The organism is Streptomyces griseiscabiei (assembly GCF_020010925.1).
In the GTDB taxonomy this organism is placed as follows: Bacteria; Actinomycetota; Actinomycetes; order Streptomycetales; family Streptomycetaceae; genus Streptomyces; species Streptomyces griseiscabiei.
Window position 1 is genome coordinate 1263284 of sequence record NZ_JAGJBZ010000001.1, and the last position, 57671, is coordinate 1320954.

37 protein-coding genes and 2 pseudogenes (2 of these 39 running past the window's edge) are annotated in these 57671 nt (G+C 71.8%); 7 read left to right on the forward strand and 32 right to left on the reverse strand.

All coding sequences use genetic code 11. The features are described 5' to 3' along the window. From J8M51_RS05505 to J8M51_RS05525, 5 genes are all read right to left on the reverse strand, one after another. Window positions 1-234, reverse strand: the 5' end (the start) of a protein-coding gene (locus tag J8M51_RS05505) for a carbohydrate ABC transporter permease (RefSeq protein WP_086759680.1). The gene continues 609 nt to the left of window position 1, outside the view; only the first 234 of its 843 coding nucleotides appear in the window; the start codon lies at window positions 232-234; the stop codon falls past the left edge of the window. Then, window positions 231-1211, reverse strand: a complete 981-nt coding sequence (locus J8M51_RS05510) for a carbohydrate ABC transporter permease (RefSeq protein ID WP_267299004.1) — start codon at window positions 1209-1211, stop codon at window positions 231-233. Before J8M51_RS05510 ends, J8M51_RS05505 begins: the two co-directional genes overlap by 4 nt. Further along, window positions 1189-2490 (reverse strand): extracellular solute-binding protein, encoded by a 1302-nt coding sequence (locus J8M51_RS05515; protein ID WP_267299005.1) that lies wholly within the window; start codon window positions 2488-2490, stop codon window positions 1189-1191. The genes J8M51_RS05510 and J8M51_RS05515 overlap by 23 nt, the downstream gene beginning before the upstream one ends. 233 nt (window positions 2491-2723) lie before the next feature. Beyond that, window positions 2724-3005 (reverse strand): DUF3039 domain-containing protein, encoded by a 282-nt coding sequence (locus tag J8M51_RS05520; RefSeq protein WP_086751254.1) that lies wholly within the window; start codon window positions 3003-3005, stop codon window positions 2724-2726. Window positions 3006-3034: 29 nt separating this feature from the next. Continuing rightward, window positions 3035-3607: a YqgE/AlgH family protein gene (locus tag J8M51_RS05525; protein WP_086751241.1), complete on the reverse strand. Its 573-nt coding sequence runs from the start codon at window positions 3605-3607 to the stop codon at window positions 3035-3037. Between the two features lie 311 nt (window positions 3608-3918). Here J8M51_RS05525 and murA point away from each other — a divergent pair, with 311 nt between their 5' ends. Then, window positions 3919-5265, forward strand: a complete 1347-nt coding sequence (gene murA / locus J8M51_RS05530) for a UDP-N-acetylglucosamine 1-carboxyvinyltransferase (RefSeq protein WP_086751244.1) — start codon at window positions 3919-3921, stop codon at window positions 5263-5265. A 112-nt stretch (window positions 5266-5377) separates the two neighbouring features. Here the strand turns inward: murA and J8M51_RS05535 are convergent, their stop codons facing one another. From J8M51_RS05535 to J8M51_RS05565, 7 genes are all read right to left on the reverse strand, one after another. Continuing rightward, entirely contained in the window at window positions 5378-5659 is a 282-nt protein-coding gene (locus J8M51_RS05535; RefSeq protein WP_005486790.1) for an HU family DNA-binding protein, read from the reverse strand. A gap of 269 nt (window positions 5660-5928) precedes the next feature. Next, complete coding sequence (locus J8M51_RS05540) at window positions 5929-7341, reverse strand: NAD-dependent malic enzyme (RefSeq protein WP_086751246.1); 1413 nt, start codon at window positions 7339-7341, stop codon at window positions 5929-5931. A gap of 345 nt (window positions 7342-7686) precedes the next feature. Further along, window positions 7687-9993: a HelD family protein gene (locus J8M51_RS05545; RefSeq protein ID WP_086751249.1), complete on the reverse strand. Its 2307-nt coding sequence runs from the start codon at window positions 9991-9993 to the stop codon at window positions 7687-7689. A 125-nt stretch (window positions 9994-10118) separates the two neighbouring features. Further along, complete coding sequence (locus J8M51_RS05550; protein WP_179202832.1) at window positions 10119-10910, reverse strand: anti-sigma factor family protein; 792 nt, start codon at window positions 10908-10910, stop codon at window positions 10119-10121. Window positions 10911-10939: 29 nt separating this feature from the next. After that, window positions 10940-11515 carry a sigma-70 family RNA polymerase sigma factor gene (locus J8M51_RS05555; protein WP_013003188.1) on the reverse strand — a complete coding sequence of 192 codons (576 nt, stop codon included), beginning with the start codon at window positions 11513-11515 and terminating at the stop codon, window positions 10940-10942. Between the two features lie 322 nt (window positions 11516-11837). Continuing rightward, window positions 11838-12416: a CGNR zinc finger domain-containing protein gene (locus J8M51_RS05560; protein WP_267299006.1), complete on the reverse strand. Its 579-nt coding sequence runs from the start codon at window positions 12414-12416 to the stop codon at window positions 11838-11840. Between the two features lie 156 nt (window positions 12417-12572). Further along, on the reverse strand, window positions 12573-13220 hold the full coding sequence (locus tag J8M51_RS05565; protein WP_086759068.1) for a hypothetical protein: 648 nt from the start codon (window positions 13218-13220) through the stop codon (window positions 12573-12575). A gap of 51 nt (window positions 13221-13271) precedes the next feature. Here J8M51_RS05565 and J8M51_RS05570 point away from each other — a divergent pair, with 51 nt between their 5' ends. Together J8M51_RS05570 and J8M51_RS05575 are read left to right on the forward strand one after the other, a co-directional pair. Beyond that, entirely contained in the window at window positions 13272-13697 is a 426-nt protein-coding gene (locus J8M51_RS05570; RefSeq protein ID WP_086759069.1) for a TIGR03668 family PPOX class F420-dependent oxidoreductase, read from the forward strand. Window positions 13698-13743: 46 nt separating this feature from the next. Further along, window positions 13744-14502 (forward strand): GntR family transcriptional regulator, encoded by a 759-nt coding sequence (locus J8M51_RS05575; RefSeq protein WP_086759071.1) that lies wholly within the window; start codon window positions 13744-13746, stop codon window positions 14500-14502. A 140-nt stretch (window positions 14503-14642) separates the two neighbouring features. On the opposite strand, the gene J8M51_RS05580 is transcribed toward J8M51_RS05575, so the two are convergent. Further along, window positions 14643-15065 carry a hypothetical protein gene (locus J8M51_RS05580; protein WP_256965553.1) on the reverse strand — a complete coding sequence of 141 codons (423 nt, stop codon included), beginning with the start codon at window positions 15063-15065 and terminating at the stop codon, window positions 14643-14645. A gap of 1586 nt (window positions 15066-16651) precedes the next feature. Here J8M51_RS05580 and J8M51_RS05585 point away from each other — a divergent pair. Then, window positions 16652-16897 (forward strand): hypothetical protein, encoded by a 246-nt coding sequence (locus J8M51_RS05585; RefSeq protein ID WP_256965554.1) that lies wholly within the window; start codon window positions 16652-16654, stop codon window positions 16895-16897. Between the two features lie 525 nt (window positions 16898-17422). On the opposite strand, the gene J8M51_RS05590 is transcribed toward J8M51_RS05585, so the two are convergent. The 5 genes from J8M51_RS05590 to J8M51_RS05610 form a co-directional block, all read right to left on the reverse strand. Then, window positions 17423-17902 carry an NUDIX hydrolase gene (locus tag J8M51_RS05590; RefSeq protein ID WP_086759081.1) on the reverse strand — a complete coding sequence of 160 codons (480 nt, stop codon included), beginning with the start codon at window positions 17900-17902 and terminating at the stop codon, window positions 17423-17425. An 87-nt stretch (window positions 17903-17989) separates the two neighbouring features. Then, a complete protein-coding gene (locus J8M51_RS05595; RefSeq protein ID WP_107473780.1) occupies window positions 17990-19144 on the reverse strand; it encodes a uroporphyrinogen-III synthase in 1155 nt (384 codons plus the stop codon). Between the two features lie 233 nt (window positions 19145-19377). After that, window positions 19378-20760: a nitrate/nitrite transporter gene (locus J8M51_RS05600; RefSeq protein WP_086759074.1), complete on the reverse strand. Its 1383-nt coding sequence runs from the start codon at window positions 20758-20760 to the stop codon at window positions 19378-19380. A 213-nt stretch (window positions 20761-20973) separates the two neighbouring features. Further along, on the reverse strand, window positions 20974-22722 hold the full coding sequence (locus J8M51_RS05605; protein ID WP_267299007.1) for a fatty acyl-AMP ligase: 1749 nt from the start codon (window positions 22720-22722) through the stop codon (window positions 20974-20976). 431 nt (window positions 22723-23153) lie between these two features. Further along, window positions 23154-25391 carry an MMPL family transporter gene (locus tag J8M51_RS05610; protein ID WP_267299008.1) on the reverse strand — a complete coding sequence of 746 codons (2238 nt, stop codon included), beginning with the start codon at window positions 25389-25391 and terminating at the stop codon, window positions 23154-23156. 282 nt (window positions 25392-25673) lie between these two features. Here J8M51_RS05610 and J8M51_RS05615 point away from each other — a divergent pair, with 282 nt between their 5' ends. Then, window positions 25674-26942: an acyltransferase family protein gene (locus J8M51_RS05615; protein WP_107473706.1), complete on the forward strand. Its 1269-nt coding sequence runs from the start codon at window positions 25674-25676 to the stop codon at window positions 26940-26942. Between the two features lie 214 nt (window positions 26943-27156). Here J8M51_RS05615 and J8M51_RS05620 read toward each other — a convergent pair whose 3' ends face one another. Together J8M51_RS05620 and J8M51_RS05625 are read right to left on the reverse strand one after the other, a co-directional pair. Then, window positions 27157-28815: a serine hydrolase domain-containing protein gene (locus J8M51_RS05620; RefSeq protein WP_267299009.1), complete on the reverse strand. Its 1659-nt coding sequence runs from the start codon at window positions 28813-28815 to the stop codon at window positions 27157-27159. Window positions 28816-28980: 165 nt separating this feature from the next. Continuing rightward, window positions 28981-29748: a TetR/AcrR family transcriptional regulator gene (locus J8M51_RS05625; RefSeq protein ID WP_086764983.1), complete on the reverse strand. Its 768-nt coding sequence runs from the start codon at window positions 29746-29748 to the stop codon at window positions 28981-28983. Between the two features lie 218 nt (window positions 29749-29966). On the opposite strand from J8M51_RS05625, the gene J8M51_RS05630 reads away from it, so the two are divergent. Continuing rightward, complete coding sequence (locus tag J8M51_RS05630) at window positions 29967-31499, forward strand: MFS transporter (protein ID WP_216589490.1); 1533 nt, start codon at window positions 29967-29969, stop codon at window positions 31497-31499. 173 nt (window positions 31500-31672) lie between these two features. On the opposite strand, the gene J8M51_RS05635 is transcribed toward J8M51_RS05630, so the two are convergent. The 9 genes and pseudogenes from J8M51_RS05635 to J8M51_RS46230 form a co-directional block, all read right to left on the reverse strand. Further along, window positions 31673-32872, reverse strand: a complete 1200-nt coding sequence (locus J8M51_RS05635) for an acetylornithine transaminase (RefSeq protein WP_086753930.1) — start codon at window positions 32870-32872, stop codon at window positions 31673-31675. Further along, a complete protein-coding gene (argB, locus tag J8M51_RS05640) occupies window positions 32869-33870 on the reverse strand; it encodes an acetylglutamate kinase (protein WP_398855597.1) in 1002 nt (333 codons plus the stop codon). Before argB ends, J8M51_RS05635 begins: the two co-directional genes overlap by 4 nt. After that, complete coding sequence (argJ, locus tag J8M51_RS05645; RefSeq protein WP_086753928.1) at window positions 33867-35018, reverse strand: bifunctional glutamate N-acetyltransferase/amino-acid acetyltransferase ArgJ; 1152 nt, start codon at window positions 35016-35018, stop codon at window positions 33867-33869. The genes argB and argJ overlap by 4 nt, the downstream gene beginning before the upstream one ends. Beyond that, complete coding sequence (argC, locus tag J8M51_RS05650) at window positions 35015-36043, reverse strand: N-acetyl-gamma-glutamyl-phosphate reductase (protein WP_086753925.1); 1029 nt, start codon at window positions 36041-36043, stop codon at window positions 35015-35017. The genes argJ and argC overlap by 4 nt, the downstream gene beginning before the upstream one ends. A gap of 224 nt (window positions 36044-36267) precedes the next feature. Beyond that, window positions 36268-37536 (reverse strand): diaminobutyrate--2-oxoglutarate transaminase, encoded by a 1269-nt coding sequence (locus tag J8M51_RS05655; protein ID WP_086760073.1) that lies wholly within the window; start codon window positions 37534-37536, stop codon window positions 36268-36270. Between the two features lie 62 nt (window positions 37537-37598). Next, window positions 37599-38618: a TauD/TfdA family dioxygenase gene (locus J8M51_RS05660; protein WP_398855600.1), complete on the reverse strand. Its 1020-nt coding sequence runs from the start codon at window positions 38616-38618 to the stop codon at window positions 37599-37601. 67 nt (window positions 38619-38685) lie between these two features. After that, window positions 38686-38895, reverse strand: a complete 210-nt coding sequence (locus J8M51_RS05665) for an MbtH family protein (protein ID WP_086760071.1) — start codon at window positions 38893-38895, stop codon at window positions 38686-38688. Window positions 38896-39040: 145 nt separating this feature from the next. Then, window positions 39041-51262 (reverse strand): non-ribosomal peptide synthetase, encoded by a 12222-nt coding sequence (locus J8M51_RS05670; protein ID WP_267299010.1) that lies wholly within the window; start codon window positions 51260-51262, stop codon window positions 39041-39043. A 169-nt stretch (window positions 51263-51431) separates the two neighbouring features. Beyond that, a pseudogene (locus tag J8M51_RS46230) lies at window positions 51432-52433 on the reverse strand (condensation domain-containing protein); the annotation flags it as partial. Here J8M51_RS46230 and J8M51_RS05680 point away from each other — a divergent pair. Then, complete coding sequence (locus tag J8M51_RS05680; RefSeq protein WP_267299012.1) at window positions 52326-52604, forward strand: hypothetical protein; 279 nt, start codon at window positions 52326-52328, stop codon at window positions 52602-52604. The pseudogene J8M51_RS46230 and the gene J8M51_RS05680 overlap by 108 nt on opposite strands. Before the next feature lie 51 nt (window positions 52605-52655). Here the strand turns inward: J8M51_RS05680 and J8M51_RS46235 are convergent. The 3 genes and pseudogenes from J8M51_RS46235 to J8M51_RS05705 all read right to left on the reverse strand — a co-directional run. Beyond that, a pseudogene (locus J8M51_RS46235) lies at window positions 52656-55667 on the reverse strand (amino acid adenylation domain-containing protein); the annotation flags it as partial. Window positions 55668-55669: 2 nt separating this feature from the next. Continuing rightward, window positions 55670-55954: an acyl carrier protein gene (locus tag J8M51_RS05700; protein WP_086754775.1), complete on the reverse strand. Its 285-nt coding sequence runs from the start codon at window positions 55952-55954 to the stop codon at window positions 55670-55672. A gap of 127 nt (window positions 55955-56081) precedes the next feature. After that, window positions 56082-57671, reverse strand: the 3' portion of a protein-coding gene (locus J8M51_RS05705) for an acyl-CoA dehydrogenase (protein ID WP_086754774.1). The gene runs 123 nt beyond the window's last position; the window shows 1590 of its 1713 coding nt (coding positions 124-1713); its start codon lies off the right edge, out of view; its stop codon occupies window positions 56082-56084.

The following is a 57671-nucleotide window of genomic DNA, read 5'->3' on the forward strand; positions in this document are numbered from 1 at the left end:
AAGGCTGTTGAGGAAGTAGCGGCCGAATTCCTGCTGCCCGAAGACCCGGCGGAAGGAATCCAGGGTCGGCGCGAGCGTCCAGGGCCGGGGCTCGGTCGACTCGATCTCACCCGTCGGTTTGAAGGCGCTGAGCGCCATCCAGTAAAGCGGGAACGCCACCACGACCGCGATGACCAGGGCCGATGCCTCCGCCGCGAACCGCCAGGGCCGCCGTACGAAACCCGTCGAATTCACAGCTCCTCCCCCTGTCTGCGCAGCAGTCGCAAATACACCAGGGTGACCGCCAGCAGAATCACCAGCATCACCACGCCGATCGCGGAACCGAGGCTGTACTGGGAGGACGCGAAGGCCTTCTGGTAGGCGTACACGTTCAGGACGAGGTTCTGGCCCGCGATACCGCCGCCGCTCGTCATCACATAGATCTGGGTGAAGACCTTGAAGTCCCAGATGATCGACTGAATGGTGACGACGACGAGGATCGGGCGGAGCATCGGCGCGAGGACCGACCGCCAGATCCGCCACTGCGAGGCGCCGTCCAGCGCCGCGGCCTCCAGGACCTCGGCGGGCACGGAGCGGATACCGGCGTAGACGGTCACCATCACGAACGGGAAGGAGCACCAGACCACTTCGAGCAGGACGAGGAAGAAGGCGCTGTACCCGCCGTACGTCCAGGAGTGGTCGCCCAGCCCCAGGATGCGGTTGACCGGGCCGAAGTCCGGGTCGAACAGCAGCAGCCACACCGTGGACCCGGTGATCGCCGGTGTCGCCCACGCCCCGAGCGCGGCCAGCATCAGCGCGAGGCGCGGCAGGGCCCGTATCCGGGTCAGCAGCACGGCGAGCGCGCACCCCACGGCGAGTGTGGACACCACACAGCCCGCCGCGAAGACGACCGTGGCGAGCAGCACCCGCCAGAACTGCCCGTCCCCGAACAGCTCGGCGTAGTTCCCGAACCCCTGGAAGGTGGCCGGTTCGCCACCGCTGACCTGGGCCTGCGTGTACTCGAAGAACGAGATCAGCCCGAGCTGATAGATCGGATAGACGAGCAGCCCACCGAGGACGACAAGGGCGGGGGCGAGATAGAGCCAGGGGGTGGCGCCCCCGTAGGGGCGCGAGGAACTGCGCGAGAAACCACGACGGACCCGAGGCCGCCGACGCTCAGTACCCCCCACCCCCTTGGGCACCCCCCGCTCAACCAGCGGAGCCGAACGCATCGTTCATCTGCTTCGCCGCGTCCTTCGACGCCCCGGCCACGTCCTTCTTGCCGCTGACGACCTCCTGGAACATCGTCGGCAGCACCAGCGAGGCGTCGATCTGCGCCCAGGCCGGCGACACGGGCACGAACTTGGTGCCGGAGGACAGCGTCTTCACGAACGGCTCGATGAACGGCTCCTCCTTGGCCGCCTCGGCGCGTACGTCGGTGTACGTCGGCAGGAAGCCCATCGCGTCGAAGAGTTCGCCCTGGGTCTCCTTGGAGGCAAGCCGCTTCATCAGGTCGACGGCGAGGGTGCGGTGCGTGGTGCTCTTCAGGACGCCGAGGTTGTTGCCGCCCGCGAACGCCGGGGCGACCGAGCCGGACTTCACGCCCGGCAGGGGTACGACCGCGTACTTGCCCTTGACCTTGCCGGCCTCCACGGCCGCGTGGCTGAAGTCGCCGCCGATCGCCATGCCCGCCTTGCCGGCCGCGAACGCGGTGACCGTGTCGTTGCCGCCCATGCTCGCGCACTTGGCGGCGGGGCAGTTGTCGTCGCCGAAGAGCGCGGTGTAGGCCTTGATGCCCTTCTGCGCGGCGGCGCCGTCGATCGTGGAGGCGTACGAGCCGCCCTTGCCCTCGGCTATCTCGCCGCCGTTGGCCCAGACGAACGGCATGGCGCCGTAGGTGTAGGCGCCGCCGACGGCGAGGCCGTACAGGTCGGGCTTGGCGGCCCGGATCTGCTTGGCGGTGGCGGTCAACTCGTCCAGGGTCTTCGGGACTTCGAGGCCGAGCTCCTCGAAGACGTCGGTGCGGTAGTACAGCGCGCGCACGCCGACGAAGAAGGGCGCCCCGTAGATCTTGCCGTCGACCGTCACGGAGGTCTTGGCGGTGGGGTCGGAGTCCTTCGACTCGGACCAGGCGTTGAAGTCGGCGGTGACGTCGGCGAGTCCGCCGTCCTTGACGTAGCCGGCCGTGTCGGTGTTGCCGTACTCGATGAGGTCGGGGGCGCTCTTCGGGTCGTTGAAGGCGGCCTTGATGCGCTGGGCGCGGGTCTCGACGGGGATGTACTCGATCTTGACCTTCGCGCCGTCGTGGGCCTTCTCGAAGGCGGAGACGACCGTGTCGACGACCTTCTGCTTCGGCTCGTTGCTCACTTCCTGGAAGAGCCAGACCCGGAGGGTGCCGGTCTTCTCGTCCTCCCCGGAGGCGGAGTTGTCCGAGGTCTGCGGGGCGCAGGCGGTCAGTCCCGCGAGGGTGAGGGCCGCTACGGGCGCGAGCAGTCTGGCGGCGAGCTTCATGAAGTTGTTCCTCCGGAGGGGGGAGCGGAGTGTTGCATTCTCTGCAACGGGCGTTCTGCTCTGTACAACACACCGGAGGCTAGGGAGTACATGGACATGACCACAAGAGGTCTCAACCACCTTGTGATCCGGGGAAGCGCCCTGTGCAACGGAGGTCAGGGCAAAGGCCGCGACAAAGCCCGGGAACACCGGTCACCGGCCCTCCCGAGCTGATCGCTTCGTATTGCTTCTTGCTACTTCTTGCCGTCGCCCTTGTCGTCGCCGCCCGCGCCGAGGGACTCGAAGATCTCCTTGCACATGGGGCACACGGGGTACTTCTTCGGGTCACGGCCCGGGACCCACACCTTGCCGCACAACGCCACGACGGGCGTGCCGTCGAGGGCGCTCGCCATGATCTTGTCCTTCTGGACGTAGTGGGCGAAGCGCTCGTGGTCGCCATCGCCGTGCGACGTCTGGGGCGTCGGCTCGACGAGGGTCCCCGTACCAGTACCGCGCTCGGGCTCAAGAGTGCTCATGACGCCAAGGGTACTGAAGCTCACAGGCATCAGTTGAGCGAAGGGTCGTCCGGGTACGTGGCCACCATCGCCAGTTCGCTGCGCTGGCGTCGCAGGACCTCGCGCCAGAGTCTCTCGGGGCAGGGGGAGGAGACGTCGCCGGGCTCGGACTCGACGACGTACCAGGCGCCCTCCGACAGTTCGTCCTCCAGCTGGCCGGGGCCCCAGCCCGCGTACCCGGCGAAGATCCGCAGGGAGCCCAGCGCGGAGGCCAGCAGTTCCGGTGGGGCCTCCAGGTCGACGAGGCCGATCGCGCCGTGCACGCGCCGCCAGCCGAGTGGTGCCCGGTCCGCGGAGCCTTGGCCGGGGATCACCGCGACCCCCAGCGCCGAGTCCAGCTGCACCGGTCCGCCCTGGAAGACCACCCCTGGTTCGCCGGCGAGCTCCGCCCAGCCCTCCAGGATGTCGCCGACACCCACCGGGGTGGGCCGGTTGAGGACCACGCCGAGCGAGCCCTTCTCGTCGTGGTCGAGGAGCAGCACGACAGCGCGGTCGAAGTTCGGGTCCGCCAGGGCGGGCGTGGCCACGAGCAGCCGCCCTGTGAGCGAGGACACCTCGGTCATGCCAGACATGATCCCGCATCCCGCCCCCGCGCGGGGAGCCAATCCCCCGAGCGGTGTGCGCGCAGCTCACGGCGCAGGGGAGCCACGGGGGCGCACGGCGGTGACGGTGACCCCGTGTGGCCGGTGGTGAACGGTTCGTGTTGTGGCAAACCCATGACGTGGCTGAGAAGCCCTTGGGCTTACGGAAGGGGGGTGGGCGGCGATTACGCTAGCTCTCCGGCTCGCGCCGCGCCGACCCCCGTACAACGGGTCCGTCGGCCGTCCGCCCACGCCGTACACGCCTCTGCCCAACTCCACGGAACGCGAGATCCATGACCGTCAACGGCTCTGACGACGTACTGCTTGTACACGGCGGCACCCCGCTCAGTGGCGAGATCCGTGTCCGCGGTGCGAAGAACCTCGTACCCAAGGCCATGGTCGCCGCGCTGCTCGGCAGCGGTCCGAGCCGGCTGCGCAATGTGCCGGACATCCGCGATGTGCGGGTGGTGCGCGGGCTGCTCCAGCTGCATGGCGTAACGGTCCGCCCGGGTGACGAGCCGGGCGAGCTGGTGATGGACCCGACGAACGTGGAGAGCGCGAACGTCGCCGACATCGACGCCCACGCGGGCTCGTCGCGCATCCCGATCCTGTTCTGCGGCCCGCTCCTGCACCGCCTCGGCCACGCCTTCATCCCCGGTCTCGGCGGCTGCGACATCGGCGGCCGGCCCATCGACTTCCACTTCGAGGTGCTGCGGCAGTTCGGCGCGAAGATCGAGAAGCGGGACGACGGCCAGTACCTGGAGGCGCCGCGGCGGCTGCGGGGCACGAAGATCCAGCTGCCGTACCCGTCGGTGGGCGCCACCGAGCAGGTGCTGCTCACGGCCGTCCTCGCGGAGGGCGTGACGGAACTCGCGAACGCGGCCATCGAGCCCGAGATCGAGGACCTGATCTGCGTCCTGCAGAAGATGGGCGCCATCATCGCGATGGACACCGACCGGACGATCCGCATCACCGGTGTGGACTCGCTCGGCGGCTACAACCACAAGGCGCTCCCGGACCGCCTGGAGGCCGCCTCCTGGGCGTCCGCCGCGCTGGCGACCGAGGGCGACATCTACATCCGGGGCGCCCAGCAGCGCTCGATGATGACGTTCCTGAACACCTACCGGAAGGTGGGCGGTGCCTTCGAGATCGACGACGAGGGCATCCGCTTCTGGCACCCGGGCGGCCAGCTGAAGTCGATCGCGCTGGAGACGGACGTCCACCCCGGTTTCCAGACCGACTGGCAGCAGCCCCTGGTCGTGGCCCTGACGCAGGCCACCGGCCTGTCGATCGTGCACGAGACGGTCTACGAGTCCCGCCTCGGCTTCACCTCCGCGCTGAACCAGATGGGCGCGCACATCCAGCTCTACCGCGAGTGCCTCGGCGGCTCGGACTGCCGCTTCGGCCAGCGCAACTTCCTGCACTCGGCGGTCGTCTCCGGCCCCACCCGGCTGCAGGGCGCCGACCTGGTCATCCCCGACCTCCGCGGCGGCTTCTCGTATCTGATCGCCGCTCTCGCCGCCCAGGGCACCTCCCGGGTCCACGGCATCGAGCTGATCAACCGCGGCTACGAGAACTTCATGGAGAAGCTCATGGAGTTGGGCGCGAAGGTCGAGCTGCCGGGCAAGGCACTCGGCTAGCGGTACGGCCCACCCCGGCACGACGATGGGGGCGGCACCTGGAAGACCAGGTGCCGCCCCCATCAGGCGTTCTGCACGCGCCACACCATCCCCGGAAGGACGGACGGCAAGGCTACTTGCCCTTGGCCGCTTCCTTGAGCTTGCTGCCCGCGGAGACCTTCACGCTGTAGCCGGCGGGGATCTGGATCGGGTCGCCGGTCTGCGGGTTGCGAGCGGTGCGAGCGGCACGGTGGGTGCGCTCGAAGGTCAGGAAGCCGGGGATGGTGACCTTCTCGTCGCCCTTGGCGACGATGTCGCCGACGACCTCGGCGAACGCGGCCAGCACGGCGTCGGCGTCCTTGCGGGTCACCTCGGCGCGGTCGGCCAGCGCGGCCACCAGCTCACTGCGGTTCATGTTGTTACTCCCGTGTTCTTCTTGCCGTTGAGGCGGACCCGGGTCCGTCGTCAGACCCTCGCGCCCAGAAACGCATCCTGCACTCACCTGCGGCGGGAAAGCCAATCCAGCACCCCTGGGAGTCACACGAACACCCTTGGGAGTCACACGAACGCCCGTGGGGAGTCGTGGCAGGCCTGAGCTTGGCCGCCACACTAAAGGGCCGCACAAGCCCTCCGGCCCCGCGACGCGCCGACGGCGCGGGGCCGTGGCCACCGTCACAGCGGGGCTCAGGCCGAGGACGCCGCCTTCGCGGCCTCGCGCACCGCCCCGGCGACCGCGCCCGCGACCTTGTCGTTGAAGACGCTCGGGATGATGTAGTTCGGGTTCAGCTCGTCCTCGGAGACGACGTTCGCGAGCGCGGTCGCGGCGGCGAGCATCATCTCCGTGTTGACGGTCCGGGACTGGGCGTCGAGGAGTCCGCGGAAGACACCCGGGAAGACCAGCACGTTGTTGATCTGGTTCGGGAAGTCGGAGCGGCCGGTGGCCACGACGGCGGCCGTCTGGCGGGCCACGGCGGGGTCGACCTCGGGGTCGGGGTTCGCGAGCGCGAACACAATCGCGTTGTCCGCCATGGCGGCCACGTCGTCGCCGTCGAGGACGTTCGGGGCGGAGACGCCGATGAAGACGTCGGCGCCGCGCACGGCCTCCTTGAGGGTGCCGGTGAGGCCCTCGGGGTTGGTGTTGTCGGCGATCCAGCGCAGCGGCGAGTCGGCGGCGGCGTCGACCAGGTCGGCGCGGTCGCAGTGCACGACACCGTGGATGTCGGCGACGACGGCGTTCTTCACCCCGGCGGCGATCAGCAGCTTGAGGATGGCCGTACCGGCGGCGCCGGCGCCCGACATGACCACGCGGATGTCCCCGATCGCCTTGCCCGCCACGCGCAGCGCGTTCGTGAGGGCGGCGAGGACGACGATCGCGGTGCCGTGCTGGTCGTCGTGGAAGACGGGGATGTCGAGGGCCTCGCGCAGCCGGGCCTCGATCTCGAAGCAGCGGGGCGCGGAGATGTCCTCCAGGTTGATGCCCGCGAAGCCGGGGGCGATGGCCTTGACGATCTCGACGATCGCGTCGGTGTCCTGGGTGTCCAGGCAGAGCGGCCAGGCGTCGATGTCGGCGAAGCGTTTGAAGAGGGCCGCCTTGCCCTCCATGACCGGCATGGCGGCCATCGGGCCGATGTTGCCGAGACCGAGGACGGCGGAGCCGTCCGTCACGACCGCAACGGTGTTGCGCTTGATGGTGAGGCGGCGGGCGTCCTCGGGGTTCTCGGCGATCGCCATGCAGACACGGGCCACACCCGGCGTGTAGACCATGGAGAGGTCGTCACGGTTGCGGATGGGGTGCTTCGACGCCATCTCGATCTTGCCGCCGAGGTGCATCAGGAACGTACGGTCGGAGACCTTGCCGAGCGTCACGCCCTCGATGAGACGCAGCTGCTCGACGATCTCGTCGGCGTGCGCCGTGGAGGTCGCGGCGATGGTGACGTCGATACGGAGCTTCTCGTGGCCGGATGCGGTCACGTCGAGGCCGGTCACCGAGCCTCCGTGGGACTCGACGGCTCCGGTGAGCTGGGAGACCGCGGTTCCGCTCGCGGGCACCTCCAGCCGGACCGTCATCGAGTAGGAGACGCTGGGCGCCGTTGCCATGGCCGACTTCCTCTGCTTTCGCGTACTTCTGCTACTGCGTTTGCTGCGTTTTGCCGTCCGATCGTCGCACCTACCGCCGGGTAGGCGTTAGCCGCCGTGGGTTATGAACGTTTTGTTCTCAACGACAAGAGGTCCACGTCACAGGTGACGTGGACCTCTTTCGTCCTTCTCGTTCAGTGGCACCGACCCGCCATGCTCGCCTCGCGGCAAGTGGTCGCTCGTAGCGACGAAGGTTGGGCCCGGGGGCTTGGATCGAGCCGGTGCCACCCACAAGGCTAACAGGCGCTGTGGAGTTCGGGGAGTTGATGGTGCGTCGGCGGGTGCGCGTGGTGTGTGATTGCCCGCTCAGTCGCGCAACAGGTCGGGTACTCCGTTCGCGTCCGGGTCGTCCCGGTCCGCCGAGACCACCGTCAGCTGCTGCGTCGCCCGGGTCAGGGCCACGTAGAGGACCCGCAGCCCCGCCGGGGACTCGTCCGCGATCTCCGCCGGGGAGACGACCACCGTGGCGTCGTACTCCAGGCCCTTCGCCTCCAGGCTGCCGAGGGCGACCACCCGGTCGCCGAGGCCGGCCAGCCAGCGGCGGGCCTCCTCACGGCGGTTCATGGCGACGACGACGCCGACCGTGCCGTCGACGAGGTCCAGGAGGCGGGCGGCCTCCGCGCGGGCCGTGCGGGCGAGGGTGTCGCGGGCGGCCGTGACGAAGCGCGGCTCGACACCGGTGGAGCGGACCGCCGAGGGCGACTCGGAGCCGGGCATGGCCAGCGCCAGCACCTTCGCCGCCAGTTCGGCGATCTCCGCGGGGTTGCGGTAGTTGACGGTGAGGGTGAAGCGGCGGCGCGGACGGCTGCCCAGAGCCTCGTCACGGGCCTCGGCGGCCTCGTCCGGGTCGGACCAGGAGGACTGCGCGGGGTCGCCGACGACCGTCCAGGTGGCGTGCCGGCCGCGCCGGCCCACCATCCGCCACTGCATCGGCGTCAGGTCCTGTGCCTCGTCGACGATGACGTGCGCGTACTCGGTGCGCTCCTGCGCCAACCGCTCGGCCCGCTCCCGCTGGGTCTCCTCGCGTACGGGCATCAGTTCCTCCAGGCCCGTGAGCTGGTCCAGGGGGTCGTACTCGCGTTTCTTCCGGGGGCGCGACGGGGAGCCGAGGATCGCCTGGAGTTCGTCCAGCATGGCGACGTCGTGGACCGAGAGGCCGTCCCGTTTCAGGGAGCGGGCGACCCGGCGGACCTCGCCCGGGTTGAGGATGCGCCGGGCCCAGCGGCCGAGGCGGCGTTCGTCGGCCATGGCCGCCAGGACCCCGCGCGGGGTCAGTTCGGGCCACCAGGCGTCCAGGAAGGCGATGAACTCGTCCTCGGTGGTGATGTCCTCGTCGAAGGAGGACCGCAGCTCGGCGGCCAGCTCGGGGTCGGTGTGGCGGCCGGCCGCGCCGGACCGGGACCACAGGGCGTCCAAGAGTAGCTTGCGGGCGCGGGGGCGCAGGAGGTTGACGGGGGCCGTGCCGCCGAGCGCGTTGTGACGGACGCGGTCCAGGTCGGCGGCCTCCAGTTCGACGCGGCGGCCGAAGGCGACGACGCGGAGGCGGGTGGGTGCCTCGCTCGACTCCAGGGCGCCCCGGGCGGCCTTCCGCAGCACCTTGAGCATGCGGTACGAGCCCTTGGCGCGGGCCACGGCCGGGGAGTCGTACAGCGTGGCCTCGGCGCCGCCGGTGTCCTCGGCGAGCGAGCCGATTGCGCGGATGGCGACCTGGCCCTCCTCGCCGAGGGAGGGCAGGACGCCCTCGGTGTAGGCGACGAGCAGCGGGGTGGGCGAGACGATCAGGATGCCGCCCGCGTACCGGCGGCGGTCCTGGTAGAGGAGGTACGCGGCCCGGTGCAGGGCGACGGCGGTCTTGCCGGTGCCGGGGCCGCCCTCGACGTACGTCACGGAGGCGGCGGGGGCGCGGATCACCAGGTCCTGCTCGGCCTGGATGGAGGCGACGATGTCGCGCATGGTGTGGCTGCGGGCCTGGCCGAGGGCGGCCATCAGGGCGCCGTCGCCGATGACGGCGAGTTCACCGCCGTCCAGGGAGGCCGTCAGCTCGGGGCGCATCAGGTCGTCCTCGACACCGAGCACCTTGCGGCCCTTGGAGCGGATGACTCTGCGGCGGACGACCCGGCCGGGCTCGACCGGGGTGGAGCGGTAGAAGGGGGCGGCGGCCGGGGCCCGCCAGTCGATGACCAGCGGGGCGTACTCCGAGTCCAGCACGCCGATCCGGCCGATGTGCAGGGTCTCGGCGATGTCGGCGGTGTTGTCGGGGCGCACCGCGCCCTCGGCGGGCTCGACGGCGGTGTACGCGCCGTCCGGGCCCTTCTTGCCGTCCTTGCCGAGCAGCAGGTCGATCCGGCCGAAGAGGAAGTCCTCGAACTCGTTGTTCAGCCGGTTGAGATGGATGCCCGCCCGGAAGACCTGGGCGTCCCGCTCGGCGAGCGCGCCGGGGGTGCCGACCTGCCCGCGCTTGGCCGCGTCGTTCATCAGGAACTCGGCCTCGTGGATCTTCTCCTCGAGGCGCCGGTACACCCGGTCCAGATGTTCCTGTTCGACGCCGATCTCCTTCTCACGTACCGAGTCGTGAGCGGAGTCGAGCGTTTCCTGCTGAACCTGAGCGGCCACCCGGGCCCCCTTCTGACGTGCTGGGCAGCCGTCCACCGTACGCGAAAAGGACCCCGTCAGGCTATGTGCCCGACCGGGGTCCGTCCGCTGCGTGCCGCGAGGAGTGTGTGTTTCGCCTCGACGGGCTACGCCTTGACCGAGACGAGCTTCTTCCCGCTGAAGGTCAGGACCTCGAAGTGGTCGATCTCGTCGGGGGTGAAGGCCGCGCCGCCGTGGACATAGAGCGGGTTCCTGGCCTGCTCGGTCTTGGCGTTCTTGATGCCGTAGCCCCACTCCGGGACGGACCAGGAGGTGACCGTCTCCCGCTCGCCGTTCTTGCCGACGGCGATCAGGGAGCACTTCTCCGGGCCCTTGACGTTCTTCAGCTCCAGGACCGCGTGCGTGCCCCAGGCCTTGGACTCCATGCCGACCGTGGCGGTGACCGCGGTGGAGGCGTCGGTGCCCGAGACCTTGTCCTTGGCGGGCATGTTCTCGAAGGCGTCCTTGGCGGGGCTGGCGATGACCGTGTTGGCCGTCTTGCCCTCGTCCCCGCCGCCCGTCGTCGCGAACACGGCCGTCGGGCCGCCCACGATCAGGGCGGCGCTGGCCGCCAGCATGAAGAAGTTGCGTCGGGTCTTCTTCGCGCGGTGCTGGACGACCTCGCCGACCAGGCGGTCCGCGAGCCCGGTGGTGGGTTTCGCGGACAGGGACTCACCGATGGCCGGTGTGCCCTGGGCCGCGGGCAGGTCCGCGAGCGCGGCCAGCATCGGCTCCATACCGGCCAGCTCGTCCAGCTGCTGGCCGCACCACTCGCACGTGGCGAGATGCATCTCGAACTGAGTGGCCTCGGTGTCGTCCAGTATTCCGAGGGCGTACGCGCCGACGGTTTCATGGATGTTGTCACCGGAACCTTGGGCTCCTTGCACAGACCCGGGCATTCCCGGTCCATACCCCCCGTAGATGTTGCTCATGCCGTCACCCCGCGCTCCTCTAGAGCCAGCTTCATCGACCGCAGGGCGTAGAACACCCGGGAGCGGACGGTGCCACTGGGGATGCCAAGCGTCTCGGCCGCCTCATTGACCGTACGCCCTTTGAAATAGGTCTCGACCAGGACCTCCCTGTGGGCAGGGGTCAGGTCGTCCAGCGCGTCCGACAGTGTCATCAGCCACAACGCCTTGTCGATCTCGTCCTCCGCGGGGATGACCTCCAGCGGCGACGGGTCGACCTCCTGCGGCCGGGCCTGCCGGCTGCGGTGGCCGTCGATGACGATGCGGCGTGCGACCGTCACCAGCCAGGGGCGTACCGATCCGGTCGCTCGATTGAGCTGACCGGCGTTCTTCCAGGCCCTGATGAGAGTTTCCTGCACAACGTCCTCGGCACGCTGGCGGTCGCCCGCGACCAGACGCAGCACGTACGCGAGCAAGGGTCCAGCGTGCTCGCGGTACAGCGCGCGCATCAGCTCCTCATCAGGCTCTGAGGGCTGTGATGCGCGATGTCGTGCCCTGTGCGGGCGTTCATCGGCCACAGCGGAATCCTTGCGCACGGCTACCTCCGGTGTCCGGGGGTTCCCCCAGTCGGTCGCTCACATCGGGATACGTAGGTAATCAGTTGTGTGTTCAGAGTTGAGCCACAACTTTCTCGATTCAACGTGGGTAAGTTGGGGCACGTGGGGGACAAGTGCGGCCATATCCGCGCTTAAACCGGCACGCATGGACGGGAATTGTGAAGACCCCCGCATCGTGATGTGAAAAACAGCACTGCTGCTTCTTTACGGCCAGCCGGGGTTTGCCCAACTTCCGGACTGGGTAAGGCGGGTGGGCAATTCGGTCCAACTGCGCGGATCGCGCGCGGGACCATGCTCGGGACTACGCGCGGGCGCGGGCCAGACCGGCTCGGCGGCGGTGGCGGGCCACGCGTTCGCGGTTGCCGCAGACCTCGCTGGAGCACCAGCGGCGGCGCCGGCCGCGGGAGGTGTCGACGTACACGACGGGGCAGTTGTCACCGGCGCATCGGCGCAGGCCGGCGCAGGCGACCGGGTCGGTGAGCAACTCGACGGTGTCGCGGGCGAGCAGGGCGAGCAGGGCCGCGCGGTCGGGGGTGCGGTCCAGGGCGCGGGTGAGCGTGCCGTCGTCCGCCCGGACGGCCCGGACGGCCGGGGTGGCGGCACGGGCCAGCTCGTTGACCCTCGCCAGGGAGACGTCGAAGGGGTGCGGGCGCAGTTCGGGGCCGACGCGGACCAACTGGGCGATATGACCGCGGAGTTCCCTGAAGCCGGTCAGCCAGTCGGCGGTGATGTGGTCGAGGGGGGTGGCCCCGGGGACCAGGGCGGCGGCGGTGATCCAGGCGCGCAGGTCGTCCGGGGTGTCGAGGTGCTCGTGGGGGTGGTCGGTGGTGAGGAAGTCCAGGCAGAGGTGGCCGCAGTCGAAGCGGGGCGGGTGTGCCATGCGCCTGTCACCGCCTTGGGGGGGGGACGACCGGGCGGGGGTGTGCCTCAGGGGTACGTACCCCTTGGAGGGCCCGGCCGCACCCGGGGGTGGAACTCGGTGGGGTCCGGCCGGAATTGTTCGCCCCCCCGCCGTGATGCCCACCCAGCCGAAAGATCAGCCCGGACACCTGCGAGGGGATTCGTTGCGCAGCCTCCAGATCTCCTTCCATCGCCGGGCGTGGTCGGCCGCCGACAGTGGGTCGGGCTCGTCGGCCCGCCGCACCGCGAGGCTGACTCCGCATCCCCCGCAGAGCTGATGGATCTGATGAGCGCCGTCGTGCCAGACGATGGTGTTGCCCCGGTTTCCGCATGCGCGGCACGTCGGCGCAGGAGACTGGTCCGGCGGTACTGACGAACGGAGCACGTGCTCGACCACCGTGGACAGCAGCTCGTCGGGGTGCATCGTCGGCTCGGGACAGTAGGCGATGTTCCCCCACCCACGCTGCCAGCCTCGCCAGGAGTGGTCTCGCCTCACCTGCCGAAAGCCACGCGCCTTCTCCGCTCGGCGACTGTCGGCGTAGGCACGCTCGTCGGCGAGCCAGAGCTGCCGGGCCTGGTGCAACTCCTCGACGGCACGTACGACCGAGTTCGGATCCTTCTCCAGATCCCTGGGTATCCCCGCACTGAGGCAGAGATGGTGGTACGTGGCCCGGAAGCCGTAGGGAGCGAAGTGGACGAGGCACGACCGCAGATTCGTGTGCCGGACGCGCGGCGGCAGCCCCTCGTCGTGGACGCGTCTGCGGTGCGTGTGGAAGCTGCTCATTCCAGGACGCTACGCCCTACGGCGCCATGCGCGGATCGCTACCGTAGGCGCATGAAACTCTCGCCGTTCGTCGCCCGGGAACGCTTCGCCGCGTCTCCCGTCGCCCGGCTGGCGACCGCCGACACCGACGGGGTACCGCACGCGGTGCCGGTGACCTTCGCCGTCCGGGACGACGTCCTGTATTTCGCGGTGGATCACAAGCCCAAGAGCACATGGCAGTTGCGGCGGCTGCGCAACATCCGGGCGAATCCCTCGGTGACGGTCCTGGTCGACCACTATGCCGAGGACTGGTCGGCACTGTGGTGGGCTCGCGCCGACGGTCGCGCGGAAGTGCTGGAGGACGGGACGGAGCGCGGTTTGGCGTTGGAGTTGCTCTGCGCCAAATACGACCGGCCCGATCAGTACGGTGACTCGCCCCCGCAGGGCCCTGTGGTCGTCGTTCGAGTCGAGCGTTGGACGGGTTGGGCCTTCACATAGCCTTGCCGGGACAGCCGACCCGAGGTGACGCGCATGCCGGACCAAGTTGTTCCCCCCGTACCGTCGGATCGCCGATGATCTGCGCGCGGCGATCGCGAAGGGAAAGCTGACTCCTGGCGAGAAGCTGAAGTCGGAGAACGAACTCAAGGACCAGTACGGCACCACCAGGGTCACCGTGCGCAAGGCGCTGGCCCTGCTTAAGGCGGACGGGCTGCTCGTCAGCGAACAGGGCAGGGGCGTCTTCGTACGTCGGCGGCCCAGCGTGAGTATGCGGACGACCGGCGCCAACTTCCGTGAACGGCGGGCCACCGGCGTCAGTAACTTCACCGCCGAGGCCGCGGCACAAGGGCTGCGGGCACAGCAGCGGATTCTCGCGGTGGAAAGGGTCCCCGCCCCCGCCGAGATCGCGGAGCGACTCGGGGTCTCCCCCGGCGCCTCGGTGATCGTCCGGCGACGCGCCTTCTTCGTCGACGAGGAGCCGATGCAGTTGGCCGACGGGTACTACCCGGACGAGTTGTTCCGTGGGAGCCCGGTGGAAGGGGCTGCTCGCATCCCTGGCGGCGTCAGCTCCCTGATCGAGGACCCCGCCGGACCCGTGGGCCAACGCATCGTGCGTTTCGTCGAAGACCTGGAGATCCGCATGCCGACGCCTGCCGAAGTCGCCGCGCTGCACATCCCGCCCGGCGTTCCGCTGGCGCGTGTCCTGCGGAGCGCGCGTGTGGCGGACGGGCAGGTGGTCGAGGTCCTGGACTCCCGCATCCCGTGCGACCGGCATCTGTTCCAGTACGTCATCGACGTGCCCTGAGGAGACATCTGTGTGATCTGACCCCACGTTTGCGTTGAGCGGTGTGCATCATGAAGCCTGCGGGTTGAGTGGGCTGGTGTGGGTGGCCTTCGGGCGGCTCCGGCCGGCCACGAGCGCATGACTCTTGTGAAGATCGTCGGTCAGCGGGCGACTTCTCGGTTCGTCAGGACCAGCAGGGCCCGCATCAGCGCGGTTGCCCAATTCGGGTCGGCGCGTACCTTACCGAGCACGCGCCAGTACTTCAGGTGCACGAAACCGTGCTCGACCGGTGTCCGACCGGCAGCCAGCGCCTTGTTGGAGAGTTTCTGGCTTCGGATCAGAGGTCGGTTGCGGGCGGTCTTGTAGCCGATGATCACTGCCGGGTCGGCGTCCGGGTCGCTGCCGTCGAGGTCGGCGATGGCTCCGAGGCCAGCCGCGCGGGTGGGCAGTGAGCTTGTCGTGCCGACAGGCTGTGCTCTCCGAGGTGCGCCGGGCCGGACATCTGAGACCCAGAGCAGCCGGCCGTTGTCGTTGGTGAGTGCGATCCCAACCTGGCCCGGCCCTGTTCGGCCGGACGGCGGCAATCACCAACTCCTCGCTCCGCTTGAACCTCCCCAAGCCACCTGCCCACTTCGCTCCGCCGAGTCGTCATCAGCTCCAGCTCGGTATCCCTGCTCCCTTCCTACGATCCGGCGGTGCAACCGTACGGCGACAGGCACGGCAAGACGCCCCTATACCGACCCCGTAGCCTGCAATTTCACGATGCGCGCAACGCAACAGGCGGCGTAGTCGGTCATGCAGGATGGGGCTGTCCACCAGCTGGTGGACAGCCCCATCCTGCACTTCTTCTAGCCCTGTGTCGGTGTTGCTGGGGTCGGCGTTTGTGGCGCAGGTGCTTGCGGCAACGTGGTTGTGTTCCTGTCGCTGCGGTGTCCGATCCAGATGAAGGCCATGAGGCCTGTGATGAGCGTGAGCGTGGCGGCGCCCGCCGCGCATCCCGCTACTACGGCATCGGCCGCTCGCTTGTGTGCGACAGCCATCTCGAAGAAAGCCGCCAACTGCCCGACGTTGGCCGATGCCGAGAGAGCTCCGCCAACGGCAACGATCCGGTTGCGAGTCCCACGGGGGATCGTCTGATCTTCGCTTCCTTGGGAAGCTTGCATCTGAGCTCCAGTTCTCTTCAGGTTCCGGGGTTCATGGGCCCCCAATGGCGTTGCAGCGCCGGGGGCCCTTCGCTTTCGCTCCGCAATCATCCATGCACTCAAGGTCGCTTCAGGAGGGTCTGACCAAGGCTGTGACGGCCTTGTTATGACACGAAGTAATGCAGAGCAGCCCACTGCGGCTAGATCGACCGGAATCCACCCCATCTACCCCGTCCACATATTGAGAACTCGCACGTCGCCTGAGGGCCCTGGGGTCTGACAGAACGCATCTCTCGCCAACACCGACCGGGTCGCAAGATGGGCCGCTTGGGTCTGAATGCGGCCAGCCAGCACTGTGCGGAGATTACGGAGCGTTACATCGAGCAAATGTTGACGGTCAGTGGCCAGCGGCAGCTACAACTGGTTCCGCTCACGGCGCCCACCCCTGCTCCGACGGTGGTCGGGGCGGATCGCCGCGTACGGATCAGCCTTGGATTTCAACAGGCCCCCACGGGGACAGCGCAACCATCGCCCCACCGCAAGACCCCAACTGCCGCAGGACCCACGGACAGAGCCAGATGATCTCGCAGGCGGACTGCCGCTCCGAATCCGCTCGGACCACCCGCGTCACTTGCATATCCAAGTCGCCATCACTACAGTCGACCATTACTTGGATATGCAAGTGACGGCTTTCAGTGATGCAGCAGCGCCCGCGAAGGAGTCGATATGCACCGCTTATCGCAGATCCTCGAACGTGTGAGAACACTCCTCTTCGGGCAGCCCGAAGGGCGTGACCCCATCTCAGGCAGCACTACGGAGCAGAACCGGGCGCTACCACTGCGACACCCCTCACTGGAGCATCGGGCCGAACTGCTCGCCCTGACACGCCGCCGACCGAGCCCGAACCGATGGCCGGCCGACGAACAGTCCTCCCTCGAGTACGACCCAAGCAGCGGTGGCCTGGTCCGCGCGTACGTCCCGTCTCTGGAGGAGTGCATGCGCGTGCCGTTCACGGCGAGGGAGGCCGGATGCCCGTGATGCCGCACGCGTCCGAGTCGTACCAGCCGCGCCTCGGGGACACCGTGGAGGACGTTCGCCGCGGAAAGGTCGGCAAGGTGATGGGGTTCGAGGGGCCGTACGTGCAACTACGTCCGATCGGCGGTGGAGTCGAGTGGGACGTTGCCCTGTCGGGTCTGCGGAAGCTCACGCTCATCGAGGCCCTGAGTGCCGGTGTGGCCGCCGCCAACGCGCGGTCGACGGGGGGACAGCCGTGAGTTCCGCAGAGAAGGCCGAAGCAGGCGTCGCCGGAGGCCGGGATTGGGACGGATTTCTGGCGCACACTCTTGAATGCAGTCAGTGCGCCACGATGCCTCTGGATCGCGGATGTCCGGAAGGGGCGAGGGTGCGTCGTCGTCTGCCGGGCGGCGCGGGGGTGCCCACGGGCGCCGAGCCTCACGAATCGTCGGCGCTCCGGTCCGAGGACGCCATGGGCACGACCATGCGCACGATGCCTCGTGTCTGCCGTCACTGCGACGAATCGATTCTCGATCCGGGCGACGCCGTGCAGGTCGCCTACGAGCACGTCAACTCCGGTCCAGGGCGCGTGGTGTGGGCGCACCGTGCGCATGCCCACCTCGTTCGGCCGGATCCTCGGCTTGCCGAACTGCTGGTACGTGTGCGACGGAGTGGGCCTGTGCGGCCGTGATCCGAGTGGGCTCGCCCATCCTGTCCGCAAGAGGCTGCACCCCTTGACCCCCTGGGTGCGTTGTCGGTGCGGCCGGGCGGATGTCATGGGCGTCTCAGTGCTGGACCAGGCCGCCGACCGGTACGGGAGGGACGTGGCCGGTTTCCGGGAGGGCCAGGGCCAGGGCGAGGCCGATGTCGACCAGTGATGAGCGGCGGAGCAGGGCGGCCTCGGGGATCGGGGTCCAGACCGACTCCAGGGTCTGGCCGTTCGGTTCGGGGCGGAGTCGGCCCCCGGTGATCCGGACCCGGTAGAAGATGCCGACGTTCTGGTGCTCGATGCCCGCACGTGCCACGGTCGCGGGGATCACCCGTGAGTCCACGCCCAACAGGCGCTCGACCACCGCGTCGCACCCAGTCTCCTCGGCCACCTCCCGGATCACCGCGTCGAACGGGTCCTCCGCGTGCTCGACCCTGCCGCCCGGAAGGGTCCAGTCGCCCGACGCGTGGTGGGCGAGCAGTACGCGGCCGTCCTCGACGCACACGGCGTACGCCGCCAGGCGGAAACTTCCCCGCTTCGGCTCGCCCGCGACCATCTCGCCCGCGTCACCGGTCTCTTGGCTCATCGGACCATCCTGCCCGGGTGTCGCGCGACCCGCAGCCGCGCGACCCGCCGTACTCCCCTACGCGTCGTACTTGGCGTCCGCCGCCGGGTCAAGTGCCAGGCGGTAGCCGCGTTTGACGACGGTCTGGATCAGCTTCGGGGTGCCGAGGGAGGTGCGGAGGCGGGCCATCGCGGTTTCCACGGCGTGTTCGTCGCGGCCGGTGCCGGGGAGGGCCTTGAGGAGGTCGGCGCGGGGGACGACCCAGCCGGGGCGGCGGCCGAGGGCGCGCAGGAGGGACATGCCGGCCGGGGGGACGGGGCGGAGGGCGCCGTCGACCAGGACCGCGTGGCCGCGGATCTCCACGCGGTGCCCGGCGACGGGGAGGATGCGGGCGCGGCCGGGGAGTTCCTGGCAGAGGAGCTGGACGAGGGGGCCGAGGCGGAAGCGTTCGGGCTGGACCGTGTCCACGCCGTGGGCCTGGAGGGGCAGGGCGGTCACCGGGCCCACACAGGCCGGGAGGACGTCGTGGTTCAGGGCGTTGAGCAGCTCCGGGAGCAGGCCCCGGTCCTCGGCCCGGGAGAGCAGGGACGCCGCCGCCGGGGCACTGGTGAAGGTGAGGGCGTCCACGCCGCGGCCGACCGTGGCGTCGAGGAGGCGGTCCACGGGGGTGATGTCCTCGGGGGGCATCCAGCGGTAGACGGGGACGCCGACCACCTCGGCTCCGGCGGCCCGGAGCGACTCCACGAAGCCGGGGAGCGGTTCGCCGTGGAGCTGTACGGCGATTCGGAGGTTCTCGACGCCCTGGTCAAGGAGGCGGTCCAGTACCTCGGCCATGGATTCGGAGGACGGGGACCACTCCTCGGTGAGGCCGGCGGCCCGTACCGCGCCCTTCACCTTCGGGCCACGGGCCAGGACTTCGACACCGCGCAGCCGGTCGAGGAGGGCCTCGCCCAGGCCCCAGCCGTCCGCCGCCTCGATCCAGCCACGGAAGCCGATGGCGGTGGTCGCCACCACGATGTCGGGTGCCTGGTCGAGCAGGTCCTTGGTCGCGGCGAGGAGTTCACTGTCGTCGGCGAGCGGCACGATACGCAGAGCGGGGGCGTGCAGGACCGCGGCTCCGCGGCGCTGGAGCAGTGCGCCCAGCTCGTCGGCCCGGCGGGCGGCGGTGACGCCCACGGTGAACCCCGCGAGCGGCCCGTGTTCCGGCTGCGCCGTCTGATCCGTCCGATCCATCAGAACCGTCCTGTCTGGTCGATCGGCTCGATCTGATCGCTCGGGTCGCTGCTGTTCGTCGTACATGGCTCTCGTCCCGCAGTCGAGTCGTTGCACTCAGTCGAAGCTCTGTGCGTGCGAGTGCGCCGATTGGTGCTCCCGCATGCCGAACGAGCCTGTCAACGGTGCGTGACAGGCTCGGTTCGGCTTGATGTCGCTGGTGTTACGTCACACGTGTCACGGCATGGGCGATGTCACACCTCGGCATAGCTGAGCTGCGGCTTCGACTCCGTCGTGGCGGTCGCCGTAGAGGTGTTCGAGGCCGGGCGGCGAAGGTATACGGCCCAGGTCACCGCGAAGCAGAGGCCGTAGAAGGCGAGGAAGGTGACGAAGGCGCCGGTGCCGGAGCCGACCGTGAGGAAGGACTGGCGGAAGGCCAGGTTGATGCCGAGGCCGCCGACCGCGCCGACCGCGCCGATGATGCCCATCGAGGCGCCGGAGAGGCGGCGTCCGTAGGCGGCGGCCTCCTCGCCGTCCAGGCCCTTGGCGAGGGCCTTGGCCTGGAAGATGCCCGGGATCATCTTGAAGGTGGAGCCGTTGCCGAGGCCGCTGAGGACGAAGAGCGCGATGAACGCGGTGGTGAAGAGGGGCAGCGACTTCTGCATGGAGGCGATGACGATGACCCCGGTGGCGCCCGCCATGGCGACGTAGTTCCAGAGGGTGATCTTCGCGCCGCCGTACCGGTCGGCGAGCGCGCCGCCGACGGGGCGGATCAGCGAGCCGAGCAGCGGGCCGATGAAGGTGACGTACGCGGACTGCAGCGGCGTACGGCCGAACTGGGTCTGCAGGACCAGGCCGAAGGCGAAGCTGTAGCCGATGAAGGAGCCGAAGGTGCCGATGTAGAGGAAGGACATGATCCAGGTGTGGGCGTCCTTGACGGCGTCCTTGGCCGCGCCGGTGTCGTTCTTCAGCGACGCGATGTTGTCCATCCTGATCCAGGCCAGGACGGCGGCGATCACGATGAAGGGGATGTAGACCCCGAGCAGGACGCGTGGACCGCCGCCCGCGCCGATGACGGCGAGACCGATGAGCTGGACGACCGGGACGCCGATGTTGCCGCCGCCCGCGTTCAGGCCGAGCGCCCAGCCCTTCTTCCTCAGCGGGAAGAAGGCGTTGATGTTGGTCATGGAGGAGGCGAAGTTGCCGCCGCCGATGCCGGCGAGCATCGCGCAGACCAGGAACGTGCCGAACGAGGTGCCCGGCTCCATCACCAGGAACGCGGCCACGGTCGGGATGAGCAGCAGGCTCGCGGAGACGACCGTCCAGTTCCGTCCGCCGAAGATCGCCACCGCGAAGGTGTACGGGATACGGACGACGGCGCCGACCGCGGTGGCCATCGACACGATGAAGAACTTGTCGGCCGGGGTGAGCCCGTACTCGGGGCCCATGAACAGCACCATCACCGACCACACGGTCCAGATGGAGAAGCCGATGTGCTCCGAGAGCACCGAGAAGATGAGGTTGCGGCGAGCGACCTTCTCGCCGGTCTCGTTCCAGAAGGCCTCGTTCTCCGGATCCCAGTGCTCGATCCAGCGGCCTCCCCTGCTCGATGCGGGGGCAGTGCTCGGGGCTGTCATGACGCCTCCACGTTCTCCGGGCTCAGGTGGTGCGATGCGGTGATGAGGGGTGATGAGTCCCGAAGGTAGGGAGAGCGCGTTTCCTGTTCTGTGGCACTGGGTGACCGGCAAGGAACGTTGCTCTCACGACGACGAGGGTCCGCCGGTGAGGAAGACGCCACATGGCAAAGTACCCGACGGGCGTGCGGGTCCCCTCCCCGGCGGAGATCGCCCTCAGTCGGCGAGAGCCCCCAGCTCGCCGTCCGCGTAGAGCTTCCGGCAGGTCTGCCGGCGCACCTTTCCGCTGGTCGTGCGCGGCAGCGCGCCCCTGCGGACCACCACGACCTCGTCCGCGCGCAGCCGCTGTCCGTCGTGCACGGCGGCGCGGACCGCCTCGCGCACCGCGTCGGCGCCGGTCCGGCGCAGCACCCGGCCGTCCGTCTCCACGACGACGACCAGCCGCTCCCGCTCGCCGTCGTCCACGGAGAACGCGGCGGCGCAGTTCGGCCGCAGGCCCGGTACCGCCGACTCCGCGGACAGTTCGATGTCCTGCGGGTAGAAGTTGCGTCCGTTGCGGATGATGACGTCTTTCAGCCGGCCCGCGACGAAGAGTTCGCCGTCGTGGAGGAGGCCGAGGTCGCCCGTACGGAGATACGTCGTCGTACCGCTCTCCCCCGCTATCCGGGCCCGGAACGTCTCCTCGGTCGCGCGCGGACGGTCCCGGTAGCCGAGGGCGACGCACGGTCCGTCGATCCAGATCTCGCCGACCCGGCCGGGCCCGCAGGGGGTGGAGGTGGCCGGGTCGACCACGCGCACCCGGGTCGTCGGCGAGGGGAATCCGGAGCCCACCAGCGGCTGGGCGCCGGGGGCCGCCTCCCCGGTCACCTCCAGCCGGCCGTCCTTCAGGGCCGCCGAGGACGCCCACAGCACGGTCGGGGGCCGGTCGGCGGGGCTCGCGGTCGCCTTGAGGGTGTTCTCGGCCAGCCCGTACCCGGGAGTCATGGCCCGGGGGGCGAAACCGTACGGGGCGAACGCCTCGGTGAACTCCCGTACCGCCCGCCAGCGCACCGGTTCGGCGCCGTTCGCGGCGACCCGCCACGAGGAGAGGTCCAGGTCGGCCGCGCCGGCGTCCCGCAGGGCGGTCACGCACAGCTCGTACGCGAAGCTCGGGGCGGCGGCGTGGGTGCCGCGGTAGGCGGAGAGGGCTTCCAGCCAGCGCAGGGGGCGGCGGATGAAGGCGGCCGGTTCCATCAGGTACGCGGGGATGCCGGAGCACAGCGGCAGCAGCACGCCGAAGAGCATGCCCATGTCGTGGAAGAGGGGAAGCCAGGAGACGACGACGCCGTCGGGGCCGGTGGGCCAGATGTCCTCGGTCTCGGCGACGTTGGCGAGGAAGTTGGCGTGGGAGACCATCACGCCCTTCGGGTCGCCGGTGGAGCCGGAGGTGTACTGGAGCAGGGCGATGTCGTCCGGGAGGGGGGCGGGGCCGTGCCAGGGGACCGGGGTGGTCGGCAGGGCCTCGGTGTCGATGAGGGTGAGGCCGGCCAGTTCGGGCAGGTCGGCGAAGTGCCGCTCCAGGTCGGCCTTGAACGCGCCGGTGGTGAGGATCGTGGTGGTGCCCGCGTCGTCGGCGATGCGGCGCAGCCGCTCCAGGCCGCGGCGGCGGGTGGGCGGCTGTACGGGGGCGGCGGCGACGCGGGCGTGCATGCAGCCCAGCAGGGACCGGACGAACTCCAGGCCCGAGGGGTAGAGGAGCAGGGCGCTGTCGCCCGGTCGCAGGCCGGCGGCGGTGAGGGTGGCGGCGCGGGTGCGGGCGTCGGTGTCCAGGCGGGCGTAGGTGAGGGTGCCGTCGGGGGTCTCGCCGTCGCGGAGGTGGATGTACGCGAGGGCGTCGGGCTGTTCGGTGGCTCGGCGGTGCAGGGCTTCGGTGACCGTGGTGACCTGGGTGGCCGGGGGTGGGATGAGGGTGGCGGCGAGAGGCATGGTGGGTCCGTTTCTTCGGTCGTGGATGAGGTTCGACTTCAGGAAGGGACCGCGACGGTGGGGGTCGGGAGGGGGGCCGAGGCGTGCGCGGGGTTCTTGGCGGGGGGGGGGGGTGGGCGCGGGGCGGGGTGCGTTGTCGGGTGCGGGCTCGGTGGGGGTTCTCGCGCAGTTCCCCGCGCCCCTTGAAAGCCAGGCCCTACGGGCCTGGAAGGGGGTGCGTTGTCGGGTGCGGGCTCGGTGGGGGTTCTCGCGCAGTTCCCCGCGCCCCTTAAGAGCCAGGCCCTACGGGCCTGGAAGGGGGTGCGTTGTCGGGTGCGGGCTCGGTGGGGGTTCTCGCGCAGTTCCCCGCGCCCCTTGAAAGCCAGGCCCTACGGGCCTGACGGGGCCCGGCGGGGGTTGTGGGTGCCGGGCCGCCCTCGGGGGGGGGTGGGTCAGTCGATCAGGGAGTGTTCTCGGGGGGATCGCTGGTGGGGGACGCGGGTGGGGTGGGGGGTGTTGAGTTTGGCGCCCTCGACGTCCATGTCGGGGAGGGCGGCGTTCAGGGGGCGGGGCAGCCACCAGGCCGAGCGGCCCAGGAGGGCGAGGACGGCGGGGACGATGGCCATGCGGACGACGAAGGCGTCGAGGAGGACGGCGACGGCGAGGCCGAAGCCGATCATCTTGACGAAGTCGTTGGCGTCGAGGATGAAGCCGGAGAAGACGCTCGCCATGATGATCGCGGCGGCGGAGACCACCCGGCCGCCGTGCCGGAAGCCGGTGACGATCGCCTGCTCGGGGCTCTCGCCGTGGACGAAGGCCTCGCGCATACGGGTGACGAGGAAGACCTCGTAGTCCATGGCGAGTCCGAAGACCACGCCGATCATGAAGATCGGCATCGTGCTCATGATCGGGCCGGGCTGGTCGATGCCGAAGACGTCCTTGAGCCAGCCCCACTGGAAGACGGCCACGACGGCGCCGAGTGCCGCGGTCACCGACAGCAGGAACCCGAGAGCCGCCTTGAGCGGGACCAGGAGGGAACGGAAGACGAGGACGAGCAGGACGAAGGCGAGTCCGACGACCAGGGCCAGGTACGGCACCATCGCGTCGTCGAGGGTCTGCGAGAAGTCGATGAACAGCGCGGTCTGGCCGGTGACCAGGACGGTCGCGCCGACCTTCGACTCGAAGCCGGGGGCGGTGGCGCGGATCGCGTGGACCAGGTTCTCGGTCCGTTCGTCGGTCGGGCCGGTCGTGGGGACGACGTTGACCATCGCCGTGTCGCCCGCCTCGTTGACCGTGGCGGGGCTGACGGAGGCGACACCGGGCTGTTCGGCGAGGTCCGCGCCGACCCGTTCGGCGGCCGTCTTCGCGTCCTTCGCCTCGACCGTGATGAGCAGCGGGCCGTTGAAGCCGGCGCCGAAGGAGTCCGACAGCATGTCGTACGCCTTGCGCTGGGTGGTGTCCTCGGCCATCGTGCCCTCGCCCGGCAGCCCCAGCTCCAGGCTCGCGGCGGGTACGGCGAGCGTGCCGAGGCCGACGACGCCGAGGAGCAGGACGGCGACCGGGCGGCGCAGCACCCACGCGGCCCAGCGGGAGCCGAGGTTGGGCCGGGCCTTCGCGGCGCGCTTGGCGGCCTTGCGCTGCCGGCGGGCGCTGAGGGGCTTGCCGGAGTGGAGGTGGCGCTCGCGGCGGGGCAGCACCTTGACGGGGGCGTAGGCGAGGAGCGCGGGGACGAAGGTGATCGCGATGAGGACGGCGACGGCGACCGTGCCGGCCGCGGCCAGCCCCATCTTGGTGAGCATCGGGATGTCGACGACGGCGAGACCGGCCAGGGCGACGATGACGGTCAGACCGGCGAAGACGACGGCGGACCCCGCGGTGCCGATGGCGCGTCCGGCGGCCTCCTCGCGGGAGTGGCCCTCGGCCGTCTCGGAGCGGTAGCGGGAGACGATGAACAGGGCGTAGTCGATGCCGACGGCCAGGCCGATCATCAGGGCCAGCGTGGACGTCGTACTGGACAGACCGAGCGTGCTGCCGAGCGCGGTGATGCCGCAGATGCCGACGCCGACGCCGATGACGGCGGTCAGCAGGGACATACCGGCGGCGATCATGGAGCCGAAGGTCAGCAGCAGGACGATGGCCGAGACGAGGATGCCGAGGGACTCGGCGTTGTTCTTGGCGGCCTCCACCGCGACGGCGTCACCGCCCGCCTCGACGGTCAGTCCGCTCTCCCGGGCGTCGGCGGTGGCCTCGGTGAGGGCGTCCTTCGCCTTGTCGGTCAGCTCGGTGGCGGCGACCTCGTAGAGGACGGTGGCGTAGGCGGTGGTGCCGTCCTTGCTGACGGCGCCCGCCTGGTAGGGGTCGGCGACGCCCTTCACCAAGGGGGCCTCGGCGAGGTCGGCGAGGAGCTGCTCGACCTTCGCCTTCCGGTCGGGGTCGGAGACCTTGCCCTCGGGTGCGCGGACGACCACCCGGGCGGTGGCGCCGTCCGCGCTCGCGTCCGGGAAGCGCTCCTTGAGCAGGTCGAAGGCCTTCTGCGACTCGGTGCCCGGCATCGAGAAGGTGTCGGCGGGCGGGGCCGGGGCGGCGGAGGCGGCATAGCCGACGCCGACCAGGATCAGCAGCCACAACAGTGTCGTCCGGCCTCGCCGTCGGAAGGCGAGTCGGCCAAGTTTGTAGAGGAACGTAGCCACGGCGAAGGGGACTCCCGTCGGGTTCGCTGGGTGGTGGGGGAGGTGGAGGGGTCGAGGGGTGGAGTGGGTGGGTCGGGAATGCGGAAACTTGGCCACCGTAACAAACCGCTGGAGCGGTTTGGCCAGTTCAACCAGGTGGGCGAAGCGGACAGTTGAACACCGGCACCCCGGGAGAACGGAAGGGCGGCCGTCACTTTTCCGCCAATCTGGAAAACCGCAAGAGCGGTTTGTTAGCGTCCCGGCAGCTTCCACACCGCTCACCGAGACGAGAGGCCCTTCGCCGTGACAACTTCCCTGGACAGACCTCGCCCGGCACCGCCGGCGAGCGCCACGGCCGGCGGCGGGGCATCCCCCGTACGGGCCGAACGGACCTTTGAGCCCGCGGTGGACGGCCTGCGCGCGGTCGCCACGCTGATGGTGCTCGTCGCCCACCTCGCCCAGTGGACCGGGGCGCTCATCGACAAGACCGGCAAGCCGGGCCCGTTCGCCCCGGTGATGACCGGCTTCCTGGTGGCCATCCCGATCTTCCTGATCATCAGCGGCTATCTGCTCTACCGCCCCTGGGCCGACGCCGCGCTCGGTGGCCGCAAGGCGCCGAACACCCTGCACTACTACTGGCACCGCGTCCTGCGGATCTTCCCGGCCTACTGGCTGTTCATGATCACCACGCTGCTGGTGTTCAACCGCGAGCAGCTCGGCGACGGCTGGCGCACCCTGCGGCTGCTGACCGTGCAGCATGTGCAGAACTGGGCGGACCTGCGCACCGATCCGGGCATGACCAACTGGGCGCAGACCTGGAGCCTCGCCACCGAGGTGCACTTCTACATCGCGCTGCCCGTGATGGCGTTCGTGCTGCACAAGGCGCTGCGCGCGACGAAGAACCTGAAGCTCGCCGGGGCGGTGCTCACCGCGGTGATCGTCGCCGACTTCACCTGGCTGGTCGCCACCAGCCCGTCGAGCCCGCTGGGCCCGCCGTCGCTGTGGTGGCTGCGCGGCTACCTCGGGTTCCTCGCGGCCGGCATGCTGCTCGCCCTGGTCGCCGCGAAGGCGCGCACGGGGCAGCGGCTCGCGTTCGTGGAGCTGGTCCGCAGCCGTCCGTGGGCCTTCTGGGGCGCGGCGGCCGTGGCGTACGCGGTGTCCAACACCGAGTGGGCGGGGAGCATCGCCTCGATCGTGCTCACCAAGGACGAGGCCGCGATCAAGTACCTGTGCCACATGGTGGTCGCCGTCGGGCTCGCGGCGCCGCTGCTGCTGGCCCAGGGGAGCGGGCCCGAGCGGTTGCTGGCGCGGCCGACGGTCGTGTGGCTCGGGCGGAACTCCTGCGGGGTGTTCCTGTGGCACCTGGTGATCATGCAGTGCACCGTCTGGTACCTGATGGACAGCGACTTCGGGCAGCTGGGGACGGGGGCGTTCTTCGCTCTGCTGCCGTTCGTGCTGGCGTTGTCGGTGCTGGCCGGGTGGTTGTCCTACACGTTCGTGGAGATGCCGTTGCTGCGGCGGTTCCGGATTCGGTCGCATCGGCCGATCGCCGAGCCGGAGCGCTCCGCTTGAGGGTGGGGTATGTGGTGAACGCCGGTCCCTTGGGGGGCCGGCGTTCGTGTGTGCCTACGGGGGTGGGGGGTTCGGTTCGTCGGCGGGTGCGGGTGAGTGGGGGCTGGTCGCGCAGTTCCCCGCGCCCCTGGGGGAAGCGGGGGCTGCGCCCCCTGCTTTCCCCCTCGCCCCTCACCCTCGCCCCTCACCCTCGCATCTCCCCCAAGGAGACCGCTTACGCCGTCTTCGGGGCCGCCCTCATGCCGATGTAGGCGTACTGGGTGCCGTCGGGGGTGGTGGTGAAGACGACCGGCATCCAGTCCTCGGTGAAGGAGGCGCCGCCGCCGGCGCCGGCGAAGACGGTGTCGGAGAGGGGGACGAGGTCCATCTCGAGGTCAGGGGAGTAGCCGGCCATGCCGTCGACGAAGGCGTACACCAGGTGGGGTTTTCCGTCGCGCTCGGAGACGGTGATGAGGACGCCCTCGCGCTTGTAGGTGCCGGCCCAGGGGGTGATGTCGACGGCGGGCGGCTGCTCGGCGGGGGCGAAGGGGGCGGGCATCGTGACGTCGGCCAGGTCGGCGAGGAGTTCGCGCATGAGGTCGGCGTAGAGGAGACGGGAGCCGCCGCCGTTGGTCAGGAGCGCGACGGCCACGCCCGCGCCCGGCACCACCCGGAGGTAGGCGTACTGGCCGATGGAGGCGCCGTCGTGGCCGAAGCCGGGGACGCCGTCCCAGTCGTAGAGGGTCCAGCCGAGGCCCCAGCCGTCGGCGCTCACCGTCCACTTGTCGGGGACGTCCGTCTCGCGGTGGCGCATCGCGGCGACCGAGTCGGGGGCGAGGAGGCGGGTGCCGTCGGCCGCCAGGCCGTCGGCGAGGTGCAGCTTGGCGAAGCGGACCAGGTCGCCGGCGGTGGCGCAGACCCGGGCGGCCGGGCCCGCGGCGCGCGGCATGAGGTCCCAGGCGGGGGCGAGCATCTGTTCGCCCTCCGGGCCGGCGAGGTGCCCCATGGCCGCGCGGAACGGCAGCACCTCCTCCGGGAGCGTCATGGTGTGCGTCAGGCCGAGCGGGGTGAGCAGCCGGTCCTTGAGGGCCTGGTCCCAGGTGGTGCCGGTCAGCACCTCGACCATGCGGCCGAGCACCACGTACCCGATGCCGCTGTACGACACCGCCGTACCCGGCGGACAGTCCATCGCCACGCCCTTGGCGGCCTCGACGTACTTGGCCAGGCTGTCGTCGCCGCGCCCGGTGTCGAGGTGGAAGTCGCAGGTCAGGCCGCTGGTGTGGGAGAGCAGCATCCGGCTGGTGATGACCTGGGTGGCCTCGGGGTCGATGGTCGCGAACTCCGGCAGGACGCTGACCACGGGGGCGTCCAGGTCGAGGTCGCCGGACTCGGCCAGCTGCATGATCAGGGCGGCCGTGTAGACCTTGGCGATCGAGCCGAGCTGGAAGACGGAGTCGGTGGTGGCCTCCACCCCGGTCTGCCGGTTGAGGACACCGCTGGCCAGCTCCTGCACCTCGTCGTCGATGACGAAGGCGAGGGTCGCGCCGGGTACGTCGTGCGTCTCGCGCAGTTCGTCGAGGCGGTGCTGCCAGTGGCCGAGGTCGATCCGGCGGCCGGTGGCCAGCTCGATGACGTCGGCGGTGGGGGCGGCGGCCTCGGAGGCGGGGGCCTCGGTCTCCTCGGCGGGGGCCGGGGCGGGCCGCGGGACGGCCGGGGGCGCCGCCTCCGCCGGGTCCGCCGTGCCGAAGGCGCCGGTCGTGCCGTCCCAGGTGCCGGATGCGCCGTCCATCGTCCAGGTCCCGGTCAGGCCCCAGCTGTCGCTGGCCTCCCAGCTGCCGGTCGCGTTCCAGGTGCGGAGGTCGTTCCACTGCGAGCCCTGCGTCTTCTTCGACATGGCGTGTCCTTCGGAGGGGGTGGCGTGCGCTGTGAGGAACACTGTACGAAGTGCGCACAGTGTGCGCAAGTCCGTACGGCGTTCATTACCGGCCAATGAAAAACCGTCCACGGCCGGTACGGATCGCCGTGGACGGCGGGCGGGGAGCGCGGGCCGGGCCCGGGGTCAGCCCCGCGCGGCACCCCGGTCGAGGCGGGCCTCCAGTCCGTCGAGGACCCAGTCCAGTCCATGGGTGAAGTTGTCCACCAGGACCTCGGACGAACGGCCGCCCTGCTGTGCGGCGTAGCGCCGGCGGAGGTGCGGATAGTCGCGGGTGGCCTGCTCGACGGCCGGCCACACCTTGCGCGTCCAGTCCTCCTGGCTCTGCCCGCTGCGGGCGAGCATCGTGAGCCAGGCAGCCTCGCTGGTGGTCATGCCCAGCACGTACGCGAAGAGGATCCGCACGACGTGATCGGCCTGCTCCAGGTCGAAGCCCGCCTCCTCCAGCATGGCGAGCATCCCCTCCGTGAGCCGCATCGAGTTCGGCCCGAGGGAGACACCCACCTCGCCCAGCATCGGGGCGATCCAGGCGTGGCGCAAGATCGTCGAACGAACACCGTGCGCACAACGGGCCGCCGCCGCACGCCAGTTCGCGGCGGCGTCCGGGCCGGGCACCTCCATCTCGCCGTAGACGTGGTCGACGACCAGCTCGATCAGCTCGTCCTTGCTCGCCACGTACGAGTACATCGAGGTCGCGCCCGCGTGCAGCCGGGTGCCGAGGCGGCGCATGCTCAGCGCGGCGGCGCCCTCCTCGTCCAGCAGCCTCACGGCCTCCGCCACGATGACGTCCCTGCTCAGCACGGGCTGCTCGCGCTTCGGGCGCTGCGGGCGGGTCCACACGGACCGGAACACCCGGACCTCGGGCTGTGTCCTGGACTGCTTCTCCTCGGGCATATGGCCTCCTCCTCGGCTCCCCCGTGAGCGTACAGGCCCGACGGAACGCCGTACGATGTTGCGCACACTGTTCGCGCTACGTACAGTGTGCGACTACCGGCACACCGCACAAGAGCGCACGAGAAGCGCGCGGCGCGAAATCGACTGGATAACAAACCGCGTTGCTGGTTTTATTGAACTCCGGAGCAGCCCCACATTTCTGTTCGAAAGGTTTCGTCATGGAAGTCGACGTCAACGCACGTCATCCGCGCCGCTGGCTGATCCTGATCGTGTTGTGCCTCAGCACGCTGGTGCTGGTCATCGACAACATGGTGCTGACGGTGGCGGTGCCGCCGATCGCGGAGGACCTGAAGGCGAGCGCCCAGGACATCCAGTGGATCCTGGAGTCCTACATGCTGGTCTTCGCCGGTCTGCTGCTGACGGCGGGAAGCCTGTCGGACCGGTACGGCCGCCGCAAGGTCATGATCATCGGCCTGGCGGTCTTCGGGGTCGCTTCGGTACTGGCCACCTGGGCCGGCAGCGCGGAGACACTGATCCTCGCCCGGGTGCTGATGGGTATCGGCGGCGCCCTGCTGATGCCGAGCACGCTCTCGATCCTCATCACCGTCTTCGACGAGGACGAGCGGCCCAAGGCGATCGGCGCGTGGAGCGCGGTGGCCATGATCGGTCTGGTCGGCGGGCCCGTCTTCGGCGGTGTGCTCATCGCCCACTTCTGGTGGGGTGCGGTCTTCCTCATCAACATCCCGATCGCCCTGCTCGCGATCGTCTCGGCGCTGGTGCTGATGCCGGAGTCCAAGGGGCCGTGGCGCAAGCCCGACCCGCTGGGCACCGTGCTGTCGGTGGTCGGGATGACCGCGCTGGTCTGGACGATCAACGAGTGGCCGAAGGACGGCCTCACCCACCCGACCACCCTGGCGGCGGCCGTCGTGAGCGTGGTGGCGCTGGTCGGGTTCGGTGTCTGGGAGACCCGGATCCCGAACCCGATGATCCCCATCTCCCTGTTCAAGAACCGGGTGTTCACCGGGGCGAGCTTCTCGCTGGTCCTGCTGACGTTCGCCAACGGCGGGCTGATGCTGGTCCTCACGCAGTACCTCCAGCTGGTGATGGGCTACTCCCCCACCAAGACGGGTCTGGCCTTCATGCCGGCCGCCGTCGCCTCCCTCGTCTTCAACGGCGTCGGCGCGGCGCTGGCCAAGAAGATCGGCAACCGGGCGCTCGCCGTCAGCGGACTCCTGGTCATCGCGGCCGGGTTCGGCACGCTGTCGACGCTGTCCTCGGGGGACGGCTTCGGGACGCTGTCGGTGGCGATGGTGCTGATGGGCGCGGGGGCGGGGCTGGCGATGCCGGCGGCCATCGCCGCGCTGATGAGTGCGGTGCCGCAGGAGCACGCGGGAGTGGGGTCGGCTCTCAACGACACCATCCAGCAGGCGGGCGCGGCGTTCGGTGTGGCGGTGCTCGGTGCGGTGCTCTCCAGCACGTACACCTCGCAGATGCCGTCGTCGGCGTCGGAGGCGGCGCGCGAGTCCGTCGGCGAGGGGCTGGCGGAGGCCTCGCGGACCGGGGACGCGGGGCTGTTGGACTCCGTCCTGGACTCGTTCACGGGGGCCGTGTCGAGCAGCTTCACGGTCGGGGCGGCGGGGGTCGTGGGAGCGGCTGTGCTGGCGCTGTTCCTGATGAAGGGGGCCGGTAAGGGGGAGGCTCCGCCGGTGAAGGCGGAGGAGGAGGCGCCGGAGGTGGTGGGGGTTCACTGAGGGTGGTGTGAGGTCATGACGGCGGCGGGGCTCCTTGGGTGGTCCTTGGAGCCCCGCCGTCGTCTCTTTGCGCCGTGCCTACTGGGTCGGGGTGCGGTTTCGTCGGCGGGTGCGGGTGTGTGGGGCTTCTCGCGCAGTTCCCCGCGCCCCTGGAGAGGCGGCTGCGCCGCCGTCTACCGGGGCGCGTTCAGGATCGAGGGGAGTGCGGTCAGGAACTCGGTCGCGTCCTCCTGGGACAGGATCAGCGGGGGTGCCAGGCGGATGACGTCCGGGGCGGGGGCGTTGAGGAGGAAGCCCGCCTGCTGGGCCGTGTCCTGGATGCGGGCCGCCACGGGTTCTCGTAGGGCGATGCCCAACAGGAGGCCCGCGCCGCGGACTTCGGCGACCAGGGGGTGGGAGAGGGCCTCGATGCCGGTGCGCAGGTGTTCGCCGACGTGTTTCACCCGGGCCAGCAGGCCCTCCTTCTCGATGGTGTCCAGGACCGCGAGCGCCGCCGCGCAGACGACCGGGTTGCCGCTGAACGTGGAGCCGTGGGAGCCGGGGGTCAGCAGGTCGGCCGCGCGGCCGTGGGCCAGGGTCGCGCCGATGGGCAGTCCGCCGCCCAGGCCCTTGGCCAGCGTGGTCACATCCGCCTCGACGCCCTCGGCCTGCGCCGCGAACCAGTGCCCGGTACGGCCGATGCCGGTCTGCACCTCGTCCAGGACCAGGAGCGTGCCGGTGGCCTCGGTGATCTCGCGGGCGGCCCGCAGATAGCCGGGGGGCGGGGTCACCACTCCGTTCTCGCCCTGGACGGGCTCCAGGACGACCAGTGCGGTGTCCTCGGTGACCGTCGCACGCAGGGCGTCCGCGTCGCCGTACGGGACGAAGTCGACCGGGCCCGGGAGCGGGGCGAACGGGGTCCGTTTGGCGGGCTGGCCGGTCAGGGAGAGGGCGCCCATCGTGCGGCCGTGGAAGCCGCCCAGCGCGGCGACCATGTGCGGACGGCCCGTCAGGCGGCCGATCTTGAACGCGGCCTCGTTGGCCTCGGCGCCGGAGTTGGAGAAGTACACCCGTCCCGCGCGGCCGGACAGTTCCAGCAGGCGTTCCGCCAGGGCGACCGTCGGTTCGGCCATGAAGAGGTTGGAGACGTGGCCGAGGGACGCCGCCTGTTCGGTGAGGGCCCGCAGGATCGCGGGGTGCGCGTGGCCGAGGGAGTTCACGGCGATACCGGCCAGCAGGTCCAGGTACTCGTTGCCGTCCGTGTCCCACACCCGGGTGCCGGCGCCGCGCGCCAGCGACAGGCGGGGGGTGCCGAAGTTGTCCATCAGGGCGCCCTGCCAGCGCCGGGTGAGGTCCCCGGGGCCGTTCGTGGCGCCGTTCGTATCGCCGCTCATGCGGCTGCCTCCCGTCGGCTCGTGGAGCGGGTCTCGTCCGGCACGACCATCGTGCCGATGCCTTCGTTGGTGAAGATCTCCAGCAGGATGGAGTGCTTGACCCGGCCGTCGATGACGCGGGCGGTGCGCACCCCGTTGCTGACGGCGTGCAGACAGCCCTCCATCTTGGGGATCATGCCGCTGGCCAGGCCGGGCAGCAGATCGCGCAGTTCGCTCGCGCTGAGTTTCGGGATGACCTCCTCGCTGTGCGGCCAGTCGGCGTACAGGCCCTCGACATCGGTGAGGATGAGCAGCATCTCGGCGCCGAGCGCGGCGGCCAGGGCGGCGGCGGCCGTGTCCGCGTTGACGTTGAAGACACCGCCGCCTGCCGCGTCCTTGGCGTCGGAGCTGCGGGCGATGGAGGAGATGACGGGGATGCGGCCGTTGTCGATGAGGGCCTGGACCACGCCGGCGTCGACGGTGGCGACCTCGCCGACCCGGCCGATGTCGACCGGTTCGCCGTCGACGTCGGCGTAGCACTTCACGGCGGTCATCAGCCGGGCGTCCTCGCCGGTCATCCCGACGGCGTGCGGCCCGTGCTCGTTGAGCAGTCCGACGAGTTCGCGCTGCACCTGGCCGGCGAGGACCATGCGGACGACGTCCATGGTCTCGTCAGTGGTGACCCGCAGTCCGCCGGTGAAGTGGGACTTCAGGCCGAGGCGTTCGAGCTGGGCGCTGATCTGCGGGCCGCCGCCGTGCACGACGACGGGGTTCAGGCCGGCGTGCCGCAGGAACAGGATGTCCTGGGCGAAGGCCGCCTTGAGGGCCTGGTCGACCATGGCGTTGCCGCCGAACTTGATGACGATGGTCTTGCCCTGGTGGCGGGCCATCCACGGCAGCGCCTCGACAAGTGCGTGGGCCTTGGGCAGCGCCTTCTGTCTGCGGTCGGCGGCCAGACCGGTCGGGGTCAGATGGTCGTCGGGTCCGGCGTCGGCGCCGGTCTCCATGAGTGTGGTCACGACGAGTACTCGCTGTTCTCGTGGACGTACTGGGCGGTCAGGTCGTTGGCCCAGATCACGGCGGACTCGGTGCCGGCGGCGAGGTCCGCGGTGATGCGCACTTCCCGGCCGCTCATGTCGACCAGGGCGCGGTCGTCGCCGACCGAGCCGCTCTTGCACACCCAGACGTCGTTGATGGCGACGTTCAGCCGGTCGGGGTCGAAGACGGCGGCGGTGGTGCCGATCGCGGAGAGCACCCGGCCCCAGTTGGGGTCCTCGCCGTGGACGGCGCACTTGAGGAGGTTGTTGCGGGCGATCGTGCGGCCCACCTCGACCGCGTCGCTCTCGCTGTCCGCGCCGACCACCTCGATCCGGATGTCCTTGCTCGCGCCCTCGGCGTCGCCGATGAGCTGCCGGGCGAGGTCGGCGCAGACGGCGCGTACGGCCTCGGCGAACTCCTCGGGGGCCGGGGTGACTTCGGCGGCGCCGGAGGCGAGCAGCAGGACCGTGTCGTTGGTGGACATGCAGCCGTCGGAGTCGACGCGGTCGAAGGTGGTCCGGGTGGCGTCGCGCAGGGCCTGCCCCAGGGCGGCGCTCGGCACGTCGGCGTCGGTGGTGAGGACGGCGAGCATGGTGGCGAGGCCGGGGGCGAGCATGCCGGCGCCCTTGGCCATGCCGCCGACCGTCCAGCCGTCGCCCTCGTACACGGCCGTCTTGTGCACGGTGTCGGTGGTCTTGATGGCGACGGCCGCGCGTTCGCCGCCGTCCGGGGCGAGTCGGGCGGCGGCCGTCCCGACGCCCGTGAGCAGCCTGTCCATCGGCAGCCGTACGCCGATGAGTCCCGTGGAGGCGACGGCCACCTCCTCGGCGGCGAGGCCGAGGAGCTCCGCGGTCCGGCGTGCGGTGGCACGGGTGTCCTGGTCGCCCTCGGGGCCCGTGCAGGCGTTGGCGCCGCCGGAGTTGAGGACGACCGCGGATATGTGGCCGTCGGCCAGGGCCTCGCGCGTCCATCGGACGGGGGCGGCCTGGACCCGGTTGGACGTGAAGACACCGGCGGCGGCCGACCGCGGACCGTGGTTGACCACGAGGGCGAGGTCCGGACTGCCGTTCTGTTTGATCCCGGCGACGACGCCCGCCGCCGTGAACCCTTTCGCTGCGGTGACGCTCATGGTGCGACTCCGATCGTGGAAAGCCCCAGCTCCTCGGGGAGTCCGAGGGCGACATTCATGCTCTGGACGGCACCCCCCGCGGTGCCCTTGGTGAGGTTGTCGATGGCGCTGATCGCGATGATCCGGCCGGCCGAGGTGTCGAGGGCGACCTGGATCTGTGCCGCGTTCGACCCGTACACGGCGGACGTGGCGGGCCACTGCCCCTCGGGCAGCAGCCGGACGAACGGTTCGTCGTGCAGTGCCTTCTCGTACGCGGTCCGTACGTCGTCGGCGGTGACCCCCGGCTTCGCCTTCGCGCTGCAGGTGGCGAGGATGCCGCGGGGCATGGGCGCCAGGGTCGGGGTGAAGGAGACGGAGACCGGCTCCCCCGCGGCGGCGCTCAGGTTCTGCATCATTTCAGGGGTGTGCCGGTGTTCACCACCCACGCCGTACGGGCTCATCGACCCCATGACCTCGGAGCCGAGGAGGTGCGGCTTGGCGGCCTTGCCCGCGCCGGAGGTCCCGGAGGCGGCGACGACCACGGCCTCGGGTTCGGCGAGGTGGGCGGCGTAGGCCGGGAACAGGGCGAGGGAGACGGCGGTCGGGTAGCAGCCCGGCACCGCGATCCGGTTCGTACGGCGCAACTCGGCGCGGGCTCCCGGCAGTTCGGGCAGGCCGTAGGGCCAGGTACCGGCGTGCGGGGAGCCGTAGAAGCGCTCCCAGTCGCCGGCCCGGCGCAGCCGGAAGTCGGCGCCGCAGTCCACCACCAGCACGTCCGGGCCCAGTTCCCGGGCGACGGCCGCCGACTGCCCGTGCGGCAGGGCGAGGAACACGACCTCGTGCCCCGCCAGCACCTGTGTCGTCGTCGGCTCCAGCACCCGGCCGGCCAGCGGTGGCAGATGCGGCTGGAGACCGCCCAGCAGCTGCCCCGCGTTGGAGTTCCCCGTCAGGGCGCCGATCTCCACCTCGGGGTGCCCGATCAGCAGGCGGAGAAGCTCACCTCCCGCATAACCGCTCGCTCCGGCTACGGCTGCTCGCACTGTCATGACCCCTCCCGGTTCGGCACGGATTGCCGTTGTAACCGGGGGCGGAGCGCCCCAACAAGGGGTTTCATCATGTTCATGACAATAAAACCGGGCGAGAAACGGGACGGGAGCGGGGGGGGGGGGGGGGGGCGGGGGCGCCCCCCCCCCCCCCCCCCCCCCCCCCCCGGGGGGGGGGGGGGGGCCGGCGCCGGGCCCCCCCCCCCCCCCCCCAGCGCTTCGGACGACTACGCCGTGGCGCTTGCCCGGACGCTGTCGCCCAGGGTGTCCGCCACTTCCTTCCACTCGGTGAGGGAGACGGTCAGGGGCGGCAGGAGCTTCAGTACGTGCCCCGACCCCGAGGTCTCGGCGACGACGCCCGCGCGGAACAACCCCTCCCGTGTCCGCTCCGCCGTCTCGGCGGCGGGGAAACGCAGTCCGCTCATCGCGCCCTTGCCGACGACTTCGACGGCACCCGCCGGGAGGGCGTCGGTGATGCTCGTGAGGCTGGTGCGGACGGCGGCGGCCAGTTCGGCCGCGTGGTGGGTGAAGTGCGGGTCGGTCCAGTGGTCCAGGGCCGCGGAGCCCGCCACGAAGGCCAGGTTGTGGCCGCGGAACGTGCCGTTGTGCTCGCCGGGGGCCCATCGGTCGATCTCGCGCCGGATCAGCAGGGCCGCCATCGGCAGCCCCATTCCGCTGAGGGACTTCGACAGGCAGACGAGGTCGGGGCGGAGTTCGGGAGCGTCCTCGAAGCTGAAGAAGGTACCGGTGCGTCCGCAGCCCGCCTGGATGTCGTCCACGATCACCAACGCACCGGTGGCGTCGGCGAGTTCACGGATCCGGGCCAGCCACGCGCGGGGAGCGGTGTGCAGTCCGCCCTCGCCCTGGACCGTCTCCAGCAGGATCGCGGCGGGCCGGGGTGTCGCCGCCCCCGGGCCGAGCGCGTGTTCCAGGGCGGCGAACGGATCGGGGTCGGCCGCGTCGCCGTACGGCAGGATCGTGACGTCGGTCAGGGGCACCCCCGCTCCCCCGCGCAGCAGCGGGGAGGTCGTGGCGGCGAGGGCGCCGAGGGAGGCTCCGTGGAAGCCGCCGGTGAAGGCGATCACCTCGGTGCGGCCGGTGACCTTGCGGGCCAGCTTCAGCGCGGCCTCGACGGCGAGTGTTCCGGCCGGGCCGGGGAACTGGACGACATGGTCGCCGAGGCCGCGCGGTTCGAGGATGAGACTGGTGAACCGCTCCAGGAAGTCGGCCTTGGCGGCGGTGTGCAGGTCCAGCGACTGCACCGGGCCGCCGGCCGCGAGGTAGGAGATCACCCGTTCGACGATGGCGGGCGGGTTGTGACCGTAGTTGAGCGATCCGGCCCCGCACAGCAGGTCCACATAGCGGCGGCCGGAGGTGTCCCACAGGTGGTGCCCGGCAGCACGCTCGAACACCACCGGAAAGTCACGGCAGTAGCTGCGTACGTTCGACTCGTGACGCTCGAACACCGCGAGGGGCGCCCGGTCGGTCTCGGTCATCTCAGCACGTACCTTTCTGGATTCTCGAACTCATGACTCGCGTGACCCCGGTGCGAACGAGGTCACTTGACCAGGACCGTTCCGTCGCCGGGGCGGTGGTCGCGGGAGCGGCGGAGGTCGCTGAAGGCGAACGTCCGCTGGAGCCAGCGGTCACGGCCGTCGTAGCGCGGGGTGAACGCCGAACGGCCGTGCAGGGTGACCCGGTTGTCGACGACGGCGAGGTCTCCGGGGCGCAGCCGTATCGCGGTGTACGTCCGGTGGGCGACCTCGGCCAGTTCGGCGAGGGCCGCTCGGGCGTCGGGGGTCACGCCCCGGGTGGCCGCCTCGTCGAAGCACCAGTCGGGGTCGTCCGGGGCGCCGGTGAGCACGGCGTGCGCGGTGCCCTCGCCGGCCGGGCCGAAGGACGGCGGGGCCTCGGTGACGTACTCGGGGCGGCCGAGCGCGGCCCGGGCGGTGGCCGTCAGCAGGGGCAGGACGCGGCGTACGCAGCTGGTGCGCAGCTCGGCGAGGCCCTCGTGGTCGGCCCGCAGGCAGAGCAGCATGACGTAGTCGGGGCGGTGGGGGTGGAAGGCGTTCTCGGTGTGGAAGGTGAGTTCGACCGAGCCGACGTTGCCCTGGACCTTCTCCTGACCGGGCACCGGGACCACGTCCTGGACCAGGGCGCCGGCCTTCTCCGCCGCGAACGCGGCCGGGTCGCCGAGCCCGGCCGCGAACAGCAGCAGGGTCGCCGCCGCCAGGGAGGGGGTGTGCTGGACGGAACCCTTCACCATGGGGGTCGGGGGCAGACCGGCGGCGCCGATGGGCAGCCGCCGCAGGACGAGGGCGCCGTCGGGGCCGGAGTTCCGGCGGAACTCCCGTACCGGACGCCGTACTTCGGCCGGGGCGTCCTCCCAGGCATGGCGGGCGCGGTCCACCCAGGCCGGGTCGTCGACCCGGTCCCCCGCCTCGTCCAGCAGACCGCTCGTCACCTGGGCCAGCGCGGCGAGGTCCGAGGCGCCGAGGCGCACCGTCCCGTCGCCGGTCGCGGGGCGGGGGGTCCGTGCCGGGTCCGTGGGTGCCGTCGTCGATTCGACGCTGATCACGTCGTGTTCACTTCCGTTCCGTACGTCGCGTGGATGGGGCCGCCGCGTGAAGGCGGCCGGGGGTCGGTCAGGCGCCCATGGCGTCGACGAGGCTCCGGGGGCGCAGGTCGGTCCACTCGCGCTCGACGTACTCCAGGCAGGCGGTGCGGCTGTCCGGGCCGAAGACGGTGGTCCAGCCGACGGGCACGTCGGTGAAGTCGGGCCACAGGGAGTGCTGGTTCTCGTCGTTGGTCAGGACCCGGTAGGTGCCGTCGGGGTTCTCGAAGGGGTTGGTCATGGCGGGTCGGTGTTCCTTTCGGGAGCCGGGAGGCGCTTGGCCTCCCGGTCGGGGGGAGTTGGGCCACGGTCGGCCGGTGGTCCGGCCGGTGGTCCGGGCGGTGTGGCCGGTCGTCAGGTGCGTGGGGTGGGCCGCGCGGCTCGTCTCATCGTTCGACGAAGTCCCAGTAGCGGGTGATCGCGGCCTCGTCGATGTCCGGGATCGCGACCGCCAGATCCCGCAGGCGCCGGAGCGTCCTGTCGTTGTCGAACGCCAGGGTCGGCTGTCGCGGGTCGGGCGTGTTCCTCGCGTGCTCTTCGAGATCCGCCTGGTAGGGCAGGATCGGCAGGTCCTGTCCCCGTCCGCTCGCGCGGCGCAGGCGTCGCAGCCACTCGGTGAGCGGGACCGGTTCGGAGACCGTGCCGCGCATCCGGTCGTGGCCGCTCATGAAGGCATCGACTCCGACGCGGTGCGGGTGGTGGAGGTGGTGCACCCGGGCGGTCCCGGTGCCGGTCAGGATCAGCTCCACGACGGCGCGGGCCAGGACGTCGACGGGGAGCAGCGCTTCCTCCAGGTCCGGTCCGACCGGATGGCAGCCGAGCGCGACGCAACTGGTGAGCAGCCGGGAGAACATGTCGTCCGGACCGACGGCACCGGTCGAGGTGTGCGCCCAGACGCGGCCGAGCCGGTGGATGGCGCCGGTGGCCCCCCGATCGAAGGCCCGCTCCACGAGCCGGTCCGCGACCCACTTGCTCGCCGCGTACCCGTTCCCGAACGGGTGTTTCTCATCGGTGATCGGTGACTCCTCCGTCACCAGCCGGGAGTCCTGGCCGAGGCCGAACACACCGAGGGTGGAGAGGTGGTGGAACGCCTTCGGGCGGCCCTCGGCGGCCAGACGCAGCAGGGTCCGGGTGCCTTCCACGTTGGCCGGCTTCAGCCGGGTGTACGGCGAGAGGTGATGGACGTGCGCGCCGCCGTGCACGATCGTGTCGACCCGCTCGCGCAGCTCCGCCCACTCGGCGGGGCCGAGGCCGAGGTCCACGGCCGCCAGGTCACCCCGGACGACGTTCAGCCGGGGCTCGTCCGACGCCGGCCCGAGGTCGATGCCGTAGCGCCGCAGGGCCCCGGTCAGCCGTTCGTCGGCCTCGGCGTCGGTCCGCGCGCGGACCAGGCAGTGCACCCGTGCCGGTGTCCCGTGCAGCAGCTCGGCCAGGAGGAAGGCTCCGACGAACCCCGTGGCCCCGGTCAGCAGGATCTCCCGAGGACCGTCGGCACACGGGACGGCGTTCCGCGCGTCGGGTGAACCGGACAGCGGCGTGCCGGACGTGAAGCGCAGGGCGGGGCTCAGCTCGGCTTCCGAGTCCGGCACCCAGGACACGGTGTTCGGGCCGTCCTCGGTGAGGTGGCGGGCCAGTCCCGCCGGGGTCGGTGCTTCGAGGAGCGCCGACAGGCCGAACCGGACCTCCAGTGTCTCCCCGATCCGGGCGGCCAGCCGGACGGCGAGCAGGGAGTGACCGCCCAGCGCGAAGAAGTCGTCGTCGGCGGAGACCTCGGGCACCCCCAGCACCTCGGCGAACAGCCCGCACAGCAGGGTCTCCTGTTCGGTCCGTGGCGCCCGTCCGGTACCGGCGGCGGTGTCCGGCGGGGCGGGCAGTGCCCTGCGGTCGAGCTTGCCGTTGGCGTTCAACGGGATCGTGTCGACCTCGACGAACGCGGACGGTACGAGATGGGCGGGGAGGACGGTGGCGAGCCGGGCCTTCAACTCGTCGGCCGCCAGGGATGTTTCGGGGCCCGGTACGACGTACGCCACCAGCCGCTGGTCACCCGGACGGTCCTCGCGGGCGATCACCGCGGCCCGTGCGACGCCGTCCAGCGCGGTCAGGGCGGTCTCGATCTCGCCGGGCTCGATGCGGTAGCCCCGGATCTTGACCTGGTCGTCGACGCGTCCGGCGTACTCCAGCACCCCGGCGCGGTTCCAGCGGGCCCGGTCGCCCACCCGGTACATCCGGGTGCCGGGCGGACCGTACGGGTCGGCGACGAACCGCTCGGCGCTCTGACCGGGGCGTCCGGCGTAGCCGCGGGCGAGTCCGGCGCCGGCGAGGTACAGCTCGCCCCACACTCCGTCGGGGACGGGCTGGAGGCGCTCGTCGAGCACGTACACGCGCGCGTTGCCGATGGGACGGCCGATGGGCACCGGCCCCGCGTCAAGGCGGTCGTGCGGTTCGAGGCGGTGGACGACGCAGCCGACGGTCGCCTCGGTCGGACCGTACTCGTTGATCACCACGGCCCCGGGGTGCCGGTCGCGCCATGCCTGCAAGGCCGTGCCGTCGAGGGCTTCGCCGCCGATGACCAGGTCCCGGGCGTCGCTGACGCGGTCGGGCAGCGACTCCAGCAGCCGCAGATGGCTCGGGGTGACCTTGAGCAGGGCGGGCGTCGGTGTGTTCTCGTCGAGGTCCGCGAACCGCACCCGGCCGCCCGTGACGAGCGGGGTGAACAGCGTGGTCACCGGCATGTCGAAGGCGAGGGAGGTGTGCACCAGGGACTCGCCGGACGCGGCCGGGTACATCGCCGCCGCCTCGCTCAAGTAGGCGGCGAGCGCGCCGTGTTCGACGACCACGCCCTTCGGACGGCCCGTCGATCCGGAGGTGTGGATCAGGTAGGCGGCCTGGTGAGGGTGGACGGGGATGCCCAGGTCGCCGTCGGGGAGATCGTCCGGGACGACCGGGTAGGTCTCCTCGTCCAGCACGATCCGCGCGCCCGCGTCGGCGACCAGCGCGTCGATCCGCGCCCGCGGGTTGGCCGGGTCGACCGGCAGATAGGCCGCCCCGGTCTTCAGAACCGCGAGCAGCGCCACGACCACCTCCGGACGGCGCGGCAGCACCACGGCGACGACGGTCTCCGGTCCCGCGCCGAGCGCGATCAGATGCCGGGCGAGCCGGTTGGCGCGACGGTTCAGCTCGTCGTACGTCAGCTCGTCGTACGTCAGCTCGTCATACGTCAGCTCCGTGGCCCCAGTGGCTGCCGTGGACCCGGTGGCGTCCGTGGCGCCCACGCCCTCCTTGCCGTCCGCGACGACGGCCACCGCGTGCGGGGTGTCCTTCACCTGTGCCTCGAACATCTCCGGCAGCGAGGCCCCCGGCAGCGGCCGGCCGGTGTCGTTGCGGCGGACGAGCACGTCATCGCGTTCGGCGGGGGTGAGCAGGGGCAGGGCGTGCAGGGGACGCGCCGGGTCGGCGGTCACCTCCTCCAGCAGGCGCAGATAGCGGTCGGCGACGCCCTCGGCGGTGGCGCGGTCGAACAGGTCCGAGGCGTACTCGACCGATCCGGACCAGCCGCCCTCGCCCCGCTGGCCGGTCTCGACGAGCGTCAGGGACAGGTCGAACTTGGCCCGGTCGCCGGGCACGTCCCCGACGGTCACGTCGAGGCCGGTCAGCGTGGGGGCGATCGCCTGCTGGTTGACCGTCAGCATGACCTGGAACAGGGGGTGCCGGGAGCGTGAGCGCACCGGGTTGAGGACCTCGACCAGCTGCTCGAACGGCACGTCGGTGTGGTCGTACGCGGCCACGTCCGCCGCGCGCACCCGGTCGAGGAGTTCCTCGAAGGTGGGGTCGCCGGAGGTGTCGGCGCGCAGCGCCAGGGTGTTGGCGAACAGCCCGACGAGGCCTTCGAGGGCGGTGTCCGGGCGGGCCTCCACGGGCGTGCCGATCACGATGTCGTGGCCCGCTCCGAGCCGGTCGAGCAGGGTGACGAGCGTGGCGTGCAGCACCATGAAGGCGCTGGCGCCCCGCTCCCGGCCGAGCGCCTCGACCCGGTCGCGCAGTGCGGCCGGCACGGTGAAGGGCACGGTGCCACCGCGCTGGGAGGCGACGGCGGGCCGGGGCCGGTCGGTGGGCAGCTCGGTCTGGTCCGGGATGCCGGCCAGTTCCCTCGTCCAGAAGTCGAGCCGGTCGGTGGGCAGTTCGCGCTCCCACAGCGCGTAGTCGGCGTACTGGAGGGGCAGCGGGGTCCAGTCGGGGGCGCGGCCGGCGAGCCGGGCGGTGTAGGCGGTGGAGAGGTCGGCGGCGAGGGGCCGCATGGAGGCGCCGTCGCCCGCGATGTGGTGCAGGAGCAGCAGCAGGGCGTGTTCCCGCTCACCGTCGGTGAACAGCACGGCTTGGATGGGCGGTTGGCGGTCCAGGGCGAACGGCGAGCGGGCGGCCTCGGCCAGCCCCGCGTCGAAGGTGGCCGGGTCGAAGGCGGCCGAGTCGCGGTCGGCGGGATCGTACGGCCGGACAGTGAAGCGCGGCTCCGTGTCGACGACGACCTGGTGCGGTCCCTCGGGCCCGTCGGCGATCACCGTGCGCAGCACGTCGTGGCGTCGGCACAGGTCACCGAAGGCGTCCCGCAGGGCGTCCGTGTCGAGGGCGCCGGTCATCCGCAGGACGACGGGGATGGTGTACGTCCGGGACCGGCCGTCGAGCCGGTCGAGGAACCACATCCGGCGCTGTGCCGCCGACAGGGGCACCCGGTCGGGCCGTTCGCGCCGGACCAGCGGCGGCCGGGCGGCCCGGGTCGGCCGGACCGCCGGCAGTTCCGCGAGCCGGGCGACGGTCGGCCGCTCGAAGACCTCCCGGACGGACAGCTCCGCCCCGAGGTCGGCGCGGAACCGGTTGACCAGCCGGGCGGCGAGCAGGGAGTGCCCGCCGAGGTGGAAGAAGTCGTCGTCGGCGCCCACGTCGGGCACACCGAGGACGGCGGCGAAGAGGTCCGCCACCCGCCGCTCCATGCCCTCGGCAGGGCGCCTGCCCGTGCCCTCGGCGGTGCGGTCGGGCGCGGGCAGCGCCTTGCGGGCGATCTTGCCGTTGGCGGTCAGCGGCAGCTTCTCCAGGACGACGAACGCGGCCGGGACCATGTAGTCCGGCAGGGCCCGCGCCGCCGCCGCGCGCAGCGCGGCCGGGTCCGCCGGGTGGTCCGGCTCCGGCACCACGTACGCGACGAGGCGCTTGTCGCCGGGGGTGTCCTCGCGGACGACCACGGCGGCGGCGTCGATACCCGGCTGGGCCGTGAGCACGGCCTCCACCTCGCCGAGTTCGATGCGGAAGCCGCGGATCTTCACCTGGTCGTCGACGCGGCTGACGAACTCCAGCCGCCCGGAGGCCGTCCAGCGGGCCAGGTCGCCCGTGCGGTACATCCGGGTGCCGGGCGCGCCGAACGGGTCGGCGACGAAGCGGCCGGCGGTCAGCCCGGGGCGGCCGTGGTAGCCGCGGGTGACGAGGTCGCCCGCGACGTACAGTTCACCGGCGGTGCCCACGGGCGCGGGGCGCAGCAGCGCGTCCAGTACGTACATCCGGGTGTTCCAGGCGGGTGTGCCGATGGTGATGACACCGGGCGGCACAGGGTCGCCGGGTTCGATGCGGAACAGGCTGCAGCCGATGGTGGTCTCGGTCGGGCCGTACTCGTTGAGGACGGTCACGCCGGGGTGGCGGGCCCGCCAGGCGTCCAGTACGTCGCCGAGCAAAGACTCGCCGCCTAGGACGAGTTGGCCCTCCGGCGAGTACTCCTCGGGCACCACCCCCAGCAGGTGCAGATGGCTGGGGGTGGCCTTGACGAAGTCGGGCCGGGTGACGGCCGCGTCCGGGTCGGGGCCGCTCGCGCCCCAGCGGACCAGTTCCACGGTGCCGCCGGAGATCAGCGGCCCGAACATCCCGGTGGCGGTGAGGTCGAACGAGACCGGCGAGTGCACCAGGACGCGTCGGCGCAGGCTCTCGTACTCATGGGTCGCCCACGCCAGGTAGGCGACCAGCGAGCGGTGTTCGACGACGACGGCCTTGGGCCGTCCGGTGGAGCCCGAGGTGAAGATGACGAACGCGGCGTGTTCGGGCCGCCGGTCCACGGCGGTGAGCGGGCCGGACGGCTGTGCGGCGATCGCCGGGTCGGCCGTCGTCACGACCGGCGCGTCCGTCAACGCCCCGACCGTCGCGGCGAGTTCGGCCGTGGTGACGACGGCGACCGGGGCGATGTCCGCCAGCATGAAGGCCAGCCGGTCGGCCGGGTGTGCCGGGTCGAGCGGCAGATAGCCGGCGCCGGTCTTCAGGGCGGCCAGCAGGGTCACCGGGATGTCCTCGGAGACCGGCATCAGCACGGCGACGTACCGTTCGGGACCGGCTCCCAGGTCGAGCAGGTGCCGGGCCAACCGGTCGGCGCGGGCGTCGAGTTCGGCGTACGACAGCTCGGTCGCGCCGAAGACGACGGCGGGGGCGTCCGGGGTGCGGGCGGCCTGGTCCTCGATCAGGTCGGTGAGCGTCCGGGCAGGCACCTCGTGGTCGTTGCTGTTCCACTCGGTGAGCAGCAGCCGTCGCTCGTCGGCGTCCACGACGTCGAACTCCCCGACCGGGCGGCCGGGTTCGGCGACGACGGCGGTGAGCAGCCGGGTGAAGCGCTCGGCGATCCGGGCGGCCGAGTCGCGGTCGAAGAGGTCGGTGGCGAACTCCAGGAGTCCGCCGATCCCGCCCTCGGGCCGCTCGGTGAGGAAGAACGACAGGTCGAACTTGGCGGCGGGCGACGCGACCGGCCGTACCCGCGCCGTGAGGCCGGGCAGATCGACGGCGAGGTCGAGGGCCGCCTGCTGGTCGGCGTTGTTGAAGTTCAGGCCGGTCTGGAACAGCGGGTGCCGGGCGGTGGAGCGTGCCGGGTTGACCGCCTCCACGACCCGTTCGAACGGCACGTCCTGGTGGGCGTAGGCGGCCAGGTCGGCGGCGCGCACCCGGCGCAGCACCTCGGTGAAGTCGGGGTCGCCGGTCAGGTCGGTACGCAGGACGAGGTTGTTGGCGAAGAAGCCGACCAGCGGGGTGAGGGCCTCGTCCGCGCGGTTCGCGACGGGTGAGCCGATCACGATGTCGTCGCCCGCGCCGAGCCGGTGCAGCAGGGTGGCCAGAGCGGCGTGCACGACCATGAAGACGGTCGTGTGGTGCTCACGGGCGAGCCGGACCAGGGCCTCGTGGACGGCGGGCTCGACCGCGAGCGGCACGGTGTCGCCCCGGTGGGTGGGGACGGCGGGCCGGGGCCGGTCGAAGGGCAGCTCCAGCTGCTCGGGCAGTCCGGTGAGCGCGGTCCGCCAGTGGTCGAGCTGCCGGGAGAGGGCGCTGTCCGGGTCGTCGGCCTCCCCCAGCGCAGCCCGCTGCCACACCGCGAAGTCGGCGTACTGGAGGGGCAGTTGGGCCCAGCCGGGGGCCTCTCCCCTGGCGCGGGCCGCGTACGCGTCGGCGAGGTCGCGGGCGAGCGGGGCCATGGAGGCGCCGTCGCCGGCGATGTGGTGCAGGACGAGCAGCAGCACGTGGTCGCCCGCGCCGAGGTCGAACAGGGTGGCGCGCAGCGGGGGTTGGGCGGTGAGGTCGAACGGGGTACGGACGGCGTCCGCGACGCGCTCGTCGAGTTCCGTCTCGGTGGCGCGGACGACGGTCAGCGGCGGTACGGACGCCAGGACCACCTGGTGGGGTCCGTGCTCGTCCTCGGCGAAGACCGTGCGCAGCTCCTCGTGCCGCCCGGCCAGGTCGTCCAGGGCGGCGGTGAGCGCGGCCACGTCGAGGTCACCGGTCAGCCGCAGCGCGACGGGCAGGTTGTACGTCGGGGACGGGCCCTCGAAGCGGTGCAGGAACCACAGCCGTTCCTGGGCGTACGACAGCGGCAGGCGTCCCTCGCGGGGCAGGGCCGTGACGCCGGTGCGGCGCGGGCCGTTCCCGTCGAGCCGGGTCGCGAGCTTCGCCACGGTCGTCGCCTCGAACAGGACCGACAGTTCGAGGTCGGTGTCGAGGGCGGCGCGGATACGGCCGGCCAGCCGGGTGACCAGCAGGGAGTGGCCGCCGAGCGCGAAGAAGTCGTCGTCGATCGAAACCTCGGGGACGCGCAGCACCTCGGCGAACAGGCCGCACAGGATCTCCTCCTGCGGGGTGCGCGGGCCGCGCCCGGCGGTGTGCGCGAGGTCGGGGACCGGCAGGGCCCGGCGGTCGAGCTTGCCGTTCGGGGTGAGCGGCAGCACGTCCAGGGTGACGATCTGGGCCGGGACCATGTACTCGGGCAGCCGTGCCGCGAGCCGGTCCCGCAGCTCCTGCGCGTCGACCGGGACGCCCGGCGCGGCGGGGACGACATAGCCGACGAGCCACTGCCCGTGGACGGCCGCGGCGGCGCGGGCGACGGCCGGGTGGTCGGTGAGCGCGTCCTCGATCTCGCCGAGTTCCACGCGGAAGCCGCGCAGCTTGACCTGGTTGTCGGCGCGTCCGAGGTACTCCAGCTCGCCGTCCGCCGTCCAGCGCGCCAGGTCCCCGGTGCGGTACATGCGGGCGCCGGGCGGCCCGTAGGGGCTCGCGACGAACCGTTCGGCGGTGAGCGCGGGCCGGTCGAGGTAGCCGCGGGCCAACTGGACACCCTCGACGTACAGTTCACCGGGCGCTCCGGGGGCGACCGGTGCCAGCGTCGAGTCGAGCACATAGACGCGGGTGTTGGCGACGGGGCCGCCGATCAGCACGGTCTCGGTGTCCGCCGGCGCGGCCCAGGCGGTGACGTCCACGGCGGCCTCGGTGGGGCCGTAGGCGTTGAGGAGGACGGCGCGGGAGTCGTCGTGGAAGCGGCGGACCAGCTCGGCGGGCAGGGCCTCGTCGCCCGAGACGACCAGGCGCACGGAGTCCGGCAGCCGGGTCTCGGCCAGGTAGGCGCCGAGCATGGAAGCGCTGAGGTGGACGACGGCGACGGACTCCTCGCGCATCAGCCGCTCCAGGTAGAGCGGGTCACGGTGGCCGTCGGGGCGGGCGACGACGAGGGTGCCGCCGTACATCAGGGTCCAGAAGACCTCCCACACCGACACGTCGAAGCTGACCGGGGTGGACTGCAACACCTGCTCGCCCGGGGCGAGTCGGTGGTCGCGCTGCATCCACCACAGCCGGTTCGCCATGCCCGCGTACGTGTTGACGGTGCCCTTGGGGCGGCCGGTGGAGCCGGAGGTGTAGATGACGTACGCGGCGTTGTCGCCGTGGGCCGTCACCCCCGGGTTCGCCGTCGGTGCGCCCGGATTCCGCGCGGGGCCCTCGGCGTCGGGGGCGATGCGTTCGAAGCCGTCCGCGTCACGGTCGGAGATCAGCAGCCGGGCATGGGAGTCGGCGAGGATGTAGGCGATCCGGTCGGCCGGGTAGCCGGTGTCGATGGGCACGTACGCGGCGCCCGTCTTGAGTACCGCCCACAGGGCCACCATCAGGTCGACCGAGCGGGGCAGCATCACGGCGACCCGTGACTCGGGTCCGACGCCCCGCTCGCGCAGGGCATGGGCGAGCCGGTTCACCCGGGCGTCGAACTCACCGTAGGTGACCCGCTCGCCCTCGAAGCGGACCGCCTCGGCGTCGGGGGTGCGCAGGGCGTGCGCCTCCAGCAGGGCGACCGCCGCGTCCTCGGCGTCGAACGCCACGGTGGTGTCGTTCCAGCCGGTGAGCACCAGGGCGCGGTCGGCGGCGCCGAGGACGTCGACCTCGGAGAGCCGCTGTCCGGGATCGGCGGTGACGCGCTCCAGGACGCGGACGAACCGGGCGGCGAAGCTCTCGGCCGTACGGCGGTCGTAGAGGTCGGTGGCGTACTCCAGGCGGCAGAGCAGGCCGCCGCCCTCGTGGACGTGGCAGTCGAAGTGCACGTCGAACTTGGCGGTGCCGCTGGTGACCGGGCCGGGGTCGGCGGTGACGCCGGGCAGGTCGAAGCGGGCCTCGGTGAGGTCCAGCCAGGCCAGCATCACCTGGAAGAAGGCGTGCCGGGAGCGGGAGCGCTCCGGGTTCACCTCCTCCACCAGGCGTTCGAAGGGGACGCCCTGGTGGGCGTAGGCGGCGAGGCCCGTCTCCCGGACGCGGACGAGCAGTTCCTCGAAGCTCGGGTCGCCGGAGGTGTCCATGCGGTAGACGAGGGTGTTGATGAAGACGCCGACCACGTCGTCGAGGACGGAGTCGGGCCGGTCGGCGATCACACCGCCGAGCGGGATGTCCTCGCCCGCGCCGAGCCGGGTCAGCAGCAGGGACACCGCGGCCTGGAGGACCATGAACGGGGTCGTGCGGGTGCGTCCCGCGAGGTCCAGCATCCGCTGGTACAGCTCGGGGGCGACCGGGAACTCGACATGGTCGCCGCGGTGGGTGGCCACCGCCGGGCGCGGCCGGTCGCCGGGGAAGGTGACCTCGGGCGGCAGGCCGTCCAGGTGCTGCTTCCAGTACTCGATCTGGCGGGGCAGGTCCGCGGCGAGCGTCTCGCGCTGCCAGATCGCGAAGTCCGGGTACTGCACGATCAGTTCGGGGAAGCCGGGCGTGGCGGCGCCGGTCCGGGCGCGGTAGCCGGTGGTGATGTCCTCGGCCATCGGGCGCAGCGAGGCGCCGTCGGCGGCGATGTGGTGCACGACCAGCAGCAGGACGTACGTGTCGGGGCCGGTCTCGTACAGCGTCGTCCGCAGGGGCACGTCGCGGGTCAGGTCGAAGGCTCGGGCCGCGTCGGCGGCGAGGTCGGGGGCGGCGTCGCGGACGTACTCCGTGGTGTAGGGGGTGTCGGGCGGCAGGACCACCTGGTGGGGGCCCTCGGCGTCCTCCGGGTAGACCGTGCGGAGCGCCTCGTGGCGGGCGACCAGTTCGGCCAGGGCGCCGGCGAGGGCGTCCGTGTCGAGGGCGCCGGTGAGCCGGATCGCGAGGGGGATGTTGTAGGTGCCGGAGGAGCCCTGGAGGCTCTGCAGGAACCACATGCGTTCCTGGGCGAACGACAGCGGGACACGGCCGGGCCGTTCCTCGGCGGTGAGGCGTTTGGCCTGGGGTGCCAGGCTGGTCAGCCGTGCGGCGACACCGGCGACGGTCGGGGCGGCGAAGAGGTCGCGCAGCGACACATCGACGCCGAACTCGTCGCGCACCCGGTGCACCAGACGGATCATCAGGATGGAGGTGCCGCCGAGCGCGAAGAACTCGTCGTCGACACCGACGCGTTCGACGCCGAGGACCTCGGCGACGATGGCGCACAGGGACGTCTCCTCGGGCGAGCGGGGCTCGCCGCCGCCCGCCGGGGCGACCGGGGCGGAGCCGGTCTCCACGGCCGCGGCGCCCATGACGAGCAGCCGGTCCGCGTCGTCGACCTCGACCAACTCGCCTGCCAGGACATCCGGTTCGGCCGTCTCGTGGCCGAACCGGCCGAACAGTTCGGCCAGGAGGTCGGCGAGACGGGTGACGGCCGGGGGGTCGAAGGCTCCGGCGAGGTAGGAGAACTTCAGCCGCAGCCGTGCGCCGGGGAAGACGGACAGGGTGACCGGATAGTGGGTGCGCTCGGCGAGGTCGGCGTGGGCCAGGCGCAGACCGCCGGCCTCGATGCCGTCGTCCATCGGGTAGTTCTCGAAGGCGACGACGGTGTCGAACAGCGCGTCGAAGCCGGAGGCGCGGGTCAGTTCCGCCAGCGAGGCGTGCTGGTGGGCGTGGAGGGACCGCTGTTCGCGCTGGAGCCGGGTCAGCAGCGCGGTCAGTGTCTCGTCCCGGTCGATCCGCACCCGGACCGGCAGGGTGTTCACGAACAGGCCGAGCATCGACTCCGCGCCGGGCAGCTCGGGCGGGCGCCCGGATACGGTCGCGCCGAACACGACGTCGTCCCGGCCGGTGAAGGCGCCCAGCAGCAGCCCCCACAGGCCCTGCACCACGGTGTTGAGGGTGAGCCGGTGCGTACGGGCCGTCGCCGTCAGGGCGTCGGTGAGCGCCTCGGACAGCACCAGTTCGTGGACGCCGTGCCCGTCGGAGGCGCGGTCGGCCCGCGCGAGCAGCGTGGGGGCCCGCAGCCCGTCGAGGCGCTCCCGCCACACCCCGGCCGTGGTCTCGTGGTCCTGCCGGTCGAGCCAGGCCAGGTAGTCGCGGTACGGGGCGGCGGGCGCGGGCGGTTCGGCGCCCCCGTACAGGGTGAACAGTTCGCGCACGAGCAGGGGCAGGGACCAGCCGTCGAGCAGCAGGTGGTGATGGGTCAGGACGAGGCGGCGGTCGCCGAGGGCGGTGAACCGCAGCAGGGGCGGGCGGACGACGCTGAAGCCGCGGGCGCGGTCGCGGGCGAGGAAGGCCGCCAGGTCGTCCTCGTCGCGCTCCTCCCAGGGGACCTTCACCTCGGCGGGGACGACCTGCACGGGGGCGCCCGCCGAGCGGCTGCGGAACGCGGACCGCAGGTTCGGGTGGCGGTGCAGCAGGGCGGTGGCGGCGGCCCGCATCCGCTCGGGGTCGAAGCCGCCGTCGGTCTCCAGGACGAGCTGGCCGACGTAGGGGTCCTCGGGCTCGTACAGGGCGAGGAACAGCAGGCCCTCCTGGAGCGGGGAGAGGGGCAGCACGTCGGTGGCGCCCCGGAACCGGTCCAGCTCCTCCTGGGTGATGCGGACGAGCGGCACGTCGGAGACGGTGAGACCGCCCCGGGTGTGCGCGGCCAGTTCGGTCAGGGCCTCGGTCCACGCCTCGGCGAGGGCACGTACCTCGGTCTCCGTGAGGACGCCCGGGGGGGTAGGTCCACTCGGCGGTCAGTGCGCCGTCACGGACGTGGGCGTCGATCTGGAGGGCGTGGGTGAGCGCGAGGTCGTCGTCGGCCAGCAGGCCGACCGCGGCCTCGCCGTCGGCGAGGTGCCAGCCGCCGAGGTCGTGCGCGTCCAGCCGGCCCAGGTAGTTGAAGGCGATCTGGGGTGCGCGCAGTCCGGTGAGCCGGTCGCGCAGCAGGTCGTGGCCGCGACCGCCGTGCGGGACGGCGCGCAGTTCCTCCTTGGTGCGCTTGATGAGGCGGGCGCCGGTCTCGGTGCCGGCGCCCAGGCGCACGGGGTGGATTCGGGTGAACCAGCCGACGGTGGTGGACAGGTCCGTCCCCGCCGGGAGGTGGTCGCGGCCGTGGCCCTCCAGGTCGACCAGGACCGGCCCCTCGCCCCGCCGACGCTGCACGGCGGCCGAGAGCGCGGCGAGCAGGATGTCGTCCGGGCCGGCCCGGTAGGCGGCGGGCAGGGTGGCCAGCAGGGTCCGGGTGAGGTCGGCCGGGACGGTGACGGTGACCGAGCGGGCGGTGCCGTGGACGTCCCGGGCGGGGTCCAGCGGGCGGGCCCCGAGCACCGGTTCCGGGGTGGACAACAGGTCCGTCCAGAGCGGGAGTTCGTCGAGCGGGGCTTGGAGGAGTCCCGCCCAGCGGCGCAACGAGGTTCCGGGCGGGGAGAGTTCGCCGCCCTTGAGCGCCTCGGCGAGGTCGGTCAGCAGGATGCGCCAGGACACGCCGTCGACGACCAGGTGGTGCAGGACGAGGAGCAGCCGGCCGGGGTGCGCGGGCCCGTCGTCGAACCACACCGCCCGGACCATCACGCCGTCGTCGGGTGACAGCGCGCGGCGCGCGGCCTTCTTGTGCCGTGCCACGTCCGCGTCGCGGGCTGCCATGTCACGGGGAGCGGCCAGGTCCTGTCCGTCCGCCTCCTCGTCCCGGACGTGGGTCAGGCAGTCCTCGGCCCGGACGGCGCCCACGGGCCGGATGTACCGGCCGCGCATCCGCAGGGCGTCGTGGCGGTCGAGGACCCGTTGGAGGGCGGCGGTCAGCCGGTCGTACGTCAGTCCGGGCCCGGTGGCCAGCAGCAGGGACTGGGCGAAGCCGGCCGTGGAGCCGGTCCGTTCGGCGAGGCGCCGGGCCATCGGGGTCCCGGGGAGTTCGCCGGCCGGGTCGTCCTCGACGGGCGGGGCCGCCGGTGCCGTCGTGGTGACGGCGGCTAGCCGGGCGACGGTCGGGTGGTCGAAGACGTCCTGGGGGGTGAGGTGGAGGCCCTGGCGGCGGGCGCGGCTGACGAGCTGGATGGCGTGGATGCTGTCCGCGCCGAGGGCGAACAGGTCGTCGTCGACGCCCAGTTCGGGGCGGCCTAGCAGGGCGGCGGCGAGGGTGTGCAGGGTCCGCTCGGCGGCGGTCGAGGGGGCGCGTCCGCCGACCGGGCGGGCCGGGGCGGGCAGCGCGCGGCGGTCGACCTTGCCGTTCGGGGTCACCGGGATCGACGGCAGGACGAACACGGTCACCGGCACCATGTGGGCGGGCAGCCGCCGCGCCAGATACGCGCGGGGGTCGCTCTCGGGAGTGCCGGTGGCGTAGCCGACCAGCTGCCGGGCGCCCGTGGCGGAGTCGTGGACGAGGACCACGGCCTGCTCGACGCCGGGCACGGTCGCGAGGACGGCCTCCACCTCGGCGGGTTCGACGCGCTGGCCGTTGATCTTGATCTGGTCGTCGGCGCGGCCGACGAAGTCCAGGCCGCCGTCGGCCCGGCGGCGCACCAGGTCGCCGGTGCGGTACATCCGGGTTCCGGCCGGACCGTGGGGGTCGGCGACGAACCGTTCGGCGGTGGCGCCGGGCCGGTCGAGATAGCCGCGCGCGAGCTGGACGCCCGCGAGGTACAGCTCACCGGTGATGCCGTCCGGCACCGGTCGCAGGGCCGGATCGAGGACGTGGGCGCGGGAGTTGTGGGTGGGTGTGCCGATGGTGACGGGCTGGCCGGGCACACAGGCGTGGGAGGTGGCGGTGACCGAGAACTCGGTGGGGCCGTATGAGTTGTGCAGCCGGGCCCCGCACACGCGGTGGAAGCGGTCGGCGAGCCCGGCGGACAGCGCCTCGCCGCCGCAGCTGACCATGCGCAGCGAGGCGGTCGGCGCGTCCTCGACCTCGTAGTCGCCCTCGTAGTCGCCCTCGTACTCGTCGAGGAAGGGGCCCAGCATGGCCGGGACGAAGTGGATGACGGTGATCCGCTCGTCGCGGACCAGCCGGGTCAGATAGGCCGGGTCCCGGTGTCCGTCGGGGCGGGCCACGACGAGGGTCGCGCCCCGGGTGAGGGTCCAGAACACCTCCCACACCGACACGTCGAACCCGACGGGTGTCTTGTGCACGACCCGGTCCGCCGGGGTGAGCCGGTACTCGTCCTGCATCCAGGCCAGCATGTTGCCGATGCCGGCGTGGGTGACGACGGTGCCCTTGGGGCGGCCGGTGGTGCCCGAGGTGTGGATGACGTACGCGGCGTGGTCCCCCCGCAGGACGACGCCGGGGTTCGTGTCGGGCTCCCCCTGGCCGAGGGCGCGTACGGTCGCCTCGTCGAGGACGAGGTTCGCGCGGGAGTCGGCGACGAGGTACGCGATCCGGTCGGCCGGATACCCGGTGTCGACGGGCACGTACGCGGCGCCGGTCTTCAGCACCGCCCACAGCGCGACGATCAGCTCCGGCGAGCGCGGCAGCTTCACCGCGACCCGTGACTCCGGTCCCACGCCCCGGCCGCGCAGGGCGTGCGCGAGCCGGTTCACACGGGCGTTGAGTTCGCCGTACGTCAGCCGCTCGCCCTCGAAGACGACGGCCTCGGCGGCCGGGTCCTGGGCCTCGAAGAGGTCCACCAGGGTGCGCGGGTCGGTGGCGTGACCGGTGTCGTTGTGGGTGTGGAAGCGCTCCCGCTCCGCGTCGTCGAGCAGGTCGAGGGCGCCGAGGGGCCGGTCGGGGTGCTCGGTGGCGGCGGTGAGGAGGCGGGTGTAGCGGTCGCGGTGGGCGGCCGCCGTCCCGGGGGTGAAGCGGCCGGGGTGGGCGTTGACCGTGAGCTGGATGCCGTCGCCCGCCTCGGGGTCGCCGAACGCGTGCAGGGCGAGGTCGCGCACCGGGCCGGAGGCCAGCTGGTGCGCGTCCGCCTGAGCGGTGCCGAAGGGCAGACGGGCGGCGGCGAAGGAGAGGACGTTCACGGACGGGCCGCTCAGGGTGCCCGGGTGGGCGGCGGCCCCGAGGTCGCGGCGGAGGTCGTCGTGCGGGTAGCGCTGGTGGCGGGAGGCCTCGGCGAGCCGGGCGGCGACGCGGTCCAGCAGCTCGGTGAAGGTGGTGGAGCCGTCGACCCGGATGCGCAGCGGGACGTCGTTGACGAGCATGGCGGGGGTGGCCAGGGCCCGTGGGCTGAGCCGGGCGGCCATGAACACACGGACGACCACGTCGTGGGCGCCGGTGATCCGGTGGGTGTGCGCGGCCATGGCGGCGATCACGGGAAGCGACCAGCGGGACCCGGCGAGTCCCCGGATGCGCCGGGCGGTCGGCTCGGTCAGCCGGCCGGTGGCGCTGGGCAGGCTGGGGGCGAGACCGGTGGCGTGGGAGGGAGAGGCCGTGGCGGCGGAACCGGGGAGGACGGAGCCGAGTTCGGTGGACTCGGGCAGGTCGGTGAACTCGCCGCGCCAGTAGGTGCCGTCGCGCTCGCGCCGGGCGGAGTCCAGGTAGGCCCGCTCCTCGGCCAGGACCTCGGACAGGGTGCCGAAGCCGCTCGCCGGCGGCTGCTCGCCCGCCGCCAGGGCCGTGTAGACCTCCAGCAGACGGCGGCAGTGCAGCACCTGTCCGTACCCGTCGAGGAGGATGTGGTGGTACCGGAAGTGGAACCAGTGCCGGTCGGGGCCGAGCCGCAGCAGGGTGTGCCGGAACAGCAGGTCGCCGGTGACCGGCACCGGCCGGGCCAGATCGGCGTCGATCCAGGCGCGGGCGGCACCGGCCGGATCGGCCTCGCCGCTCAGGTCGAGATACTCCAACTCCCCCTGGACGGACGGGTCCACGCTCTGGCGGACCGTCTCGCCGTCGTCCTGGAAGCGGACCCGCAGTGCCTCGGTCTCGGCCACGGCCCGCTCCACGGCGCGGGCCAGCAGGGCGCGGTCCACCGGCCCGGGAACGTCGTAGTAGATGCCGCAGGTGTAGAGCGGGCTGTCGGGTGCGAGCCGCTGGGCGACCCACACCCCGTGCTGGGCCGCCGTGAGCGGCAGGCCCTGATGCGTCGGGGCAGCACTCCGCATGGTCAGACCTGCTTCCCGTTCGTCGCCGCCGCCTCGGACTCGCCGCCGACCAGCTCGGACAGGGCCGCGCTCAGCGCGTCGACCGTGGGGTGGTCCCAGGTCAGCGCGTCGTCGACGGTCACCTCGAACTCGTCCTCGATGTCGGCGGTGATGGCCAGCGCCGTCAGCGAGTCCAGGCCGTAGTCGGCCAGCGGCACGGACGTGTCGATGTCCTGCGGCGCCCGCCGCAGGTAGGTCGCCACCCGCGCGGTCAGCCAGGTGTGCACGTCTCGGTTGCCAGCGGTCATGAGGGGGTCTCTTTCTCGAACGGAGGGGACTGTCGGGAGCCGCAGCGCACGACGGCGCGACGCGCGCCCGTGCGGACGGGGGCGGGCGGACGGTGGAGGCCGTACGGCTGTGAGGTGGTGGCGGCGGTCAGACCGCGAGGTGTCTGCCGGTGAGGCCGAAGGAGCGGCCGGTGGCCAGGCGGTCCAGGAGTTCGGCGACGAGCGCGTCCTCGATCGGGGCGGGCAGGGGGCCGGGCGGGTGCGGGCCGGGCACCGACCGGTGCAGGGCCGCGCGGAGCCAGGCGGGGTCGGCGAGGAAGTCGCCGGGGTCGGCGTGCCGCCAGACCTGGACGCAGACGGTCCGGGAGAGGAGGCGTACGTACCGGGTGACGAGGTCGTAGTGGGCGGGCCGGGCGTCGACACCGAGGTCCACCGGCGACAACGGCGCGCACATGGCGGCCAGTTCGGCCAGTTCGGTCCGGTCACGGCACACCGCCGTACGCAGGTCCGCGTGTCCGGGTGCCCAGGGCGCGTCGGCCAGGGCGTGCAGGGATCCTGCGACGGGGTCGCGGCCGGCGGCGTGCAGGGCCAGCCGGTCGTAGCGCAGGGGCGGCAGCGGCTCGGCGAGCGCGAACAGGTCGCCCGGCGGTTCGGTGCCGGGGCGGGCCCAGGTGCGGCGGGCCAGCAGCGGGAGCTGGGGCAGCAGGCTCATCTGGCAGGCGGCGCGCGCGATGTGCCCGAAGCCGACCGGGGCGAGGTCGCGCAGCAGCTTCTGGAAGAGGGCGGTGGGCCCTTCGCGGAGGTAGAAGTGGGCGCCGAGGAGTTCCGCGAGCCGGTCCATGGCGTCAAGGAGCAGCCGGGACACCTCGAACTTGACCGCCGAGGCGTAGACGCTCGCCGCGCCGGGTGCCAGGTGCAGCGCGCGGGCGCCGACCGCGCCGAGCGCCTCGGCGCGCAGCAGGTCGGCGAAGGCACCGGCCAGCACCGAGCGGACGTGCGGGAGGTCCGTCGCGGTCCCGCCGTACAGCCGGCGTGTCGTCAGATGGTCCAGGGCGATGCGCAGTCCGGTGTCCACGATGCCGCCGGCCATCGCGGGCAGGACGGTACGGGTGATCTGGAGGGCCTTCAGGGCGGTCTCCAGGCCGGAGCCGACCGGTCCGAGGATCGCGGAGGCGGGGACCGGGAGTTCGTCGAAGGCCAGACCGCCGAGCTGGACCCCCCGCATCCCCACGGTGCCGAAGCGCGGCAGATCGGTCAGACGCGCGGGGTCGGCGCTCGCCCGGTCGACGAGGACCAGGGAGTGGCTGCGCGGGCCGGGCCGGGGGTCGGTGCGGGCGAGCACGACCATGGCGTCGGCGCGCCGGATGTTGGTGACGACCTCCTTGCGTCCGCTGAGCCGCAGGGAGCCGTCGTCCGCCGCCGTGGCGGTGAACTCCGTGCCCGCCATGTCGTTGCCGTGCGCCAGTTCGTGGAAGGCGATGGCGATGCGCCGGCCGTCCAGGAGGAGCCGGGCCGCCTGTTCGGTCTGCCGTGCGTCGCCCGCGGTCCACAGGGTGACTCCGGCGATGAGCGAGCTGGCGCCGTAGCCGAGGCCGAGCGCGGGGTCGCGGCGGTACAGGGCGCGCATCACCTCGGCCAGGTGGTCGGCCCGCTCCAGCCGGCCGCCCAGCTCGGGCGGCACGAACTCGGCGTTCAGTCCGTACCCGTGCAGCAGCGACTCCCCGGCCGTCAGCGTCTC

Bases quoted from the DNA above. Each gene is read 5' to 3' on its own strand.
- J8M51_RS05605 (WP_267299007.1), bottom strand. From the start codon at position 22,722: ATGCCTCTCGCCGCCACCCTCATCCCACCCCCGGCCACCCAGGTCACC.
- J8M51_RS05570 (WP_086759069.1), top strand. From the start codon at position 13,272: ATGAAACTCTCGCCGTTCGTCGCCCGGGAACGCTTCGCCGCGTCTCCC.
- J8M51_RS05525 (WP_086751241.1), bottom strand. From the start codon at position 3,607: ATGACCGAGGTGTCCTCGCTCACAGGGCGGCTGCTCGTGGCCACGCCC.
- J8M51_RS05550 (WP_179202832.1), bottom strand. From the start codon at position 10,910: ATGCCCGGGTCTGTGCAAGGAGCCCAAGGTTCCGGTGACAACATCCAT.
- J8M51_RS05585 (WP_256965554.1), top strand. From the start codon at position 16,652: ATGCCCGTGATGCCGCACGCGTCCGAGTCGTACCAGCCGCGCCTCGGG.
- J8M51_RS05535 (WP_005486790.1), bottom strand. From the start codon at position 5,659: ATGAACCGCAGTGAGCTGGTGGCCGCGCTGGCCGACCGCGCCGAGGTG.
- J8M51_RS05520 (WP_086751254.1), bottom strand. From the start codon at position 3,005: ATGAGCACTCTTGAGCCCGAGCGCGGTACTGGTACGGGGACCCTCGTC.
- J8M51_RS05560 (WP_267299006.1), bottom strand. From the start codon at position 12,416: ATGGCACACCCGCCCCGCTTCGACTGCGGCCACCTCTGCCTGGACTTC.
- J8M51_RS05600 (WP_086759074.1), bottom strand. From the start codon at position 20,760: ATGACAGCCCCGAGCACTGCCCCCGCATCGAGCAGGGGAGGCCGCTGG.
- J8M51_RS05700 (WP_086754775.1), bottom strand. From the start codon at position 55,954: ATGACCGCTGGCAACCGAGACGTGCACACCTGGCTGACCGCGCGGGTG.
- J8M51_RS05595 (WP_107473780.1), bottom strand. From the start codon at position 19,144: ATGGATCGGACGGATCAGACGGCGCAGCCGGAACACGGGCCGCTCGCG.
- J8M51_RS05565 (WP_086759068.1), bottom strand. From the start codon at position 13,220: ATGAGCAGCTTCCACACGCACCGCAGACGCGTCCACGACGAGGGGCTG.
- argC (WP_086753925.1), bottom strand. From the start codon at position 36,043: ATGACAGTGCGAGCAGCCGTAGCCGGAGCGAGCGGTTATGCGGGAGGT.
- J8M51_RS05625 (WP_086764983.1), bottom strand. From the start codon at position 29,748: ATGCCCGAGGAGAAGCAGTCCAGGACACAGCCCGAGGTCCGGGTGTTC.
- J8M51_RS05620 (WP_267299009.1), bottom strand. From the start codon at position 28,815: ATGTCGAAGAAGACGCAGGGCTCGCAGTGGAACGACCTCCGCACCTGG.
- argJ (WP_086753928.1), bottom strand. From the start codon at position 35,018: ATGAGCGTCACCGCAGCGAAAGGGTTCACGGCGGCGGGCGTCGTCGCC.
- J8M51_RS05590 (WP_086759081.1), bottom strand. From the start codon at position 17,902: ATGGTCGCGGGCGAGCCGAAGCGGGGAAGTTTCCGCCTGGCGGCGTAC.
- J8M51_RS05630 (WP_216589490.1), top strand. From the start codon at position 29,967: ATGGAAGTCGACGTCAACGCACGTCATCCGCGCCGCTGGCTGATCCTG.
- J8M51_RS05635 (WP_086753930.1), bottom strand. From the start codon at position 32,872: ATGAGCGGCGATACGAACGGCGCCACGAACGGCCCCGGGGACCTCACC.
- J8M51_RS05515 (WP_267299005.1), bottom strand. From the start codon at position 2,490: ATGAAGCTCGCCGCCAGACTGCTCGCGCCCGTAGCGGCCCTCACCCTC.
- J8M51_RS05655 (WP_086760073.1), bottom strand. From the start codon at position 37,536: ATGACCGAGACCGACCGGGCGCCCCTCGCGGTGTTCGAGCGTCACGAG.
- J8M51_RS05665 (WP_086760071.1), bottom strand. From the start codon at position 38,895: ATGACCAACCCCTTCGAGAACCCCGACGGCACCTACCGGGTCCTGACC.
- murA (WP_086751244.1), top strand. From the start codon at position 3,919: ATGACCGTCAACGGCTCTGACGACGTACTGCTTGTACACGGCGGCACC.
- J8M51_RS05510 (WP_267299004.1), bottom strand. From the start codon at position 1,211: ATGCGTTCGGCTCCGCTGGTTGAGCGGGGGGTGCCCAAGGGGGTGGGG.
- J8M51_RS05540 (WP_086751246.1), bottom strand. From the start codon at position 7,341: ATGGCAACGGCGCCCAGCGTCTCCTACTCGATGACGGTCCGGCTGGAG.